Annotated in this window: 39 protein-coding genes; 20 read left to right on the forward strand and 19 right to left on the reverse strand. The window is 70.5% G+C overall.

Features of this window, described 5'->3' with window-relative positions:
* A partial coding sequence (locus VFB40_RS06245; protein ID WP_324848334.1) for a substrate-binding domain-containing protein occupies positions 1–1061 on the reverse strand: 1061 nt, incomplete at its 3' end.
* Positions 1062–1338: 277 nt separating this feature from the next.
* On the opposite strand from VFB40_RS06245, the gene VFB40_RS06250 reads away from it, so the two are divergent.
* From VFB40_RS06250 to VFB40_RS06275, 6 genes are all read left to right on the forward strand, one after another.
* Entirely contained in the window at positions 1339–2373 is a 1035-nt protein-coding gene (locus tag VFB40_RS06250; RefSeq protein ID WP_324848335.1) for a LacI family DNA-binding transcriptional regulator, read from the forward strand.
* Complete coding sequence (locus tag VFB40_RS06255) at positions 2370–3362, forward strand: carbohydrate kinase family protein (protein WP_324848336.1); 993 nt, start codon at positions 2370–2372, stop codon at positions 3360–3362. Before VFB40_RS06250 ends, VFB40_RS06255 begins: the two co-directional genes overlap by 4 nt.
* A 302-nt stretch (positions 3363–3664) precedes the next feature.
* Positions 3665–5641, forward strand: a complete 1977-nt coding sequence (locus tag VFB40_RS06260) for a cellulose binding domain-containing protein (protein ID WP_324848337.1) — start codon at positions 3665–3667, stop codon at positions 5639–5641.
* 128 nt (positions 5642–5769) lie between these two features.
* Positions 5770–6219 carry an OsmC family protein gene (locus VFB40_RS06265; protein ID WP_324848338.1) on the forward strand — a complete coding sequence of 150 codons (450 nt, stop codon included), beginning with the start codon at positions 5770–5772 and terminating at the stop codon, positions 6217–6219.
* Between the two features lie 160 nt (positions 6220–6379).
* Complete coding sequence (locus VFB40_RS06270; protein WP_324848339.1) at positions 6380–7378, forward strand: efflux ABC transporter ATPase subunit, DrrA-related; 999 nt, start codon at positions 6380–6382, stop codon at positions 7376–7378.
* The gene (locus VFB40_RS06275; protein WP_324848340.1) at positions 7378–8220 is read left to right on the forward strand and encodes an ABC transporter permease; all 843 of its coding nucleotides are present in this window, start codon (positions 7378–7380) and stop codon (positions 8218–8220) included. Before VFB40_RS06270 ends, VFB40_RS06275 begins: the two co-directional genes overlap by 1 nt.
* 20 nt (positions 8221–8240) lie before the next feature.
* Here VFB40_RS06275 and VFB40_RS06280 read toward each other — a convergent pair whose 3' ends face one another.
* The 7 genes from VFB40_RS06280 to VFB40_RS06310 form a co-directional block, all read right to left on the reverse strand.
* A complete protein-coding gene (locus VFB40_RS06280; RefSeq protein WP_324848341.1) occupies positions 8241–11207 on the reverse strand; it encodes an ATP-binding protein in 2967 nt (988 codons plus the stop codon).
* Positions 11208–11285: 78 nt separating this feature from the next.
* On the reverse strand, positions 11286–11558 hold the full coding sequence (locus VFB40_RS06285; protein ID WP_324848342.1) for a hypothetical protein: 273 nt from the start codon (positions 11556–11558) through the stop codon (positions 11286–11288).
* The gene (gene rfbA, locus VFB40_RS06290) at positions 11558–12442 is read right to left on the reverse strand and encodes a glucose-1-phosphate thymidylyltransferase RfbA (protein ID WP_324848343.1); all 885 of its coding nucleotides are present in this window, start codon (positions 12440–12442) and stop codon (positions 11558–11560) included. Before rfbA ends, VFB40_RS06285 begins: the two co-directional genes overlap by 1 nt.
* A 125-nt stretch (positions 12443–12567) precedes the next feature.
* Positions 12568–14235: a hypothetical protein gene (locus VFB40_RS06295; RefSeq protein WP_324848344.1), complete on the reverse strand. Its 1668-nt coding sequence runs from the start codon at positions 14233–14235 to the stop codon at positions 12568–12570.
* Positions 14235–15200, reverse strand: coding sequence for a glycosyltransferase (locus tag VFB40_RS06300; RefSeq protein WP_324848345.1), 966 nt, complete (start codon positions 15198–15200; stop codon positions 14235–14237). Before VFB40_RS06300 ends, VFB40_RS06295 begins: the two co-directional genes overlap by 1 nt.
* On the reverse strand, positions 15187–16095 hold the full coding sequence (locus tag VFB40_RS06305; protein ID WP_324848346.1) for a glycosyltransferase: 909 nt from the start codon (positions 16093–16095) through the stop codon (positions 15187–15189). Before VFB40_RS06305 ends, VFB40_RS06300 begins: the two co-directional genes overlap by 14 nt.
* Positions 16096–16154: 59 nt before the next feature.
* A complete protein-coding gene (locus tag VFB40_RS06310) occupies positions 16155–17108 on the reverse strand; it encodes a glycosyltransferase (RefSeq protein WP_324848347.1) in 954 nt (317 codons plus the stop codon).
* A 139-nt stretch (positions 17109–17247) separates the two neighbouring features.
* On the opposite strand from VFB40_RS06310, the gene rfbB reads away from it, so the two are divergent.
* From rfbB to VFB40_RS06325, 3 genes are read left to right on the forward strand one after another with little or no spacing between them, the layout of a single operon-like run.
* Complete coding sequence (gene rfbB / locus VFB40_RS06315) at positions 17248–18231, forward strand: dTDP-glucose 4,6-dehydratase (protein WP_324848348.1); 984 nt, start codon at positions 17248–17250, stop codon at positions 18229–18231.
* Positions 18231–19190 carry a dTDP-4-dehydrorhamnose reductase gene (gene rfbD / locus VFB40_RS06320; RefSeq protein WP_324848349.1) on the forward strand — a complete coding sequence of 320 codons (960 nt, stop codon included), beginning with the start codon at positions 18231–18233 and terminating at the stop codon, positions 19188–19190. The genes rfbB and rfbD overlap by 1 nt, the downstream gene beginning before the upstream one ends.
* A 45-nt stretch (positions 19191–19235) precedes the next feature.
* Positions 19236–20144 carry a glycosyltransferase family 2 protein gene (locus VFB40_RS06325; RefSeq protein WP_324848350.1) on the forward strand — a complete coding sequence of 303 codons (909 nt, stop codon included), beginning with the start codon at positions 19236–19238 and terminating at the stop codon, positions 20142–20144.
* 35 nt (positions 20145–20179) lie between these two features.
* Here VFB40_RS06325 and VFB40_RS06330 read toward each other — a convergent pair whose 3' ends face one another.
* Complete coding sequence (locus tag VFB40_RS06330) at positions 20180–20863, reverse strand: glycosyltransferase family 2 protein (RefSeq protein WP_349261363.1); 684 nt, start codon at positions 20861–20863, stop codon at positions 20180–20182.
* 92 nt (positions 20864–20955) lie between these two features.
* Positions 20956–21321 carry a DUF2304 domain-containing protein gene (locus VFB40_RS06335; RefSeq protein ID WP_324841520.1) on the reverse strand — a complete coding sequence of 122 codons (366 nt, stop codon included), beginning with the start codon at positions 21319–21321 and terminating at the stop codon, positions 20956–20958.
* Between the two features lie 231 nt (positions 21322–21552).
* Between VFB40_RS06335 and VFB40_RS06340 the strand changes: the two genes are divergently transcribed.
* On the forward strand, positions 21553–23610 hold the full coding sequence (locus tag VFB40_RS06340; RefSeq protein WP_324848352.1) for a hypothetical protein: 2058 nt from the start codon (positions 21553–21555) through the stop codon (positions 23608–23610).
* Positions 23611–23684: 74 nt separating this feature from the next.
* On the opposite strand, the gene mca is transcribed toward VFB40_RS06340, so the two are convergent.
* On the reverse strand, positions 23685–24560 hold the full coding sequence (mca, locus tag VFB40_RS06345; protein WP_349261364.1) for a mycothiol conjugate amidase Mca: 876 nt from the start codon (positions 24558–24560) through the stop codon (positions 23685–23687).
* Positions 24561–24737: 177 nt separating this feature from the next.
* On the opposite strand from mca, the gene VFB40_RS06350 reads away from it, so the two are divergent.
* Both VFB40_RS06350 and greA read left to right on the forward strand, forming a co-directional pair.
* Positions 24738–25379, forward strand: a complete 642-nt coding sequence (locus VFB40_RS06350; RefSeq protein WP_324848354.1) for a DUF4307 domain-containing protein — start codon at positions 24738–24740, stop codon at positions 25377–25379.
* A gap of 120 nt (positions 25380–25499) precedes the next feature.
* Positions 25500–25997: a transcription elongation factor GreA gene (gene greA, locus VFB40_RS06355; protein WP_324841524.1), complete on the forward strand. Its 498-nt coding sequence runs from the start codon at positions 25500–25502 to the stop codon at positions 25995–25997.
* An 819-nt stretch (positions 25998–26816) separates the two neighbouring features.
* Here the strand turns inward: greA and VFB40_RS06360 are convergent.
* The 7 genes from VFB40_RS06360 to mshB all read right to left on the reverse strand — a co-directional run bounded on the left by VFB40_RS06360 (position 26817) and on the right by mshB (position 35741).
* Complete coding sequence (locus tag VFB40_RS06360) at positions 26817–27467, reverse strand: response regulator (protein WP_324848355.1); 651 nt, start codon at positions 27465–27467, stop codon at positions 26817–26819.
* A gap of 20 nt (positions 27468–27487) precedes the next feature.
* The gene (locus VFB40_RS06365) at positions 27488–28753 is read right to left on the reverse strand and encodes a sensor histidine kinase (RefSeq protein ID WP_324848356.1); all 1266 of its coding nucleotides are present in this window, start codon (positions 28751–28753) and stop codon (positions 27488–27490) included.
* A 19-nt stretch (positions 28754–28772) separates the two neighbouring features.
* Positions 28773–29510, reverse strand: a complete 738-nt coding sequence (locus tag VFB40_RS06370; RefSeq protein WP_324848357.1) for an ABC transporter permease — start codon at positions 29508–29510, stop codon at positions 28773–28775.
* Positions 29507–30460, reverse strand: a complete 954-nt coding sequence (locus VFB40_RS06375; RefSeq protein ID WP_324848358.1) for an ABC transporter ATP-binding protein — start codon at positions 30458–30460, stop codon at positions 29507–29509. The genes VFB40_RS06370 and VFB40_RS06375 overlap by 4 nt, the downstream gene beginning before the upstream one ends.
* Before the next feature lie 202 nt (positions 30461–30662).
* Positions 30663–33839 (reverse strand): VanW family protein, encoded by a 3177-nt coding sequence (locus VFB40_RS06380; protein WP_324848359.1) that lies wholly within the window; start codon positions 33837–33839, stop codon positions 30663–30665.
* Between the two features lie 235 nt (positions 33840–34074).
* On the reverse strand, positions 34075–34791 hold the full coding sequence (locus VFB40_RS06385) for a hypothetical protein (protein WP_324848360.1): 717 nt from the start codon (positions 34789–34791) through the stop codon (positions 34075–34077).
* Positions 34792–34841: 50 nt separating this feature from the next.
* Positions 34842–35741 carry an N-acetyl-1-D-myo-inositol-2-amino-2-deoxy-alpha-D-glucopyranoside deacetylase gene (gene mshB / locus VFB40_RS06390; protein ID WP_324848361.1) on the reverse strand — a complete coding sequence of 300 codons (900 nt, stop codon included), beginning with the start codon at positions 35739–35741 and terminating at the stop codon, positions 34842–34844.
* A gap of 125 nt (positions 35742–35866) precedes the next feature.
* On the opposite strand from mshB, the gene VFB40_RS06395 reads away from it, so the two are divergent.
* The 4 genes from VFB40_RS06395 to VFB40_RS06410 all read left to right on the forward strand — a co-directional run bounded on the left by VFB40_RS06395 (position 35867) and on the right by VFB40_RS06410 (position 40785).
* Positions 35867–36559 carry a hypothetical protein gene (locus VFB40_RS06395; RefSeq protein WP_324848362.1) on the forward strand — a complete coding sequence of 231 codons (693 nt, stop codon included), beginning with the start codon at positions 35867–35869 and terminating at the stop codon, positions 36557–36559.
* 9 nt (positions 36560–36568) lie between these two features.
* Positions 36569–38776 carry a S9 family peptidase gene (locus VFB40_RS06400; protein ID WP_324848363.1) on the forward strand — a complete coding sequence of 736 codons (2208 nt, stop codon included), beginning with the start codon at positions 36569–36571 and terminating at the stop codon, positions 38774–38776.
* A gap of 189 nt (positions 38777–38965) precedes the next feature.
* Complete coding sequence (locus tag VFB40_RS06405) at positions 38966–39544, forward strand: RNA polymerase sigma factor (RefSeq protein WP_324848364.1); 579 nt, start codon at positions 38966–38968, stop codon at positions 39542–39544.
* The gene (locus VFB40_RS06410) at positions 39541–40785 is read left to right on the forward strand and encodes a DUF4232 domain-containing protein (RefSeq protein ID WP_324848365.1); all 1245 of its coding nucleotides are present in this window, start codon (positions 39541–39543) and stop codon (positions 40783–40785) included. Before VFB40_RS06405 ends, VFB40_RS06410 begins: the two co-directional genes overlap by 4 nt.
* Positions 40786–40887: 102 nt before the next feature.
* Here VFB40_RS06410 and typA read toward each other — a convergent pair whose 3' ends face one another.
* Positions 40888–42756: a translational GTPase TypA gene (gene typA / locus VFB40_RS06415; RefSeq protein WP_324848366.1), complete on the reverse strand. Its 1869-nt coding sequence runs from the start codon at positions 42754–42756 to the stop codon at positions 40888–40890.
* 422 nt (positions 42757–43178) lie between these two features.
* On the opposite strand from typA, the gene sdhC reads away from it, so the two are divergent.
* From sdhC to VFB40_RS06435, 4 genes are all read left to right on the forward strand, one after another.
* The gene (gene sdhC / locus VFB40_RS06420) at positions 43179–43973 is read left to right on the forward strand and encodes a succinate dehydrogenase subunit SdhC (protein WP_324848367.1); all 795 of its coding nucleotides are present in this window, start codon (positions 43179–43181) and stop codon (positions 43971–43973) included.
* 25 nt (positions 43974–43998) lie between these two features.
* Positions 43999–45939 carry a fumarate reductase/succinate dehydrogenase flavoprotein subunit gene (locus tag VFB40_RS06425; RefSeq protein ID WP_324848368.1) on the forward strand — a complete coding sequence of 647 codons (1941 nt, stop codon included), beginning with the start codon at positions 43999–44001 and terminating at the stop codon, positions 45937–45939.
* Entirely contained in the window at positions 45936–46685 is a 750-nt protein-coding gene (locus VFB40_RS06430; RefSeq protein WP_324848369.1) for a succinate dehydrogenase/fumarate reductase iron-sulfur subunit, read from the forward strand. Before VFB40_RS06425 ends, VFB40_RS06430 begins: the two co-directional genes overlap by 4 nt.
* Positions 46686–46834: 149 nt before the next feature.
* Positions 46835–47919: M1 family metallopeptidase (locus VFB40_RS06435; RefSeq protein WP_324848370.1), on the forward strand; the 1085-nt coding region annotated here is incomplete at its 3' end.

Raw genomic sequence — 47919 nt, forward strand, 5'->3', positions numbered from 1 at the left:
AGCGCGGTGCCGGTGTCGAAGAAGGACTTGCCCTGCGTCACGCTCGGCTTCGAGCCGCCGCGGGCCAGCTTCGCGATCGAGTCCACGCCGAGAGCGGCCATCTTGCCGGGGTACTGCACCGCGTCGGCGGTGAATTCGCCGGTGCCCACCAGCTTGAGGCCGGAGCAGCTGCCGTCGATCGCGTAGACCGCGACCTGGCTCTGCTTGCCCGCGGCCTTGAGCGCGTTGTACGCGCCTTCCGCGGCCGGCTCGTTGATCGCGTAGACCACGTTGATGTTCGGGTTCGCGGACAGGCAGTTCTCCATCGCGGTGCGGCCGCCGTCGATGGCGCCCTGGGTGGGCCGGTGGCAGGCGATGGTGTACGAGCCGCCGCCGGTGTATGTGCCGGTCTTGGCCTCCTGGCCGTTCTCGGTGGCGCTGCCCGGGTTGATGCCCATGCCTTCCAGGAAGCCGTGGTCGCGGTCGATGTCGACGGAGACGACCTGGTTGTTGAACAGGTCGAGCATGGCGATGACGGCGGGCTTGCCGGCCAGGGCGGCGGCCGCGTACTGGCCGTCGAGCTTTCCGGCGGCGGTGTTGTCGGTGGCGTAGGTGATGTCGGCGGTGCTCGGCGGGTTCGGCGCGGTGTCCAGCGCGATGACGAACAGGCCGGCCTGCTTGGCCTGGTTGAGCGCGGCGTTGACCGCGTCGCCGTTGGTGGTGATCAGGATGCCCTTGTCGCCGCGGGCGATCGCGTTGTCGATCGCGGTGATCTGGCTCTGGGTGTCGCCGTCCTTGGTGCCGGCCGCGACGGTGAGGTTCACGTTGTCCTTGGCCGCGGCGGTCTTGGCGTCGTTCTCCATGCTGACGAAGTACGGGTTGGTCAGCGTCTTGAGGATCAGCGAGACGCCCACCGCGGAGCCCGAGCCGGAACCCGAGCCGCCGGAGCCTGCCGAGGTGCTGCCGGAGGAGGAGCTACAGGCCGCCAGGGCGGCGACAGCGCACAACGCGGTAGCGGCGGCGGCCGCGCGGGTGCGCCGGCTCAGGCGCGGCGCGTGGGTGCTCGTCGTCGAGCTGTCCATGGTTCAAGCCTCTCTGGGACGTACGCGGGGTGAGGGTGGTGGCCGGAGGTCGTGTCTGACGTGTCCCGGTGCGGCCCGGTCGGGAATTCGCGAGGGGCGAGAAATTCCGCGGGAACCTCGGGACAACGTTGTCTCGCCGGGATACTCTCTCGTATGCGACAATGCGTCAAGCCACAGGCAGAGACCCATAGGCAACGAGTCGGTAACGCAACCCTCGGGAGAGACAACGATGCCTCACGCGGAACCTGGTCCATCGCGGCCGGCCGGACGGCCCACCATGCGGGACGTCGCGGCGCTGGCCGGGGTGGCGATCAAGACCGTCTCCCGCGTGGTCAACGGGGTCAGCACGGTCGATCCCGCGCTCGCCGCCCGGGTCCGTGAGGCGGCCGACAAGCTGGGCTACCGGCCGAACCTGACGGCGAGCAATCTGCGCCGCAGCGACGGGCGCACCGCCACCATCGGCATGCTGGTCGAGGACGCGGCGAACCCCTTCTCCGCGGCGCTGATGCGGGCGGTCGAGGACACCGCCCGGCGGCGCCACGTGCTGGCGCTCTTCGGCAGCCTCGACGAGGACGCGACGCGGGAGCGCGAGCTGGCCGGTGCGTTCATCGACCGCCGCGTGGACGGGCTGCTGATCGTCCCGGCCGGGCACGACCACAGCTACCTGATCAAGGAACGCGCGGCCGGGACCTGCCTGGTGTTCGTCGACCGCGAACCGAAGCTGCTGGACGCCGACGCGGTGCTCTCGGACAACCGGACCGGGGCTATCAACGCGGTGAATCACCTGCTGGCCGGCGGACACCGGCGGATCGCGTACCTCGGTGACCGGCTGTCCATCTCCACCGCGGCGCAGCGGTTCGAGGGCTACCGACACGCGCTGGAGCTGGCGCGGGTGCGGCCGGACGAGCGGATCGAGTGGCACGAGGCGAGCTCGGAGCAGGCCGCGATCGAGGCCACCGAGCGGATGCTGAAGCTGCCTGATCCACCGACTGCCGTGTTCACCGGACAGAACCTGGTCACGATCGGTGCGAGCCGGGCGCTGCGCGCCTTGGGCCTGCAGGACGAAGTGGCGATGGTCGGATTCGACGACTTCCCGCTCGCGGACATGCTGCGGCCGGGGATCACCGTCGTGGCGCAGGACATCGAGGCGCTCGGCCGGATCGCCGCGGAAACCCTGTTCCGCAGGCTGGACGGCGATACCTCACCGACCGGCACGCACATCGTCCCGACACGCCTGATCACGCGCGGCTCCGGGGAAATCGCGGCCCCGGCGGCGCGCGGCAGGCAGAGTCGAGACAGGATGAGCTCGTGACGGAGCATCTCCAGGCCGAGCCGCCCTCGACCGATCGACTCGGCCCGGCGTCCGGCCGGCCGCGGCTGACCGTGATCGGGGAAGCCCTGATCGACCTGGTGCCGGGCGCCGGGCCCGGCGACTATCAGGCGCGGCCGGGCGGCAGCCCGTTCAACGTCGCGATCGGCCTGGTGCGGCTCGGTCATCGCACTACCCTGATGGCGCGGCTCGCGGACAACGCCTTCGGCAGGCAGCTGCGCGAGCACGCCGCCGCGGAGGGCGTCGATTTGAGCAGCGCGCCGCAGGCCGCCGAGCCGACGACGCTCGCGGTGGTCTCCCTGGACGCGGAGGGCCACGCCGGGTACGACTTCTACCTCGACGGCACCGCCGACTGGCAGTGGACCGATGCGGAGCTGGCGCGGATTCCGGCGGACACCGCGGTGCTGCACGTCGGCTCGCTCGCGTCCTGGACGCAGCCGGGCGATCGGCACATCCGCGCCGCAGTGGCCCGGTCGCGGCAGCACGGCAGCACGCTGATCAGCTATGACCCGAATATCCGCCCTCTGCTGCTCGGGAACTCGGAACAGGCGCGGCCGCTCGTCGAGGACTTCGTGGCGGTGGCGCACGTGGTCAAGGCCAGCCGTGAGGACATCGAGTGGTTGTACCCGGGAACGGGTATCGCAGAGGTCGGTGATCGGTGGCTGAAGCTCGGCGCGCTGGCCGTCGTGATCACAGACGGCCCGGACGGAGCGCATCTGCTGCGTCCGGACGCCGCGCCGGTACATCGGCCGGGCCGCAAGATCCGCCTGGTGGACACGATCGGGGCCGGCGACGCCTTCACCTCCGGGCTGCTCGGCGGCCTGGTGCGGCGGGGGCTGCAAACGCCGGAGCGATTGAGCCAGTGCTCTGCCGAACTGCTGGCGGAGACGGTCGATGAAGCAGTGCTGATCTCGGCACTCACCTGCGAACGGGTCGGCGCCGACCCGCCCTTCGCCGCCGCGCTGGCGTGAACAGAGCCGGTCACCGCGACCCCGCGGCGACCGGCTCGATCTTTTGCGACGGGCTGAAAGTCTCAACGGCGGCGCGGACTATCCCCTGATGACCTGCATCCATGTCTCGATCAGGGCGGGCTCACCCGCGCCTGGTTGACACGAGCGCGGCCCGGCGCCTACGGTCCCGGGCACATCGCTGAGACCCAGTGTCTCAGCGAGCTGATGGTTTTGGGCGCGCGGCATGGGCCGGCGCGAGGGCACCCCGGAACACCAGCGCGCCGGGAGGTTTCCGGCGGCACAGTTTCGATCTGGACCTGACCATGTCCATCAGTGAGGAGCGAACGACCTTGTTAGCGTTAACAGGACGCGGGCGAACGCCCGGGTCCCGCCCCGGCCTGCGTCGCGCCGCCGTCGCCTGCGGCGTCGCCGCCCTCGGCTCGAGCGCGGTCGTCGCCGTGACGGCGGGCGGGGCCAGCGCCGCGTCCGGCTGTCAGGCCACGTATTCGATCACCAGCCAGTGGAGCACCGGTTTCGGCGCCAGCGTCTCGGTGACCAACCTCGGGGCGCCGATCAGCTCGTGGACCGTCGGCTGGAGCTTCCCCGGCAACCAGCAGATCACCCAGCTGTGGAACGGCACTTACACCCAGAGCGGTTCGAACGTCTCCGTCGCGAACGTCTCCTACAACGGCTCGGTCGGGACGAACGCGGCCCTCTCCTTCGGCTTCAACGGCTCGTATTCGGGCACGAACGCGGCTCCCGCGCAGCTCAGCCTGAACGGCACCATGTGCAACGGCTCGGTGAGTTCGGCCTCTGGCACGCCGAGCCCCACCTCGGTCTCGCCCACCCCGACGCCGAGTTCCAGCCCGAGCAAGAGCCCGACGCCGAGCGCCAGCGCCAGCCCGACCCCGTCGTCCTCGCCCTCCTCGAACCCCGGCGCGGGCACGTGGGTGGCCGCCCCAGTGAACCAGTTCAGCGGCGGCCCGGCCACCTTCATGTGGCTGATGAGCGACGGCAGCATCCTGTCCAACGGCGCGGACCTGCACCAGTGGGTCAAGCTGGTGCCCGACGCGTTCGGCAGCTACGCCAACGGCCACTGGGTCTCGCTGGCCACCAGCCCCTATGGCCTCGGCGCGGCGCAGGAGCACATCCTGCCCGACGGCCGCTTCTACCAGGCCGGCGGCGAATACGTGTACTTCTGGCCCTCCGGCAGCTCCTCCAACGACCACAACGGCGTGCAGCTCTACAACCCGGTGACCAACACCTGGAGCCTGGGCCAGTCGGGTCTCTACGGCAACCTGCAGGACACCGGAAGCGCCAGCCTGCGTGACGGCAGCATCGTCTCCAGCGACCAGCAGAACCCGAAGACCCAGATCTTCAGCCCCACGACCAACAGCTGGACCGCGGCCGGGTCCCGTCCCACCACCTCCGGCGAAGACGGCTGGGTGCCGCTGTCGGACGGCTCGGTGGTCTCCGTGGGCAACTACGGCGCCTACCGCTTCGACCCGACCAACAACACCTGGCACACCCTGGCCACCCCGCCCTCCGGCTACGCCAACGGCAACGTGGACTCCTCCATGGTCACCGAGATGTACAGCGGCAAGATCTTCGTGGCCGGCAGCAACACCACCGCGATCTACACCCCCGGCTCCACCACCAGCAGCGCCGGCAGCTGGGTGACCGGACCGCCTACGCCTCAGGGCACGTACACCGACGACGTGTACACCAGCGTCGAACCCAACGGCAAGGTCATCTTCGACTCGGTCAAGTGCAGCTGGCTCACCAACCAGTGCGGCTCCGCCTCCGGACCGCTGATCGACGAGTACGACCCGACCACCAACACCATCTCCACCATCCCCGAACCCCCCGACTCCTCCGGCCAGGTCGTCAACTTCCTCGACCTGCCCAACGGCCAGGTCATGGGAGCCGCGGGCGGCCGCAACTGGATCTGGACCCCGGTCGGCGGACCCCAGGACTCCTGGCGGCCCTCCGTCACCGGCGTCACGGCCAACGCCGACGGCTCCTACCACCTGGCCGGCACCCAGCTGTCCGGCATGGTGGCCACCGGCGAGGACGACTTCCAGGCCCCGGAGAACTACCCGATCGTCTACCTCAAGGACAGCGCCGGGCACGTGTACTACGCCCGCACCTACAACTGGAGCTCCGAGGTACCCAGCAAGCCGGGCGAAGCGCAGACCACTGAGTTCGCAGTGCCCTCGGGCCTCGCGCACGGTACGTACTCGCTGTACGTGTCGTCGTGCGGCGTCTCATCCCTGGCTGCCTATTCGTTCACGTACTGATGCTGCGTTTTCAACACTCCTGATGCTGCGGTAATCGCTACGTGAACGCAGGCGCGGGCGGTCGAGCCATCGACCGCCCGCGTTCTGTCGCGGTACATAAGACGGCGCCAGCGCTTATGGTCGGCAGCATGAGCACAAATGACGACTCCCCCAGCTCGGACACGCTGCGCAGCGTGCGCGTCGACCGGGTCGCGGCCGGGCAGTACACCGCGACCAATGCGCGCGGCGTGACGATCGACCTCGGCTCCGGCGACGAGGTCTTCTCGCCGGTCGAGCTGCTGCTGGCGGCGATCGGCGGCTGCACCGCGATCGACGCCGACGTCGCGACCAGCCGCCACGCCGAGCCGACCGGGTTCTCGGTCAGCGTGGCCGGCCACAAGATCAAGGACGACCAGGGCAGCCGGATGACAGACCTGGAAGTGACCTTCCGGGTCTCCTTCCCCGAGGGAGGGGAGGGTGACGCGGCCCGCGCGATCCTGCCGCGCGCGGTGAAGCTGTCGCATGACCGGCTGTGCACGGTCAGCCGCACGGTCGAGATCGGCACGCCGGTCAAGTCGGTGGTCGCGGACGAGGGGTGAGCGCGGCGTCCGGCAGTTCTTCCGGCCCGTCGAGGCGCAGGACGCGCTGGAACTGCTGCGACGCCTGACCGAGGACCGCTGACCGGCGCTGACAAGAGTTGAGCCCGCCACTGTCAGCTCGTGTCAGGGCGGTGTCAGCGCCGCGTGCGACCTTGAGTCCATGACACAGACAAGGGTTGCGGCGACGACGGTCGACGCCGCGGTGTCCACGCGGGGCCTGGTCAAGAGGTTCGGGGACCAGGTGGCCGTCGACGCGGTGGACCTCGACGTGGCGACCGGGACCGTGTTCGGGTTGCTCGGGCCGAACGGCGCCGGGAAGACCACCATCGTGCGGATGCTGGCCACGCTGCTGGCCCCGGACGGCGGCACGGCCTCGGTCGGCGGCTTCGACGTGGTGCGGCAGGCGCACGCCGTGCGCCGGGTGATCGGCCTGACCGGCCAGTACGCCTCGGTCGACGAGGCGCTCAGCGGCCGGGAGAACCTTTACATGATCGGGCGGCTGCTGGACATGCCGGCCAAGGCGGCGCGCGCTCGCGCCGACCAGCTGCTGGAGACCTTCGGGCTCGCCGACTCGGCGAAGAAGATGGCCAAGCACTACTCCGGCGGCATGCGCCGCCGGCTGGACCTGGCCGCCTCGCTGGTCGGCACCCCGCAGGTGCTCTTCCTCGACGAGCCGACCACCGGGCTCGACCCGCAGCGGCGCAACGACCTGTGGGACATCGTGCGCGAGCTGGCCTGGAACGGGACCACCGTGCTGCTGACCACGCAGTACATGGAGGAGGCCGAGGCGCTGGCCCGGCAGATCGCGGTGATGGACCGCGGTCGGATCATCGCCTCCGGATCACCCGAAGAGCTCAAGCACCAGGTGGCCGGGCGGCGGCTGCGGGTGCGTCCCGCGGACCCGACGGATCTGCCGATCCTCCAAGCCCTGATGGCGGAGATTCTGGGCACCGCGCAGGAGGAGGGCATCGGCCAGGTGAGCGGTCCGCTCGCCGAGGACGAGCAGCTGAACCTGATGCTGCGCGAGATCGCCGCCAAGGAGATCGCGCTGGCGGACGTCAGCACCTTCACGGCCTCGCTTGACGAGGTGTTCATCACGCTGACCGGCGCGAGCGCCGGCGGCGACGGCGCAGGCAGCACCCGAAAGGAAGAGCACTGATGAGCGCGGTGGAGGCAGGCGCGGCGGACGGGGCGCTCGCGCGACCGGGAACCGACAGGGGGGTCTCCGGCCGGGTGTCGGTCGCCGAGTGGCTGCGGCACAGCGGAACGATGATCCGCCGGAACCTGCTGTCGATCAAGGCGGATCCGGAAGAGCTCATGGACGTCACGATCTTCCCCCTGATCATGACGGTGCTGTTCACGTACGTGTTCGGCGGGGCGATGAAGAACAGCGTCGACGGGAACTACCTGGAGTACCTGGTGCCGGGCATCCTGGCGCAGATGCTGACCTTCGGCACCATGTACACCGGGATCAAGCTGAGCAACGATTTCTCCAAGGGCGTGATCGACCGATTCCGCTCGCTGCCGATCGCCCGCTCGGCCGTGCTGAACGGGCACATCGTGGCGGCGCTGCTGCGGCTGCTGATCGCGGCCGTGATCACCACGGCCTCGGCGGTGGCGCTGGGCTTCCGCGTGCACACCTCGCCGCTCGCCTTCCTGGCCGGGATCGGGGTGCTGATGACGCTCGGCCTGGCGATCTCGTGGGTGGCGGTGTACATCGGCTCGACCGCGAAGACCCCGCAGGCGGTGCAGGGCGTCGGCCAGCTGGTGCTGTTCCCGATGATGTTCGCCTCGTCCATCTTCGCGCCGACCACCACCATGCCCGGCTGGCTGCAGGCCTTCGTGAAGATCAACCCGCTGACGACGGCCGCCGACTCGGCCAGGGCGCTGATGATCGGTGAGCCGGCGTTCCACGCGGTGTGGGTCACGCTGGTGTGGTCCGCGGGGCTGACCGCGGTGTTCGCGCCCCTCGCAGTGCGGGCCTACAAGCGGCGCAGCTGAGCGCCGTGCCTGACGCCGGGTCAGGCCGCCATCAGGTCGGCCTGCTCCCGGGCCAGGGCCAGGGCCGCTTCGGGGGAAAGCGCCCGGCCCTCGGCGAAGGCGCGCTCGTACTCCGCGGAGCCGAGCGCGCCGCGCGCCGCGCGCACGGCCCGCGCCACGTCGATGTGCCGGGCCGGCGGCAGCACCGCAGGCCGGATCGCCGTGGCCGCGCCGAGCAGCACGGCGGAGAGGCGCGGCTGCTGCGCGGCCTGCGCCGCGGCCGCCAGGCCCTCGACGCAGGCGGCCACGTCGGGGCGGTCGTAGAACAGCTTGGTCGCCGCGATCAGGCCGGCCCGCAGGTGCCCGGCGGCCTCGCGCGGCCGGCCGCGGTCCGCGGCGAGCAGGCCCGAGCTGATCTCGTACTGGGCGCGGAACGGGCCGAGGTAGCCGCGCTCGGCGGTCGATCGTCCGGCCGCCAGGTGCCGCGCCGCGGCGTCGAGGTCGCCGCGGCGCCGGGCGAATTCGGCCCGGCTGAGCATCAGGTAGGTGCGGATCTCCACGGAGGCGGCGCGGTCGACCAGGCGTTGCTCGGTCTGCGCGATGATCAGGTCCGCCTGCTCCGGCTCGCCGAGGAACTCGTGCTCCCAGGCCATTTGCAGGCCGAGCATCCCCAGGTCGCCGGTGGCGCCGAGTTCCTCGGCCACCTCGGCCGCCTCGGCGTAGGTCTCCAGCGCCGCGCGGTGCTCGCCGCGCATGCTCTGTACGTAGCCGAGCGCCTGCCCGGTCTCCGCGATGCCCCAGCGGTCGCCGGTGCGGCGGAACAGCTCCAACGCCTGGCGAGTGCACTGCTCGGCCGCGGCGGTGTCGTCGTCGGCGAGCATGCGCGAGCGGAACATGAGGATCAGGCCGACGTCCCAGTCCTTGCCCGCCGCCTCGGCCGCCGACTGCACCTCGTCCAGCGTCTGCGAGATCCCCTCCGCGCCGAACATGGCCAGCAGCAGCTCGACCAGGATGCCGATCGTGTGGTAGCCGCCGACCTCGCGGAAGATCGCCCGCGAGCGCTCCAGCAGCGCCCTGGTCTCCTCGACTTCGACCCCCGTGTCAAGGCCGGTGATGGCGCGTAACGCGAGGACCAGGGCGTATTGCGCGGAGGAGGTCTCCCCCGCGCTCTCGGCCAGTTCCGCGACCGCGGTATAGAGCGGCTGCGTGTCGCGGCGGCCACGCAGCATCCAATACCAGCTCAGATTGGTGGACAGGCGCAGCGCCTTAGCGACGTCGCGGCGCTCAAGCGTCCAGTTCAACGCCGCGCGCAGGTTGTCGTCCTCGGCGTCGAGCCGCGCGATCCAATGCAGCTGCTCGGGGCCGCGCAGGTTGGGCTCGGCGGTGGCGATCAGGTTCGCGTAGTAGGCGGCGTGCCGGTCGCGGGCGGTCTGCTCGCAGCCGATCTCAGTCAGCCGGTCGCGGGCGTATTCGCGGATCGTCTCCAGCAGCCGGTACCGCATCGTGCCGTCGTCGAGCCGGTCGGCCACCACCAGCGACTTGGCGACCAGCCGGCCGAGCACGTCGAGCACGTCCGTGCCGACCACGGCGTCCAAGTCCTCAAGGCTCGCGCCGCCCACGAACACCGAGCAGGTCGCCAGCACCTCGCGCTCAGCGGCGTCGAGCAGGTCCCAGCTCCAGTCCACCACCGCGCGCAGCGTCTGCTGGCGCGGCAGGGCGGTGCGGGCGCCGTTGGTCAGCAGCCGGAACCTGTCGTCGAGCCGGTCGGCGACCTGACGCGGGGTCAGCAGGTTGAAGCGGGCCGCGGCCAGCTCCAGGGCGAGCGGGCTGCCGTCGAGCCGCCGGCAGATCTCCGCGAGCGCCTCGCCGTCGGGGCCGTCGGTGGCCAGGTCGGGCCGCACCGCGCGGCCGCGTTCGAGCAGCAGCTGCATCGCCGCGTACTCGCCGAGCCTGGACTGCTCGGCCTCGACCGGCGGCACCGGCAGCGGGTCGATGGGCAGGCGCACCTCGCCGGGCACGGCCAGCGGCTCGCGGCTGGTGGTCAGGATGGTGACCTGCGGGCAGCGGTCCAGGATGAGCGCGGCCAGGTCGGCCGCGGCGTCGACCACGTGCTCGCAGTTGTCCAGAACCAGCAGCAGCCTGCGATCGGCAAGGGTGGCCGCGATGCGGGTGCGGTAGTCGCCGTGGTCGACGGCGCGGCGGGCGCGCTCGGTCACCACCAGGTCGCGGCCGCCCACCGCGGTCAGCACCTCCGCGGCGACCGCCTCCGAGCCGACCGGGGCCAGCTCGGCGACGACCGCGCCGTCTCGCGCGTAGGCGACGGCTTTGGCGACGGAGGTCTTCCCCGCTCCCCCGGCGCCGACCAAGGTGAGCAGGCGGGTGGTGTCCAGTCGCGCGCTGATCTCAGCGATCAGGCGATCGCGGCCGATGAGCCGGACGCCGCCGGGCGCGAGCCGCGGCGCGACAGCCGCCGCTGGGGTGGCCGGCGCGGATTCGTTCGGGAACCCGTCGTGCTCGGATCCCGGCGCGGGGGCGGAGCCGGCGAGCGCGCGCACCTTCCAGCACTCGGCCTCGATCCGGCGCGCCTCGTCGGCCAGGTCGGGCACGTCCGCGAACTCGGCCAGCGGCTCGGGACCGGCCAGGCTCAGCGCCTCGCGAGCCGCGATCGCGGTCCCCTCGGCGATCAGCCGGTCGAAGCGGGAGAGGTCCACCTGCTCGGGACCGAGCGCCAGCAGGTAGCCGTTCGGCCGGGATATCACGGCGTCGGCGCCGAGCACCCGGCGCAGCCGTGAGATGAGCGCCTGCAGTGCGTTGGCGCTCGGCGGTTCGCCGTCCCAGAGCTGATCGGCGAGGTATTCGGCGCGCCGCGGGACGCCTGGGCTCAGCGCGAGCAGCGCGAGCAGGGACCGCAACCTGCGCCCGGGAACCTCCAGCGGGGTACCGTCGCGCCGCGCTTCGACGCCGCGCAGCACGGACACCCGCAGGCCGGGTATGGGGGTCTGGTCCACCCGCACATTCTCACCGATCAGCCGCTTAGGCGGCGCGCCTATTACGCCCAGGGCGAACAGCGAGATCCGGCTTGCAGCTCAGTGCGCGCCGTTCAGCTTCGGATCGTGCGCCGGAGCCGGTGCGGCGGCCTCGGCCTCCTCCTGGCCCTCGGCCTCCTGCTGCTCGGCCCGTCCGGCGTCCAGCTTGCGCAGCTGCTTGGTCATCGACTTGCCGAGGAACCAGGTGACCAGGCCGATGACCACCACGATGAGGAAGCCCATCATGCCGGGCCCGACCCACGGGGTGTTGTCGTTGACGGTGGCCGCGGCCAGCGGGTGAACCGCGCCGACGGCGGCGAGAACGGTGCTCATCACATGCCTCCCGGACTGCTCTCAGTATCCAGCAGGCCCAGCAGATACGCACCGTACCCGCTCTTGAGCAGCGGCTCGGCCAGCTCGCGCAGCCGCGCCGAGTCGAGGAACCCGGCCCGCCACGCGGCCTCCTCGACGCACCCTATCTTCAGGCCCTGGCGTTCCTCGATCACCCGCACGTACTCGGCCGCCTGGACCATCGAGGAGAAGGTCCCGGTGTCCAGCCACGCGGTGCCGCGGTCGAGCACTGAGACGGTCAGCTCCCCGGCCTCCAGGTAGGCCGCGTTCACCCCGGTGATCTCCAGCTCGCCGCGCGCGCTCGGCTTGAGCGCCTTGGCGATCTCGACCACGCGGTTGTCGTAGAAGTAGAGGCCGGGCACCGCGTACCGGGACTTCGGCTTGGCCGGCTTCTCCTCGATGGAGACCGCGCGGCCGGTCTCGTCGAACTCGACGACGCCGTAGGCGCTCGGGTCGGCGACGGGGTAGGCGAAGACCAGCCCGCCCTTGAGGTCGGTGTGGTTGCGCAGCTGCCGCCCGAGCCCGACGCCGTGGAAGATGTTGTCGCCGAGCACCAGCGCGACCGACTCGTCGCCGATGAACCGCTCGCCGAGGATGAACGCCTGCGCCAGCCCCTCCGGCCGCTCCTGGACCGCGTACTCCAGGCGCAGGCCGAACTGCGAGCCGTCGCCGAGCAGCCGCTGGAACGCCGCCTGGTCCTCCGGCGTGGTGATGATCAGGATCTCGTCGATCCCGGACATGACCAGCGTGGACAGCGGATAGTAGATCATCGGCTTGTCGAAGACCGGCATGAGCTGCTTGGAGATGGCCTTGGTGATCGGCCACAGCCGCGAGCCGGTGCCGCCTGCCAGGATGATTCCGCGCATGAATGGACAGCCTATCGGTCGGGTTGCTGAGCGCAGACCCACCGTACCCGAAGGACCGCGGCGGTCGGACGCGGGCCCGGCGACGCCCGAGCGACGCCGGGTTCGGCGATCCGGACGGCCTCGGCTCAGCCCCGGGGCAGCTCGGCGAGCAGGTTCTTGTTCCAGATCATGATCTCTTCGCCGGGCAGCTGCACGGTCCGCAGCGGGCGCCCGAACTGCGCGATCGCCTGCTGCGGCCGCGCGTAGACCGAACTGCCCGCGCCGAGGCCGAAGACGATGAAGTCGGCGTAGTGCTTCTCAGGGTCGTACCACGTCGAGTTGGAATCCCAGACGTATTGCACGATGCCTTGCGGCTCTGTGTTGAGCGGTCGCACCTGTACCGCGCCGCCGGACGCGACCGTGATGTTGTTCGCGTTCCAATATCCGCCGAGCCCGTAGGTGTAGCCGTGTGCCTTAAGCCAGATCTCCGCGCCGGAGGCATCCGCCGGCGCACTCGGTCGGCTCGCGTGGTACATCAGCACTCCGGAGAACACCACGGCCAGCGCGCCGAGGGTGGCGATGAGCCGGCGGTCCGCAGCGATCCGCGATCCGAGCACTCGACCGGCTAACGCGGCACCGAGCGGCAGCACCACCGCGATCTCGCGGGCACCGCCCTCGATCTCGGTGCTGAACACGAAGGCCACCAGGTTCAGCAGCAGCCCGATCGTCAGCAGCCTGACGATCGGGTCCCCGTCGCGCGTCAGCCGCCGCGCGGACTTGACCAGTGCGACGGTGACCAGGGCGGCCCCGGACAAGTGCAGCAGCGTGATGAGGGTTTCGGCGGGCGTGAGGTTGCCGCCCGCCGGGTTGGCACCGATCAGCGGCATGCCGAAGAAGTCGGCCGCGAACAGCCGCAGATAGAAGCCGATCGCCTCCCACAGAGAGGTGGCCATCTGGTCCGCGCCGGTGAAGGCCAGGCTGGGCGGGCGCATCAGATAGCCGCCGAGCTGATGGATCAGCCGGGGCACCTCGACCCCGGTGATCACGGCGAGCAGCACCGCGCAGAACTCGGCGATCTGCGGCCTGCGCTCGCCCGCGCCCCGCCACAGCCTCAGCGCGCAGAGCAGCGCGATCCCGCCGCCGCCGACGAGCAGCGCCGTGCTGTCGCTGATTCCGGCCCAGGCGAGCAGGAGGAAGAGCAGCGGGAGCCGGTACCAGCGCTGCGGGAGGCGTTCGTAGACCAGGTAGAGGAGCACCAGCGGAACCGCGGTGCCGAGATGGTCCGGCGAGGAGAGCACGACGATCGTGCCCGGTCCGGCCGTGGGTGCGATCATGACCACGATCACGATCAGCACCCTGACGAAAGCCTCCACGCCGACGGCGCGGCCGCGGGCGAGCACGCAGGCCAGCAGGACCAGGAGCGTGTAGGTGATCGCCGCGCTGATCGCCACGACGTCGCCGTCCAGGCCGTGCAGTGCCTCGACGAGCAGGTACTCGGGCAGCTCGGTCAGGTAGAAGGAGACGTCTGTCAGGCTCCAGCGGCTCAGCAGCAGATTGCCGTGGAGCATGTCCCACGCTTGCAGCGCGTTACTCGACCCGTCCGCGTTGAGCGGCTGGGTCATCGCCTGGTGCAGGTACAGCGCGAACAACGTCGCCGCCAGCAACGGCAGACCCGCGAGCGCGACCGCGTGCGACCGGGCCCAGCGCCGCGCCGCGACGACTCGGCGCACGGACGCCTCCGGTCGCCCGGCGAGCTCCGGCTCGACCTCGGCAGCCGGCCGCGGTTTGCCGGTGTCGTCGAGCACGCCGGACATCAGTCCGCGCCAGCCCGGTGGTTCGCTGCGGACTGGTCTGCCGCGTGGCCGCCGGCGCCGTGGTACTGCGCGCCGCGAGGCAGGTACGACAGGTCGGTGCGGCCGGTGAGACCGTCGCGCAGGCCGCGCAGAATGGCGCGTACGTGAGTGCGGCGTTCGGGCTCGAATACCGCCGTCGCGGCCAGCCAGCGGGCCATGAACAGGGCGTTGATGAGCGCGAAGCCGGGAAAGGCACGGCCGTGCTCGCGGGTGAGCACCATGCCGTTGCGGGCGACCCAGTAGTGCCGCCAGGCCGCGTAGTGCAGCACCCGGACCGGGACGAAGAGCAGCCGGTGGTCGCGGCCGTCGCCGATCGAGTGCGGCAGGACGAGGTTCTTGTCCCGCACGATGCGCACCCCGGCCCGGCGCAGCCGTAGGCAGAAGTCGATGTCCACGCAGTCGACGAAGAAGTCCTCACGGAATCCGGACACCGCTTGGATGCACGACCGGCGCACCAGCATCCCGGAGGTGATCACGCTGTAGCGGTCCGAGACGTCGCCGTGCAGGACGGACAGGGTCTCGTACTGTCCGCCCTTCTCCGCGTCGATCGGCGCGGGGCCGACCACGCCGATGGTGGGATCCTCGAGGTGCTTGGCGAGGCCGGGAACCAGGTCCGGCGGCAGCACCGAGTCCTGGTCGAGGAAGAGCACCGCGCCGGACTGCGCGGGCACCTCGCGCAGCCCGAGGTTGAGGGCGGCGGCCAGGCCGAGGTTGTGCCCGGAACGCAGAACCCTGACGTTCGGGTGGTCCAGCTTCTCCGCGCTCGACGCGCTCTCGGCCGGGGTGTTGTCCGCCACGATCACCAGGGCGCAGCCGGTCAGCGCGGACTCGACGACCTGCGCGAGGCGCTCGTCCGGGTGGTAGGCGGTGACGATCGCGGTGATCGGGCCGATCGGTTCGGTGTCTCGGGTTTCACCGGGCGGCACGGTAGGTGGCTCCCTCAGGCAGGTGACGAAGGCTGATCCGGCCGAGCAGGCCGTCGCGCACGCCGCGCAGCAGCGCGGCCGAGTGTTTGGCGCGGCCGTCCTCGAAGGCGGCGGTGCGCCAGGTCCAGGAGGCGAGGAAGAGCACCGCCTTGAGCGACCAGAGCGGGTCGCGGCGCAGGTTCTCGCGCAGCAGGGTGGCGGCGCCGCGGGCGATCCAGTAGAGCCGCCAGGCGGGATAGTGCACGACCTGCACCCGCACCGGGCCGAGCCGGTGCGGGCGCCGGTCGCCGAGCGAGTGCGGCAGCTTGAGCCGCTGGTCCTGCACGATGCGCAGGCCGGTGCGGCGCAGCCGCAGGCAGAAGTCGATGTCCACGAAGTCGACGAAGAAGTCCTCACGGAACCGGCCGACCCGCTCCAGCGCGTCGCGGCGGATCAGCATCCCGGAGGTGATCACGTCGGTGCGGTCGGCGACCTCGGCGCGCAGCGCGGCGAGGTTGTCGTAGGAGGAGTCGTGCGCGGCGTCCCAGGGCGTCGGCGCGGCGATGCCGATCGTCGGATCGCCGAGGTAGCCGGCGAGCGCGGCCACCACCTCGCCGGGCAGGGCCGAGTCCTGGTCGAGCAGCAGAACGGCCTCGGCGTCCTCGGGCAGTTCGGCGATGCCGAGGTTCAGCGCCGCCGCGAGGCCGAGGTTTGCGCCGGGTCGCAGTACCTTGACGCGGCCGCGGCCCTCGACGCCGTCACCGCCGAGCCCGGTCAGCTTGTCGGCGACGGTCGGCTCGGCGCCCGGCGTGTTGTCCACGACGATGACGGTCGAGCAGCTCTCCAGGGCCGACTCGACGACGGCGGTGAGCCGGTCGTCCGGGTGGTACGCGGTCGCGACGGCCGCGATGCGCATTGTCACAGCGTTCGATGGCATAGCTGGCCCTGATGCCTGATCACTTCTTCAATCCCTGATCACTTCTTCAGACGCAGCCCGGGCGGATTGGCGCCCTCGGGCAGGTAGCGGGCGGCGGCCCGGTTCAGCACGCCGTCACGCACACCGCGCGTCAGCGCCGGCAGGTGGTGGCGGCGGTCCGGCTCGAACAGCGTGGTGGAGACGAACTTGCGGCCGAGGAAGACGGCCATCGGCAGGAAGCCGAGCGGGTGCTTGCGCACGTTGTCCATCGCGAACCGCATGCCGTTGCGGGCGATCCAGTAGTGCCGCCAGGCCGGGTAGTGGATCACGCGCACGGTCAGCGGGCCGAGCTTGTGCTCGCGCCGGTCCCCCATCGAGTGCGGCAGCTTGATCCGGTAGTTCTGCACGATGCGCGCGCCGGTGCGGCGCACGTCGACGCAGAAGGCGATGTCCACGAAGTCGTTGAACAGGTCCTCGCGGAACGGGATGCGGTCGATCAGCTCGCGGCGCACCAGCATCCCGGAGGTGATGACGGCCTCGCGGTCCGCGGTCGCGTCGTGCAGGCCCGCGCCGACGTTGTAGAACTTCTCGTGCTTGGCGTCCCAGGGCGTCGGCGCCGCGATCCCGATCGTCGGATCGTCGCGCAGGTGCGCGGCCAGGCCGGGGATGAGCCCTTCCGGCAGCACCGAGTCCTGGTCGAGCAGCAGCACCGCCTCGGCGTCCGCCGGCAGCTGCTTCACGGCCAGGTTCAGCGCGCCGCCGAGCCCGAGGTTGCTGCCGATCGCGATCACCTCGATGCGCGGATCGTCCAGCTTCGAGGCGAGACTGGGGGACCCGGCGGGCGTGTTGTCCGCGATGACGACGCGGGTGCAGTCCGCGAGCGCGGATTCGACGACCGCGGCCAGCCGTTCATCGGGGTGATAGGCGGTCAGGATCGCCGTGACGGCCGGGGACTGGGTGTTTCGAGCCGACTCGGTCGGGCTCTGGCCGGTCGGCTCTTGCTGGGCGGACACCAGGCGGCACTCCTTGTTCGCGACGCTTCGCGCGTCGGCCGAGCGTATCGTCTCCTTTGACGCGGCGCTAATCTTCGCAGGTCACAGCCCGATTGTGGAACTCGGGGACACAGCGCGGGCACGGGATAGGATGCCCACCATGAAAATCCTGGTTACCGGCGGAGCCGGTTTCATCGGCTCGGAGTACGTGCGCGGGCTGCTCGGCGGGGAACTCGACGGCAGCGCGGACCACTCGGTGACCGTGTACGACAAGCTGACCTACTCCGGCAACCTGGCGAACCTCGCGCCGGTGGCCGACCACCCGGGTTACCGCTTCGTGCAGGGCGACATCAACGACGCCGCGCTGCTGGACGAGGTGCTGCCCGGCCACGACGCGATCGTGCATTTCGCCGCCGAGTCGCACGTGGACCGCTCCATCACGGGCGCCACCGAGTTCGTCGTCACCAACGTGCAGGGCACGCAGACGCTGCTGGACGCCGCGCGCAGGCACCACATCGCGCGTTTCGCGCACGTCTCGACCGACGAGGTATACGGCTCGATCGACGAGGGCTCCTGGACGGAGACGTGGCCGCTCGCGCCGAACTCGCCTTACTCCGCCTCGAAGGCCGGCTCCGACCTGCTCGTGCTCGCCGCGCACCGCACGCACGGCCAGGACGTCGTGGTGACCCGCTGCTCCAACAACTACGGGCACTACCACTTCCCCGAGAAGATGATCCCGCTGTTCGTCACCAATCTGCTGGACGGCAAGCGGGTCCCGCTCTACGGCGACGGCGGCAACGTGCGCGACTGGCTGCACGTCTCCGACCACGTGCGCGGCATCCACCTGGCGCTGACCAAGGGCCGCTCCGGCGAGGTGTACAACATCGGCGGCGGCACCGAGGTGACCAACAAGGAGCTGACGGCGCGGCTGCTGGAGGCCTGCGGCGCGGACTGGGGCAGCGTGGACAACGTGGCCGACCGCAAGGGCCACGACCGGCGCTACTCGCTGGACATCACCAAGATCAGCACCGAGCTCGGCTATGAGCCCCAGGTCTCCTTCGACGAGGGCCTGGCCCGCACCGTGCAGTGGTACCGCGAGAACCGCGCCTGGTGGGAGCCGCTCAAGGCCAAGGCGGCGCTGTAGTGGCACGCTGGCTCGTCACCGGTGCGGCCGGGATGCTCGGCCGGGAAGTCGCACAACTGCTGATCGGCCCGGCGCACCCGCTGGGCGAACCGGAGCGCGGGGAGACGCCGCGGGTCGACGCCGGGCTCGAGAGCGCCGGGCTCAAGGACGACGGCTCCGGCGAGGCGGTGCACGAGGTCGTCGCGCTGGGCCGGGCCGAGCTGGACATCACCGACCCGGACGCGATCAAGCGCGCGGTCGACGGCGTGGACGTCGTCGTCAACGCGGCCGCGTGGACCGACGTGGACGGCGCCGAGGCCCGCGAGGCCGACGCGACCGCGGTGAACGGGACCGCGGTGCAGAACCTGGCCTCCGCGTGCGCCGATTCCGGCTCGATCCTGCTGCACCTGTCCACCGACTACGTGTTCCCCGGCGACGCGGCCGCGCCGATCCCGGAGGACGCGGCGAGCAGCCCGGTCAACGCCTACGGCCGCAGCAAGCTGGTCGGCGAGCAGGCGGTCCTGCGGACCCTGCCGAGCACCGGCTTCGTGGTGCGCACGGCCTGGCTCTACGGCGAGTACGGCAAGAACTTCGTCGCCACCATCCTGAACGCGGCCAAGCAGCGCGAGTTCCTGGACGTGGTGGACGACCAGCGCGGCCAGCCGACCTGGGCGCGCGCCCTGGCCACGCAGCTGATCGCGCTCGGCGGCGCGGCGCTGGCCGGGCAGGCCCCGGCGGGCGCGTACCACGGCACCTGTTCCGGCGAGACCACCTGGTTCGGCCTGGCCCGCGCGGCCTTCGAGCTGTCCGGCCTCGACCCGGAGCGGGTGCGCCCGACCACCAGCGACAGGTTCCCGCGCCCCGCCCCGCGCCCGGCCTACAGCGTGCTCGGCCACGAGAAGTGGGCCGCCGCCGGGCTGCCGCCGATGCCGGACTGGCACCTGACGCTCGCCGAGTTCCTGCTCGGCACGAGCTTCTGACCGCGCCGGCGCCCACCCCAACCACACGGGAATAAGGACCCTCAGATGCCGAGCATCGACATCATGATGCCGTACTACGGCGATGTCGCGATGATGCAAGCAGCGGTGCGCAGCATCCTGGCGCAGGACGACCCGGACTGGCATCTGACCGTGGTCGACGACGGCGAGGCGGCCGGGGTCCCGGAGTGGTTCGCCGCGCTCGGCGATCCGCGGGTCAGCTATCAGCGCAACCCGGTGAACCTCGGGGTGACCGGCAACTTCCGCAAGTGCGTGGAGCTGGCCAAGCGGGACCGGATGGTCATGATGGGCAGCGACGACCTGATGCTGCCCGACTACGTGAGCACCGTCCGGCGGCTGGAGGCCCTGGCCCCTGGGGCCGGGATCGTGCAGCCGGGCGTGGAGGTCATCGACGAGGCGGGCCGGGTGATCGGCGGCGGTCTTGTGGATTCGGCCAAACGGCGGATCTACAAGCCGAAGGGGCCGGGTCCGCACCGCCTGCACGGCCAGGAGCTCGCGGTGAACCTGCTGCGCGGCAACTGGCTGTACTTCCCCTCGATCTGCTGGCGCACGGACGCGGTCGCCGCGGTGGGCTTCCGCGAGGACCTGGAGGTGATCCAGGACCTCGACATGATCATCAAGCTGGTGGAGCGGGGCGAGGAGCTGATCGCCGGCGACCACGTGTGCTTCCAGTACCGGCGGCACCTGTCCAGCGAATCGGCGAAGCAGGCGATCGACGGCAGCCGGTTCGCCGAGGCGCGTGCCTTCTTCCTGGAGACGGCTGAGCACCTGGACTCGATCGGCTGGACCGAGGCCGCGGCGGTCTCGCGCCGGCACCGCTCGGCCCGGCTGCACGCACTCAGCCTGGTGCCCGCGGCGCTCAAGCAGCGCCGTATGGACTCGGCGCGGCAGTTGCTGCGTTACGCGGCCTCCCCGAGCAAGCGCCTGAGCGCCTAACCGGGGCGAGGCCGCGTTATCCGCCGAGGGCCGCGTTACCGCCTGACGAGCGCCAGGAAGAGCGTCAGAAAGGCCCGGCCCAGGTACAGCATCGCCTTGAGCGGGGACTGGCTTGGCGTGCCCATTTGCCGCTGGCGCATCGCCACCGGGATCTGGCTGACCCGATAACCGAGCCGCAGCGCGCGTACCAGCGTCTCGACCGTGTCACCCAGGTACTCGACGGGGTACCAGTCCGCGAACAGAGCGATCAGTTCGCGGTTGCACGCCCGGAATCCCGAGGTGGTGTCGGTCAGCTTCGTACGGGCCAACCGGGAGAGCACCCAGGACAGCATGGTCATCGCCCACCGGCGCGGACCGCGCACCCGGTAGTCGCCCTCGCCGGCGAAACGGGCGCCGATGACGAGCGACGATGCCGACAGCGCGTCGATGAGCTTCGGGACGTAGGCCGGATCGTGCTGGCCGTCCGCGTCGACCTGGATCGCCACGTCGTAGCCGTGGTCGCGGGCGTACCGGTAGCCGAGGCGCATCGCCCCGCCGACGCCGAGGTTGTACGGCAGCCGGACGGCCACCGCGCCCGCCTGCTGCGCGACCGCCGCGGTGCCGTCCGTGGAGCCGTCGTCCACGACCAGCACGTCCACGAACGGCAGCGCGCCCTCGATCTCCGCGATGACGCTGCCGATCGACTCGGCCTCGTTCCAGGCCGGGACGATGATCAGCACCCGCTGGGTCCGGCGCGGGCCCGCTTCCACCGCGCCCCCTTCCACCGCGGCCTCGGCCACGGTGCCGAGTTCCTCGGCGTGCAAGGTATCGGTCACGACGCCGAACGCTCCTCGGTCCGCTCGCTCTGTTCGTCCATGCGCAGCCGTAGCAGCGCGATCTCCTCGGCCAGCACCCGCGTCTCGTCCTCGAGGCGGCTGGCCTCCCAGCTCAGGTGCAGGCACACCAGCAGCAGGAACATCACGCCGAAGAACAGCACCAGGCTCACGCCGTTGGCCACGCCGAACGCGATCGCGACGTGGTTGAGCGCGGTCGGGAACAGTCCGAGGCCGAGCACGATGACGCCGACGAAGATCCAGAGCACCGCGTACTTCTCGCGCAGCCGGCGCCGCCGGACGAGTTCGAAGATGAAGCCGAGGAACAGCAGCGCCGTCGCCCCGGTCAGGATCGTCAGATTCATCGCTCCTCCTCTCTGACGCCGGATTGTGTCATGAGGGCGGGCCGGGTTTCGAGCGCGGCCGCCGCACAGTAGGGCGACGATGGACCTCCCGGCGGTTGCGCATGCCCCGCCGGGGGGTTTCCGAAGCGGATCGGGACGGAGTCTGGATGAATCAGACGGGAGAACACGCCTAAACTGTCGCAGCCGACCAAAGGGGGTGGGCGTCTGATGCCGACACGAGGTGCCACCGACATGGGATCACAAGTGCTGGTCCGCTGGGCCCGCTCGCTGCCAGGCCAACTGCCTAAGCAGCGCACGGCCCCGGACGAGGCACCCAGCGCCGCCAAGCGCTTCTCCGCCCGCGACCCCCGCCTGGTCGGCGGGCTGCTCGCCGGTGCCTGGGCGCTGCCGGTGATCACGCACCTGCTGCACATCGACGCCCTGCTGATCATCGTCATCGTGTACCTCACCGGCGGCCTCGTCCGCATGGGCGGCACCGTCCTGGACCGGCTGATGGTCACCCTCGGCCTGCTGGCGGGCACCGCCATGGCGGCCGGCATCCCGTTCTCGTTCTGGCCCTTCGGACTCAATCCGGTCGCGGTCGGCGGCACCGCGCTCACCGTGCTGCTGGCGATCGCCGTCACGCTGCGGCGCCGCCCGCGCTGGCCGCGCCGGGTGCTGGGCAGCGACCTGCCGCTGCTGGCCGCGTTCGGCGTCGCCTCGGCCGTGGCGTACGGGCCGCTGTGGTTCCAGAACGCCGGGCACCGCCTCGCCTTCGCCACGCTGACCGGCGACCGGACCCGGCACTTCAGCCTGTTCGACTCGATCCACCGGCTCGGCGGCTACACCTACCTGATGCAGGGCAAGGCGCGCGGCGTCGTGGACCCCGGCATGCTCGCCGTTTATCCGCCGGGCCAGCACTTCACCTACGCGCTGCTGGACATCTTCGTCACCTCGCACACCGATCCGGGCAGCCCGACCGCCGAACTGATGCGGTACGAGGTGTACACCTGCCTGGGTTACGGCTTCTTCGTGCTGTGCGTGGCCTGGGGCGCGCGCTGGGTGGCCGGTCCGGCACTGGCGGGGTGGCGGCGCACGTTCCTGGTCGCGGCGATCGCCTCGTTCCTGTCCACCGGCGTGATGACCACCTCGATCTGGTGCGGCTGGGACCCGCAGATCTTCGGGATGGGGCTGCTGGCGCTGATCACGGCGTGCGCGCTGCGGCCGCCGTCGAGCGGCAGGCTGCACGTCGTCCTGATGGCGGCGCTCACTATCGCGATCTGCCTGACTTATGAGCTGTTCGCGCCGTTCGCCGCGCTGATCATCGTGGTGTCGGCGGTGTTGTACCGCAAGCGGTGGCTGCCGCACTGGAAGCTGGCCGTGGGCGCGGCGATCGTGGCGATCCCGGTCTCGCTTTCCGAGGTGCTCTCCGCGAAGCAGAGCGGTTTGCAGTCCTCCCAGGCCGCGCTGGCCATCGGCTTCACGGTGCCGATGACGCAGCGCAGCCTCGCGATCATCGGGCTGCTCTCGGTGGTCGGGTTCGCGGTGCACGCCGCCAGGCGCCGGCCTACCGCGCTGGCCGCCTTGGTGAGTACCGCGTTCTGCGGAGCGGCGGTGCTCGCGTTCTGGGCGTATCAGACCGCGACGATCCACACCACGTCGTACTACTTCCAGAAGGCCGTACAGGCCTGGGTGATCATCGCGCTGGTCGGCGTCGGTACCGCCGGCCATCTGCTGCGCCGACCGAAGCTGCCGAGCCGCGGCGTGATCGGCGCGGCGATCGGCTGCGTGGCGATCCTGGCCGGGTTCGTGGCGACCGACAGCTTCTACTACGGCCCGCTGAAATTCAGCTACCTGAAGATGAAGCCGGGCAGGCATACCACCTGGGCCCGGGTCTGGGGCAGCGGCGAGCACATCTTCCCGGCTGACCGCAACGCGATGGACACCCTGCTGTCGCGCGGCCTGCTCGGCGACGGGGTGCCCACGCTGACCGTCTGGCAGGACCACACCCTGGAGAACATCAACCTCTCGCTCGTGATGGCGACGCTCAACCACGACGACGGGTCGATCTCGCCGCAGATCTACCAGCTGAACGAGGCACCGAACCTCGGCGCGACGGCGGACGCCGGATGGACCGCGGATCAGGACAAGAGCGTGACCGCGCTCGAGGGCGTCCTCGCGCAGTCCTCGACGCCGCTGCGCGTCATCGTCGGCAACAGCACCCTGGCGGACAAACTCGAGCAGTGGAAAGCGCAGCACCCTGACAGCGGGCTCAAGGACGTGCTGCTGATCCCCAATCTCGGCAACTAGCGCGTACTACCCGGCGGACAAAACGCAGGCCGCGCCGTTCTTGGAACGGCGCGGCCTGTATGCGTCTTCTTCGATTACACGCCGACGGTCTCGTGCACGCCCGCGAACAGGTCGTTCTCGGGCAGCGTCGTGTCCACCAGCGATCGAGCCAATTCGTAGTCCTCGGTCGGCCATGCCGCGCGCTGCACGTCCATCGGGACGCCGAACCACGGGCCGTCCGGGTCGATCTGAGTCGCGTGCGCGAGCAGCGCCTTGTCGCGGATCTCGAAATAGTCGCCGCACGGCACGCGGGTGGTGATGTGGCGTTCCGGCCGGTCGCCCCAGCGGTCGATCCAGCCTTCGTAAGGGGACTGAAGGCCGCGCTCGATCATCGCGTCGTGCAGGGCCAGCACCCGCGCCTTGGAAAAGGACTGGTTGTAGTAGAGCTTGAGCGGCTGCCAGGGTTCGCCGGCTTCCGGGTACCGGTCCGGATCCCCCGCGGCGTCGAAGGCCTCGACGGATACGCGGTGGCACTGGATGTGGTCCGGGTGCGGGTAGCCGCCGTCCTCGTCGTACGTGGTCACCACGTGCGGGCGGAATTCCCGCATCAGCTTCACCAGCGGTTCCGCCGCGGTCGTGACGTCCTGCAGGGCGAAGCAACCTTCCGGCAACGGCGGCAGCGGGTCGCCCTCCGGCAGCCCGGAGTCGACGAAACCGAGCCAGGCCTGGTCAACGCCCAGAATGCTGCGCGCCGCCTCCATCTCCGCGCGACGCACGGCGCGGATATTCGCAGCAATGTTCGGATCATCCTTCAAGCGCGGGTTGAGAACGTCCCCGCGCTCTCCGCCGGTACATGTCACCACCAGCACATTTACGCCTTCCGCGACGTAACGTGCCATGGTCGCCGCGCCCTTCGACGACTCATCGTCAGGATGTGCGTGTACTGCCATCAGCCGGAGCCGCTGATCCACGGGCCGGGTCCCCTCGTCTGAACGGTTCCTGTCGATAGCCGTGGTAATAACCACGGCAGCCTCTATAGTGGCGGACGAGTGTGTTTGGCGCCGCAACATATGGCGTTCGACACCCGTCGGTAACACAGCACCGCCCGGTCGCGCATAATTCCCGATTCCCGGCACCCCGAGGGAACAATGACGGACACCATCAGTTCAACGCCCGAGCCGCCCCGGCCACAGCCGGGCTCGGAGCCGTTGCGCCCGCAACAGCGCTTCCGGCTGCCCGACCCGCAGTCCTCCGCCACCGGCAACACCGGTGACCGGCCCGCGACTCAGCCCGCAAACCCACAGACCCCGTTCGCCCGCGCCGCGGCCGCCTCCGGCGGCGGCACGACCCAAGGCGGCCGGCCCGGCGCCCCCGGATCCGCGCGCCTGGACAGCTCACGGACCGCGATGACGCCGCCGGAAGGCCGCTACGGCGAGAAGGGCGGCATGTCCGGGCCGAGGAAGGTCGGTCTTGGCGTCGTCGGCCTCGCCGTACTCGGCGGCGTGGGCGGCTATATCGCCTGGCAATTGTCGCATCCCGACATCCAAGGCACCGTGACCAGCTTCAACGCCACCACAGCCACGTCGGTCATCGTGACCTTCGAGGTGGACAAGCCCGCGGACAAGTCCGCCACCTGCACCCTGGTCGCGGTGGACGGTCACGGCGCGGTGGTCGGCACGGCCTCGGTCCCGATCCTGTCCGGGCGCGCGAAGAACGTGCAGACCTACACGCTGCAGACCACCACCACGGCGAACACGGTGACGGTGCAGACCTGCAAACTGACGGGCTGAGACGGTCGGTTGAATAACAGTTCGCTGCGTATTGTCGGCGGCGCTTGGTAGCCTCATAGTTTCGCGGGTATCCGATCCGACGGCTACCCGACTATCCGTTTGACGCTACGAGGAGCATCCGTGACCCAGACCAGCGACAACGCCACCTGGCTCACTCAGGAGGCGTACGACCGGCTGAAGGCCGAGCTGGAGTACCTCCAGGGTCCGGGCCGTACCGAGATCGCGAAGAAGATCGAGGCTGCCCGCGAGGAGGGCGACCTGCGGGAGAACGGCGGTTACCACGCCGCCAAGGAGGAGCAGGGCAAGCAGGAGGCCCGCATTCTCCAGCTGCGCCAGCTGCTGGAGAATGCGCAGGTCGGTACGGCGCCCTCGGTCTCCGGCGTGGCCGCGCCCGGCATGGTGGTCAAGGTGGCCTTCGATGGGGACGACGACGACACGCTGGAGTTCCTGCTCGGCTCGCGCGAGGACGCCGGGGCCGCGATCGAGGTCTACTCGCCGCAGTCGCCGCTCGGCTCGGCCATCAACGGTCGCAAGATCGGCGAGAGCACCGAGTACGAGCTGCCCAACGGCAGGACCATGGCGGTCAAGCTGCTGTCCGCCGAACCGTACGCCGCCTAGCGGCAGCCCGAAGCGGCCGGCCCCGGCCCGACGCAAGCGCGAGGCGTCGGGCCGGGGCCGTCAGTTTGATCGGACCGGGGCCGCCAGTTCGATTCGGATGCGGTGATTCGGATGCGGTGCCGCTGGCGTAGTGCTGGTGTCTCGCTCAGCTGGACAGCCAGTCCGGGCGCTCCGGGTTGTGATTGCGCCTACGGCTAACGCGCTTCGCGCTGAAGAGCGCCCTCCCGCCCACCCTGCTCTGCGTCCTCGCTGGCGCTCGGGCGCTACGCGAACTGAACGCGCTGCCGCGCACGCGCTGCGCGCTGGACGCTTCGCTGCGCTGGGCGCGCCGCCTCGCTGACGCTCGGCGGCTTCGGTCACGACCCGGCATCGGCGCGTCGGCGCAATAGCCTCTCCCCGATGGGGATCGAGATCGCGCACAAGGATCCGCGTCGGCCGATACTCGCGGCGCAGGCCATCAGTGAACCGACGGATACAGTGCCCGGCGCGTTTGCGGGCGGTTCTTCATTCCAAGGCGAAAACGCCGTGCACTCAAGGCATCCTCGACGTTCGCGCGCCGAGCGCGGGCCGCCTCTGATCAGCGCGTTCAGTTCGCGTAGCGCCCGAGCGCCAGCGAGGACGCAGAGCAGGGTGGGCGGGAGGGCGCTCTTCAGCGCACGGAACCGCCGAGCAAAGCGAGGTGGCGGAGCGCGCGACAACCACCTGGCTGCCGTCCTGTTGAACGGGACAGAGGTGGCGGCCCATCCGCCCCGTCACCTACCGGACGGGGTCGTCAGTCGTCCCGCTCAGCTGGACTACCGCGCGAATGTCCGCGGATCTCTAGAGCCAGCCCTTCTCCTGCGCGATGCGCACGGCTTCGGCGCGGTTGCGCGCGCCGGTCTTCTGAATGCACGCGGACAGGTAGTTGCGCACGGTGCCTTCGGACAGGCTCAGCTTGTCGGCGATCTCCGCGTTCACGGAACCGTCGGCCGAGGCGGCGAGCACGTCCCGCTCCCGGCTCGTCAGCGGGTTGATTCCGTCGGCGAGCGCGGCGGCGGCGAGATCCGGATCGATCACCCGCTCGCCGGCCAGCACCCGGCGCACCGCCTCGGCCAGGCGGGCCGCCGGGGCGTCCTTGACCATGAAGGCGGCCGCGCCGGCCTCCATGGCGCGGCGCAGGAAGCCGGGCCTGCCGAAGGTGGTGAGCACCACGACCTTGGTCTCGGGGTGCCGCTTGCGCAGCAGCGCCGCGGCGCTCAGGCCGTCAAGGCCGGGCATCTCGATGTCGAGCAGCGCCACGTCCACGCCGCCGAGCGCGTCCACCGCGGCGACCACCTCGTCGCCGCGGCCGACCTGCCCGACGACGCACATGTCCGGCTCAAGGCCCAGCAGCGTCGCGAGCGCCTCGCGGATCATCGCCTGATCCTCGGCGAGCAGGACCCTGATACGTTTGCCCTGGTCGCTCCCGGGATTCGCGCTCCCCGAATTCACGGCCCAACCTTAGCCGACGGTCACCGTACCGGGAGGGTGGCGGCGACGCGGAATCCGTGCGGACGTGTCGGCCCGGCGCTCAGCGTGGCCGAGAACGGGGCCAGCCGCTCGCGCAGGCCGGTCAGCCCGTTGCCCCAGCGCTCGGCCTGTTCGGCGGGCTCGGTGAGCGCCGCAGAAGCGTCAATCGCACCGGAGGCGTCCACCGCGTCAGGGGCCTGCTCCGAGCACGGCCTGGCACAGCCGTCGTCGACCACTTCGAGCGTCACCGTGGCCTCTCCGTCAACGCGCGCCTCGATCAGCCGCGCCCGGCACCAAGTGGCGCCGGAGTGCCGGACCACGTTGGTCACCGCTTCGCGCAGGCACCAGGCGAGCGCCGCCTCGGCTTCCGGTCCGAGCGTGCCGGAGCGGCGCAGCAGCGCGGGGTCGACCTCAAAGGAGATCTGCGCGGCCTCCAACGCGGTGCGCGCGGAGACCGCCTCGACGGCGAGCGTGGCGCGCCGATAGCCGGAGACCGCATCCCGGATGTCGGCCAGCGCCTGCCGCGAGACCTGCTCGATGTCCGCGACCTGCTTCTCCGCGGCGGCAGCGTCCAGCGGGATCAGCCGCCTGGCCAGCTCGGCCTTGAGCGTGATGGTCGCCATCGAGTGCCCGGCCAGGTCGTGCAGGTCGCGGGCGAGGCGCAGCCGCTCCTCGTTGACCGCCAGGTGCTTGACCTCCTCGCGGGCCTGGTGCAGCTCGCCGATCAGGCCGCGCATCCGCCGCACGCCCATCACCGCGAAGCAGGAGAAGAACGAGGGCAGCACCATCCAGGCCCAGGTCCCGGTGTCGACCTTGAGCAGGACCCCTTCGAGCACCATGGTGCCGGTGGCCGCCGCGCCGCCGATCAGCGCCCAGCGCCGCTCCCCGCCTAGCGGGAGCATCGAGCCGCAGACCGCGGAGACGTAGATCCACAGCGCGATCCAGGTCGGGGTGCACAGCACCGGCAAACCGACGGCTAGGGCGACCAGGATCCCGAGGTAGGACGTCGCCCTGCGGTCCCGGTTCCAGCGCAGGTGGTCCTGCTCCCAGGCGGCGCGGCTCGAGATGGTCAGCCGGGTGTAGATGTAGCAGAACACCCAGAACCCGGTGATGCCGAGGATCTGCTGCCAGAGCGCGTATCGCTTGTTGAAGTTGTCGACGAGCGGGATCAGCAGATAGATCAGCCAAACCCCAGCCCACAGCCATCCGGTCCGGGTGCGTAACCCGAGCCGGATGGCTGCGTCGTCCTCGCGGACCTTGCCGCTCATGTGCGCCGGCCGCCCCTGCTCAGCCGGCGTCCACGCCGCGGCGGTACATGCGGGCCGCGAGGACCGCCGCGCCGACCGTCCACGCGAGCAGGATCGCGATGCCGCTGCCCGGCACGTGGTCTCCGGTGATCACGTCGGTGGCCAGCTGCCGCACCTGGTACGTAGGCAGCGCCTTGCCGACGCTCTCCAGCGTTCCGCTCAGCGGGAAGAACTGCCCGCCGAGGAAGGAGCCGCCGACGTAGACCAGGATGTTGACCATCTGCACCGAGTCCTGCGGCACCCCGTAGCCGATCGCGATGCCGAGGGCGGTGAAGGCCAGCGCGCCGATCCACAGCACCAGGAAGGCGGTGACCCACTTCGCCGCGCTCAGGTGCACGCCCATCGAGCCGCCTACGATGAACACGATCGCGATCGCCGGCACCGTCACGAGCGTCGCCGAGGCGATCTTGCTGATCACGTAGCCGTTGCCGGGCAGCGCGGTCAGCCGCAGCTGGCGGATCCAGCCCTCCTTGCGCTCGGTCGCGATCTTCTGCGCGTTGGTGGTGAGCGCGGCGCCCAGGGCGCCGAAGGAGGCGTAAGCGATCAGGAAGTAGGTACGCAGGCTCAGGTGCGTGCCGTCGACCATCTTGTTGCTGTTGGCCGTGCCCGCGGTCAGCAGGAACAGCACGGTCGGGTAGAGGATGGTGAAGAACATGACGCGGCGGTTGCGCAGCGCGCGCAGGATCTCCAGCCGGGTCAGGGCGATCACGCCGGTCATCGGGCGTCCTCCACTACTTCCGAGTGCGCGTCCGCGCCGTTGTCCTGCTGGGTGATCGCGACGAAGGCCTGCTCGAGGCCGAGCGCGGTGATCTCGATGTCCTCGGGCCGGTAGCCGGCGTCCAGGATCGAGTAGAAGGTCTTGTCCGAGTCCGAGGTCTGGATCTGCACCCGGTCGTTGATGATCTCCAGCGTGACCACGTTCGGGAGCATCAGCAGCCGGTCCCGGGTGACCCCGGGCAGCCGGAAGGAGATCTTCTGGAAGCCGGCCTGCGCCTTGATGTCCGCGGCGGTCCCGTTGGCCAGCAGCCGCCCCTTGTTGATCACTATCACCTGGTCGGCGATCTGGTCCGCCTCCTCCAGGTAGTGGGTGGCGAACAGGATCGTCTTGCCGCGCTCGGCCTCGGCCTTCATCGCCTGCCAGAAGATCTGCCGGTTCTCCACGTCCATGCCGGTGGTCGGCTCGTCGAGCACGATCAGGTCGCTGTCGCCGGCGATGGCGATGGCGAACCGCACCCGCTGGGTCTGGCCGCCGGAGAGCTTGTCCGCCTTGCGCTCGCCGATGTCCGCGATGTTCGCCCGCTTGAGCACCTCGTCGACCGGCAGCGGCCGCGGGTGCAGCTTCGTCATCAGGGTGAGCAGTTCGCGCACGGTCACGTCGCTGAGCAGTCCCCCGGACTGCAGCATGGCCCCCACGTGCCCCGCGGTGATCGCGTCGTGCGGCGCCTTGCCGAACACCCGGACCGTGCCGGCGGTGGGCCGGCGCAGGCCGAGCAGCATGTCGATGGAGGTGGACTTGCCCGCCCCGTTGGGCCCGAGGAAAGCGACCGTGCGGCCCTGCGGGATCTCGAGGCTCAGCTCGTTGACCGCCCTGACCTGCCCGTAGTGCTTTGAGACGTTCTCGAACGTCACCGCGGCCGACCCCGGCCCGCCGCGTACTCCCGTAGTCATCTTCAGTCCCGTCGTCGTGATCCCCTGGGCGTCCGGCCTGTTCCGTGCGCCCTGGCAACTAGGACTATCGAATCGGATTCCGCGCCGCCGCGTCAGTGTGCGGCGTCGTGAACCTCACATGACAACTGTCATGCCGAATCGATGCACCACACGCAGCAGGTTGAGTCGGTGCAGCGGATGGCGACCGTCACGGCACGCCGGGTCAGTGCAGCAGGCCGCCGAGGATGCCGGTCGGCGCGGGGCTCGGCGCGGACGTAGGCGATGAACCGGTGCTGCCGCCGCCGGAACCGCCGCCGGACTTCGTGCCGCCGCCCGATCCACTGGTCTGCGCACCGGTCCCCGAGCCCGAGGACGAGCCGGTTGAGCAGCCCTGGCCGCTTTGCGGCACGTAGGTGACGTGGAACTGCTCGGTGCCCACCTGGCTGCCGCCGCGCAGCAGCGTCCGCGTGACGTCGACCTGGAAGCCTGGCTGCGCCCCCGTGCAGGAGCCGTGCCCGGCGCTGGGCTGAACGATCGCAGTACGCTGCGACACATCGACCTTCACCTCGTCGTACGGCTTCTCGCCGAGCAGCGCGACGGTGAGCGAGTTGTTCGAGTAAGAGGCGTAGACGTAGACCGGGTGGCCGCTGACGTTGCTCCACTGCAGGTCGGTGCCGGGCGCGACCACGGCCGCGTCGAGGCCGACCGGGTAACGGTCGACGTACGAGGCGTGCGGGTGGTGCACGGCGTCGCCCATGCCGGCGGAGAAGGCCGCGTCGAAGACCGCCGTGGCGACCGTGTCGACGCCGCCGGAGGGGTCGACGCCCGCGCGCTGCGCCGCCGCGGTGACCGCGAAGCCGTTCGCGGTGGTCGGCGCGCCGACGGCGCTGAGGAAGGACCAGGTGGCGCCGGGTTGCACGATGTCGCCGGCGACGAGCGAGGCGGCCCGCTGGACGTTGGTGAAGCGGTTCGGGGCGTCGGGGACCGGCAGGGTGCTGCTGCCGAGCACGTCGGTGACGTCGAGGGCCTGCGCCTGCGCGGTGGTGAAGGTCGCCGGAAGCGGACCGATCGGCACGTTGGCGGTGCGCGGCGCGGACGCGGTCAGCGCGGGCAGGACCGCGGCGGCGAGGCTGTCGGGGGCGAAGCCGCGGCCGTCCCGCGCCGGGACCAGCACCGGCTGGTCGCCGTCGATGGAGAAGGAGGCGTTGACCGCGGGCTGCTCCTGCGCGCGCACGTTCTGGCCGAGGTAGCCGCGCAGCCGCGCGCCGTCGAGATGGGCGGTCAGCTGACCGGTCGGGTCGGGCGTGATGGTGAGCGCGTCGCCGATCTGAGCCGGGGTCAGCTGTGTGGTGACGGTCCCGGTGACCAGCGCGATCGGTGCCGACACCGCCGGACGGGCGATCGTCTCCAGCGCTGCCTGCAGCGCCGCGGGCGTGGCCTTCGGGCGCAACGGCTGCACCGGGATCTGGATAGGACCGGTGACACGCAGGTATCCGTTGCGGATCGCGGTGATCGCGCCGTCCGTGCTGAATCCGCGGCCTTCCTTGGGCGCGGTGACGACCGGGACGCCCGCCCGGAAGGTGATGGCGCCTTCGACCATCGGGCTGTTGTACGCGGCGGCGATCTTGTCGAGCGCGCGGCTGAGCGCGGCCGCGTCCACGCTCGGGATCGGTGCGATCTGGTGCGTGGCGCCGAACAACGCCGGAATGATGACCAGCGGGTTGGTGCGGTCCTGCTGCGCGGCCTGGAGGGTGCCCGCGACATCGAGGGTGAGCCCCGAGGTGCCGGGGTCGAGGCTGACCGGGGTCTGGCCGACCAGCAGCGGAATCGGCGCGCGGGCCGCGGCGCCGAGCCGGTCGCTGAGCGCCTGCTCGGCCGCGGCCGGGCTCAGTCCGCCGATCGGGACTCCGGCGACCACGGTGCCGCGCGGCACGCTGCCGCCGAAGACCCCGCTCGCCACCGCCAGCGCGACGCCGTAGAGGAGGGCGAAGGCGGCCGCCACGACGGCGGCGATCGTCAGGAGCCTGCTACCGCCGCGCCGCTCGGCGTCGTCCTTGGCCGCTTCGTTCTCGGCCTGGCTGCGCCGGTCCGCGCGGGCCTTGTCGGCGCGCGGCTTCGGGACGCGGCCGGCTGCTGAATCGTCTCCGGCGGCGCCGCCGTGACGCGGCCGCGACTGCGCGGGCGCGGAGGGCGCGGCGGCTGCCGGGCCGAGGGCGGGTGCGGCAGCCTGCGCCGGAATCTTGGTGAGCTGCTGGGTTGGCGCGTCCGGGGCGGCGAAGGGTGCGGCGAACGGGCCGGCCGCGGCCGCGGAGCCGCGCAGGGCGCGGGCGGCCGGCGAGCCAGGGTCCAGATACGCGGACTCGCCGGAGGAGTTGTGGAAGATGCCGCCGAGGTAGCGCAGCGCGAGGGCGTGCCGCGAGGGGTCGTGCCCCTCGGGGTAGTAGCCGCCGAAGCCGGGGAAGGCGGCCGGCTGGGTCGGGACGCCGTAGGGCCCGCCGAAGGTGGCGGCCGGAACGGCGCCGGGCACGTACTCGTAAGGGGGCTGACCCGCGTCGGCGAATTCGCCCTCGACGATCTCCGCGCCGCCGGCGCCGCCCGGTTCGCGCACCGCCACCGCGCCCGCCGCCGGCTCGTCACGGAACCAGGTGCCGGGCAGGTCGTCGTCCGCCATGGCGGACGGATCGGCCGAGCGGTCGAGGCCGACGTCGGCCGCGGAGACCTTCTCGAGGTCGAGCCCGAAGACCTGCTCCAGGGTGTCGTGGAAGGCGTCGGCGAGTTCCGCCGCGTTCTGCTGCGCGGCCGTGGACGGCGGCAGCGTCGTGGTGAGCAGCGCCGGGGTCGGCCGGGTGTCGCGCGGCAGCGGCACCACGAGCGTGGCCGTGGTCAGCGCCGCCATTTCCGAGGGCAGCGCACTCGGCCGCGCCGGGGAGGCGGCGACCTGCGCGAACGGGGCGGCCGGCGTGACGTTGCGGCGCGGGCCCGGGGCGCCTTCCGGCAGGGCGTCCTCGGCGCGGTCCTCCCAGGCGGCGTGCGGACGCAGCGTCGTCGAGGGCTGAGGCGGCACGGAGGGCAGCTTGATCAGCAGGCGCGCGGTCGCCTCGGCGTTGGAGGACACGCGCAGGCCGGACTGCTGTGGGTCGGCCGCGGGCGGCGGCTCCTGGTGCGGCTGGGCGCCTGAATCAGGCATCGAGTACGGGTCGCCGGGGCCCGGATCGCCGTCGGGGCCGTCGCTCAGGTACTCCGGAAGCGGCGGGAACTCGAGCAGGTCGGTCGCGCCGGGAACCCCGGTCTCGTAACCGCCGGTCTCGTACAGACCGGACGCGAACTGCGGGTCATAAGGGTCGCGCCGGTACGGATCGGAGCCCCGCCCTGGGTAATCCGTGGACTCTGGAGTATTCACAGCGCCGTTCGGCCTTCCAGATCGCAGATCGACGTCCGCGCCGCCGAATCGGCCCGATCACGGACAGTGCCTTGGCGATCACCATACTGTGATCGTCGTCGGCCCGAGGCCCGATGGCTGATATTCCACCGTCGCGAGTGATGCCGTGGGAACACGCGTCAACGCCGCTTCGGCGCATCGAACACGGTGAAAGGGATACGGCGTAACTGAACGCGTGGCTCAGCGTCCGCGGAATTCACCCGCGAGGGTGAACGCCTCCTGAGCCGCCGGGCCGCTGTGCGAGCCGCGCGTTGAGCGACGCGAGCCAGGCGCGGTACGTCACCGTGACGATCAGGGCCATGCCGCCGAGCAGATACGTGATCGACTTCCAGTCATTGGGAAGGATCACGTCGCCCTTGCGCGCGAAAGTGAAGGGCGGGCCGAGGTAAGTGAGCCAGATGAGGGCGAGCAGCCAGCCTGCCGAGGCGCAGCTGACCGCGGACAGCCGGGTCGGGCGCCACGACGCGGGAGCGCCGGGCGCGAGTTCACCGAGCGCGAGCATCAGGCCGATGAGGCCGCCGAAGCACAGCAGCAGGCCGGTGGGCCAGCTGACGCCCAGCCACGTCGCGCTCGCCCGGTGACCGAAGGAACCGAGACCACCGACGACGAGGCCGGCCGCCGCGGCGACGAGCAGGAACAGCCAGCGTGAAACCTTCTCGGCTGGAGCGGCGCCCGGGGCGTAGGCACGCTGCCCGCTCGCCGCGGCGAGCGCGCTCGAGGGCGCGGAGTCGGCAGGCGGCGCGGCGCTCTCTGCGCGCGCGTTCTTCGCCGACGCCGTGCTCTTAGCCTGCGCCGTGCTCTTAGCCTGCGCTGCGTTCTTGGCCGACGCTGCGGCCTTCGGCTGCACAGCGCTCTTTCCCGCGGCGCCCTCGTCGGCGGGGGTGCTCGGGCGGGTCGGCTTCAGTCGGCTCACGGCAGCCATTCTGCGGCATGGTGCCCCGGCAGGAGCGCCACGGCTGGCACTTAAACGTCCAACCCGGCGAACAGATCCGCCTCCGGCTTGTCCGGACCGGACTCGCCGTGGACCAGCTGGTAGTGCTCGACGCCCATCACCTGCTGTCCGAGGCTGTTGGACAGCGCGAAGAAGGGGCCGTCCACGGTGATCTGCGTGGCGTGCGCGCGCATCGCGGCGGCCTTGCGCTCGGCGTACTCCTCGGCGTGCACGACCGCGGTGACCGTGTCGTCCTCCGCGACGAAGGGCAGGTCGTCGACCGATTCGACCGCGGTGAAGCCGGTCGAGTCACCCTCGGCTCGCAACGCGTCGAGCCCCGCCTGGACCACGGAACGCGGCACGGTGTTCCAGTAGATCTTGGCGACCTCGTGTGCCGGCCCCGTGCCGAAATCCGCGTCGGCGGCGAGTTCGGCCGCGCGCATCGCCACCCGATGCGCCTGGATGTGGTCCGGGTGCCCGTAGCCGCCGAACTCGTTGTAGGTGACCAATACCTGCGGCCGCACCTCGCGAATGACGGGAACCAGCATCGAGGCGGCCTCGTCCACATCCGCCTGCCAGAAGCAGTTCGGCGCGTTGTTCGGCTCGGTGCCCATCATCCCCGAGTCCCGGAAACGCCCGGGGCCGCCGAGAAAGCGGTAGTCGGTGACGCCGAGTTCGCGCATCGCGGCGGCCAGTTCGGTGATCCGGTGCGGTCCGAGCCGGTCCTCGTGGTCGGCGGCGAGATACGCCAGTTCCGGCACCAGCACCTCGCCCAGTTCGCCGAGGGTGCAGGTCACCAGCGCCACGTGGGCGCCCTCCGCGGCGTACTTCGCCATGGTGGCGCCGTTGTTGATGGACTCGTCGTCGGGATGCGCGTGTACGAACAGGATCGACTGGCCAGTACGCGGTAGCGGACTCGTTCGACGCCTCATGCGTTCAAGCCTACGTTGCGCAGTCCGGTAGAAGTCCGCTTACGGCGTCTCGCAGTGACGGCACGGATCGTATTCACTCAGTAACAGAGTCCTGCACAGCCCCGGGGAAGGACAGCGCACCACAGATGACGGATACGATCCTGACCTCTCTGGACGTATCGAAGCGGCCGCGCACCGCCGACGAAGCCGCAGTCTGGTACGCGGCTGCCCTCGGTTGGCCGGTCACCCCCGGAACCGGCCTCGACCGTGACGCGACACACAGCCGAACCCCGGGCGAAGCACTCGACTGTTCCGGCGCGTGGCTGGCGCCCGGCCCCTGGCAGTGGGCCGCTTCCGCCGTGCCCGATCTCGTCCGCACGGTCTGGCGGCTGAGCCCGGGCTCGCCGGTGCTCGCCGTGCTCGGGCGGCCGGTGCCCGGCGCCCGGCGGCTGGGGATCGTGGACGTGCCTTCGCTGGTCGGCGTGGCGGCGCTGGAACGGCTCGGCAAGAACCCGGCGGCGGTCGGGCCGATCACCGACGGCCAGGGGCGCATCCGCTTCCTGGTCGATCTCGGCGCGGACGGCGAACCCGAGTACGGACTGAGCAAATGGCGCGAGGCCGGGGTCGATCTGCGCATTTGGGGGCGCGGCCGCTGCTGTCCGCTGCCGACGCCGGGGGCGGTCGGACCCTCGTGGGTGGTCTGGGCCGTCCCGCCGGATCCGCAACGGCGCACGCTCCCCCACGCGCGCCAGGTGACCGCCGTGCTGGACCGCGCGGTGCGCGACGCGTACCCCTCGCTCTGGGACGCCGCGGTACATCAGGAGCAGGCTCTCTCATAGCATCAGGGCATGGCCGAAGAGATCTCCTTTCCCCGGCAGTTCGCCCGTACCCAGCGCTTCACCCTGGGCGTGCCACGGGCCTTCGCGATCGCCCCGGACGGTACCCGGATCGCGTTCCTGCGCACCAAGACCGGCGCCGATCGCGCCACCTGCCTGTGGACCGCCGACCCGGACACCGGAGCCGAGCGGCTGATCGCCGACCCGGTGGACCTGCTGGCCGGCAGCGCCGGCGAGGAGCTGACGGTCGAGGAGAGGGCCCGGCGGGAGCGCTCGCGCCAGGGCGCCGCGGGCATCGTGGACTTCGCGACCGACGGGGCGGTGCGCGTCGCGGCCTTCGCGCTGTCCGGGCGGCTTTTCGTGGCCGACCTGGAGGCCGGCACGGTGCGCGAACTGCCGGCCGAGGGACCGGTGATCGACCCGCGGCCGGACCCGACCGGAACCCACGTGGCCTATCTTTCCGGCGGGGCACTGCGCGTCATCGGGTTCGACGGCGCCGAGGACCGGGCGCTCGCGGCGCCGGACGGCCCGAATGTGGTCTACGGCGCCGCGGACTTCATCGCGGCCGAGGAGCTGGACCGGCACCGCGGTTACTGGTGGTCCCCGGACGGCACCCAGCTGCTGGCTGCGCGAGTGGACGACTCGCCGGTGACCCGCTGGCACATCGCCGACCCGGCCAATCCGGGACAGCCGGCCCGCGAGGTCGGATATCCGGCGGCCGGCACCGCGAACGCGCTGGTCGGCCTGGTCCGGCTCGGCCTCGACGGCTCGCGCACCCCGGTGGTCTGGGAGGGCGCCCCGTCCGAGCAGTCCGCCGAGTCGGCGCAGTCCGCCGAGTCCGCACAGGCCGCGGCGTCGGTCTTCGAGTACCTGGTCTCAGTGCACTGGTCCGCGCACGGTCCCGCGCTGCTCGTCGTGCTTTCCCGGGACCAGCGCACCTCGCGGATCCTCGCCGTGCAGCCGGACGGCTCGACCAGCACGCTGATCGAGGAGTTCGACCCGGTCTGGATCGAGTCCGGCCCCGGCGCCCCCGCGTGGTCGCGCACCGGTGAACTGACCTGGATCGCGCCGCGCGGTGACGCCTACCGCCTGCTGGTCGGCGACCGCGTGCTGACCCCGGACGGCGTTCAGGTGCGCGCGCTGCTCGGATTCGACGCGCGCCACGCGTATCTGTCAGTGTCCTTCGACGATCCGACGCGGATTCACATCGTGCGCGTCGCGCTGGCCGACGGCTCCCTGACTCAGCTCAGCTCGGCCGACGGCGTGAATGCAGCGGCGATCGGCGGTTCGCTCGCCGTCGTCACCTCCGCGACGCTGCACGAGCCGAACCGACGTATCACGGTGCTGCGCATCGGCGATCGCAGCGAGGACGGAGGCGAAGGCGCCGCGCCCAAGCAGCTCAGTGAGCTGCGATCCGTCGCCGAGCAGCCGCGCCTCACCGCCAAGCCGCGCGAACTCGTCCTCGGCGAGCGTGAACTGCGCGGCGTGCTCCTACTGCCGTCCGATCACACGCCGGGAACGAAGCTGCCCGTGCTGCTCGACCCGTACGGCGGTCCGCACGGACAGATGGCCGTCGCTTCGCACAACGCGTTCCTCTCGTCCCAGTGGTTCGCCGATCAGGGCTTCGCCGTGCTGGTGGTGGACGGCCGCGGCACTCCCGGGCGCGGGCCGGCTTGGGATCGCGCGGTGCGTGACGACTTCGTCGGAGCGACGCTCGAGGACCAGGTCGACGCCCTCGACGCGCTCCTGAAGCAGGTCCCCGACCTGGATGGCAGCCGGGTCGCGATCCGCGGCTGGTCGTACGGCGGCTACCTGTCGGCACTGGCCGTGCTCAAGCGGCCGGACGTGTTTCACGCGGCGATCGTCGGCGCACCGGTCACCGACTGGCGGCTGTACGACACCGGATACACCGAGCGTTATCTGGGGCATCCCGACCAGGCGCCCGAGGTCTACAACGCGAATTCGCTGTTCCCTGACGCCGGGCCGGGCGCATGGCAGTGGGCTGAGCCGCACCGTCCGATGATGATCATTCACGGGTTGGCCGACGACAATGTGGTCGCCGCGCACACCTTGCGGCTTTCCTCCGCTCTGCTGGCCGCCGGCCGGGCGCACGAGGTGCTGCCGCTGTCCGGGGTCACTCACATGACGCCGCAGGACGTGGTGACGGAGAACTTGATGCTTCTACAGGTTGACTTCCTGCGCCGCGCGCTCGGCGACTGAACCGCGCGCACATCCCATGACTCACCGGCGTCACCCGCATACCGAAAGTCCCGTTGTAGCAAAATCGTGACAACCGTGCAGCGCCACTGTCGTCTCTGGGGACGACAGCTAGGTCTGCGGAACCAGTACTCTTTCTGGACGGTCGGTCATGGTCGAATCGGGATCACCTCGGAACGCGGGTGACGGCCGATGACCGTCACGTCAGTCGGGGCAGGGATGAGCGACACCGCCGACAACTGGCCGATCCTGGCCGAACCTGAGCTGGCCGGCCCGCCGTCGGGCCGGCGCAGACTCGACCACGACGCGGTCGCGGCCGAGCTGTTCGCCGCGCACTACGGACGGCTGGCCGGCTGGTGCCGCAAGCTGCTCGACGACGACGACACCGCGCACGAGATCGCGATGGAGGCGTTCACCCGGCTGCTCGGGCGGCTGCGCAAGGTGGACGACCCGGTCGGCTATCTCTACGTCATAGCCGCCAACCTGGTGCGCGACCACTGGCGTAAGACCAGGCGCGAACGCGAGATGCTGCGGCACACGAAGCAGGCGTATTCGGCCTCCGGGGGTGAGGCCGAATACCACGGCCGGGATCTGCGCGCGCTGGTGGAGGCGCTGCCGGACCGGCTGCGTGTGACGGTCCTGTTGTACTACTACGCCGGGTTCCCGCTGGTGGACGTCGCCCGGCTGACGAATCGGCCTGCGGGCACGGTCAAGAGCGACCTGTTCCAGGCCCGCGCGCAACTGCGCCAAGCGCTGGACGGCACCCGATGACCAACGGCACCCCCTCTTCCGAAGACTCGCAGTTCGATCCGCGCGACCGGCACCCCGGCGGCCCGGATCCGGAGCGCGCCGACCGGCTCTCCCGCGAGGATCGCTTCGAGGACTCACTCGCGCAGACCTGGGACGCCGAGGACGCCACGGTCGACCGGCGGCTACGCTCGCTGATCGGTCCGGTAACACCCCTGTATGCTCCACCGTACGGTTTCGAGCGGGTCGTGCTGCGGGCGCGGCGGCGGCGCAACCGCGCCGTGATGGTCAGCCTGGCCGCCGGATTCACCGCGATCGCCGTCGCGGCGGGGGGCGTCTTGGTCGGCACCCGGATGACCACGACCACGATCCAGTCCGCCGGATGCGACTCGGCCGGCAAGACCGCGCCGGGGGCGGCCGACCTCGGGGCGTTGAATGCACGGCACGACACGGTCGTGACATGGGATGAATCCGACACCGGATTCGGGGGTGTCCCGGCGGCGGCCGCCGCTCAGACGGTGGTCCGCACCCGGGACGGGGAGCACGGCATCGGTACCGCGACGAGCGGTGTCGACTCTGGGAGAGAGATCATGGACCGCAAGTACGAATGGGCGATCGGCGGCGTGCTGACCGCCGCCGCGCTCTCGGTCGGCATCGTCGCCGGATGCAGTTCGAGCAGCAGCGACACCGGCCCCTCGGCGAACGCCACCGAGAGCGCCGGGCCGTCGAGCCAAGGGGCGGCGAGCGCGGGCCAGGTGCAGCTGCCCACCCCCACCGTCGTCCCGAGCACGCCGGCCGCCTCGCCGTCCGGACTGCCGATGTGCGTGTCGACGGACCTGTCGCCGACCGTGAGCATCGTGACCGGTTCGGCGGGCGCAGGGCACGAGCTGATGAACGTGCGGCTGATGAACAACTCCGGTCATACCTGCACCGTCTACGGCTTCCCCGGCTTGCAGCTCGAGGACCGCAACAGCTCCGGCCTGGCTACCAATGTGGTGCGCGACTTCGCCGTGAAGCCCACCACCATCGTGGTGAAGAACGGCGCCTCGGTGGCGACCACGGTGCGGTTCGACTTCGACGTCCCGGCGGCGGACGAGCCGCAGACCGGCCCCTGCGAAGCCCAGTCGGTGTATCTGGGAATCATCCCGCCCGACGAGAAGCGGCAGCTGAGCGCGATGATCCAGGGCGGTCCGGTGACGGTCTGCCAGCACGGCACACTCGACGTGCTGCCGTTCGTCTCGGGTACTAAGGGTGCCAATCAGTAGCCGGACTTCGCTCACCGAACGGCGAACGGTCCGCCCCCGAGTCAGGGAGCGGACCGTTCGCCGTTTGTATGGGTCCTGCGTAAAGACTGTGCTGTCCGCGGACTACGCCTGGCCGCGCGAGCGCCGGGCCGCGGTCCGCGCCCGCTCCTGCGCCGAGAGCACCACCTTGCGGATGCGCACCGAGGTCGGGGTGACCTCCACGCACTCGTCCTCGCGGCAGAACTCGAGGCACTGCTCCAGCGAGAGCTTGCGCGGCGGCACGATCTTCTCGGTCTCGTCCGCGGTGGACGAGCGCATGTTCGTGAGCTTCTTCTCCTTGGTGATGTTCACGTCCATGTCGTCGGAGCGCGAGTTCTCCCCGACGATCATGCCCTCGTACACCTCGGTGGTCGGCTCTACGAACAGCGAGCCGCGCTCCTGCAGGTTCGTCATCGCGAACGGGGTCACCACGCCGGCCCGGTCCGCGACCAGCGAGCCGGAGCTGCGGGTGCGCAGGTCGCCGAACCAGGGCTCGTAGCCCTCGAAGGTGTGGTTGGCGATGCCGGTGCCGCGGGTCTCGGTCAGGAACTCGGTGCGGAAACCGATCAGGCCGCGCGACGGAACCAGGAACTCCATCCGGATCCAGCCGGTGCCGTGGTTGGTCATGGTCTCCATCCGGCCCTTGCGGACCGCGAGCAGCTGGGTGATCGTGCCCAGATACTCCTCGGGCGCGTCGATGGTCAGCCGCTCCACCGGCTCGTGCACCTTGCCGTCGATCGTCCGGGTGACCACCTGCGGCTTGCCCACGGTCAGCTCGTACTGCTCCCGGCGCATCATCTCCACCAGGATCGCCAGCGCCAGCTCGCCACGGCCCTGCACCTCCCAGGCGTCGGGCCGGTCGGTCGGCAGCATCTTGATGGAGACGTTGCCGACCAGCTCGCGCTCCAGCCGGTCCTTGACCATGCGCGCGGTGACCTTCGCGCCCTTGACCCGGCCGACCAGCGGTGAGGTGTTGGTGCCGATGGTCATCGAGATGGCCGGCTCGTCCACGGTGATCAGCGGCAGCGGGCGCGGGTCGTCGGCGTCGGCGAGCGTCTCGCCGATCATGATGTCCGGGATGCCGGCGATGGCGATGATGTCGCCGGGACCGGCCTGCTCGGCGGGCTTGCGCTCCAGCGCCTCGGTCATCAGCAGCTCGGTGATCTTGACCCGCTCCATCGAGCCGTCCCGCTTGATCCAGGCCACCTGCTGGCCCTTGCGGATGGTGCCCTGGTGCACCCGGCACAGCGCGATGCGGCCGAGGAAGTTGGAGGCGTCCAGGTTGGTCACGTGCGCCTGCAGCGGCGCGCCCTCGGCGTAGGTCGGCGCGGGGATGGTCTCCAGGATGGTGCGGAAGAGCGGCTGAAGGTCGGGGCTGTCCGGCGCCGAGCCGTTCGCCGGGCGCTCGAGCGAGGCCTTGCCGTCGCGGGCGCAGGCGTAGACGATCGGGAACTCGATCTGCTCCTCGGTGGCGTCCAGGTCCAGAAAGAGCTCGTAGGTCTCGTCCACGACCTCGGAGATGCGCGCGTCCGGCCGGTCGGTCTTGTTGATGACCAGGATCACCGGCAGCTTCGCGGACAGCGCCTTGCGCAGCACGAACCGGGTCTGCGGCAGCGGACCCTCGGAGGCGTCCACGAGCAGCACCACGCCGTCCACCATGGACAGGCCGCGCTCCACCTCGCCGCCGAAGTCGGCGTGCCCGGGGGTGTCGATGATGTTGATGACGGTGTCCGACCCGTCGTCCGGGGACTTGTAGTGCACGGCGGTGTTCTTCGCGAGGATGGTGATCCCCTTCTCGCGCTCCAGGTCGTTGGAGTCCATCACCCGCTCGTCCACGTGCTGGTTCGACCGGAATGCCCCGGCCTGCCACAGCATCGCGTCCACGAGCGTGGTCTTGCCGTGGTCGACGTGGGCCACGATCGCCACGTTGCGGATGTCGTTACGCGTAGGCATGCCGGTAGCGTCTTTCCTAGGTCGGGAGGGAAGGCGCTGATCGGTCGGCCAGCCAGCGCACGGGCCCCGTTGCCCGGTCGCGCTCAGGTGCTGGGCAGACAACGCCCCCGTCTATGGTACCGGCCAGCGGGCAACCCCACGGACCACACGTGTCAACGGCCGCTGACTTCCGCACCCCGTTGCCGTAGGGTTTGCCGCGCTCAGCAGTTGAGATGCCGGGGAGGGGCGAGCCAGGGCCCGTCGCCGAACGACTACGCAGCGCCGCCTACCCCTCCGACCTGGGCAGTAGGCCGTGTGAATTTGGTCACCATCGTCACTGCGTGTGATAGCGCGACGTTGATCCGCCCTCGCAAGGACTAGAGTGCGGTTCGCCGCAGACGAGTTGTGCTGCTTACTCCACCGAAGCAGGAGCTTGCACAAGAATGAGCACCGGAACCCTGTCGCCCGGACGGGCGAAGATCGACAAGCCAACGCTGCGGACGGACCGTTACTGGGTCTCGCCGCTGATCACCTTCGTGGTCTTCATCGCGTTCATCGCGTACGCCACCTTCCGGGCCTTCCAGAACGACCACTACTTCGCCTCGCCCTACATCTCCCCGTTCTACTCGCCGTGCATCTCGGACAACTGCGTGCCGATGCCGGGCGCCGGGGAGGTCCACTTCATCGGGTCCTGGTGGTCCTGGTCGCCCGCGCTGCTGGTCCTGATCGTCCCGCTCGGGTTCCGGTTGACCTGCTACTACTACCGCAAGGCCTACTACCGCGCGTTCTGGCAGTCGCCGCCGGCCTGCGCGGTCGCCGAGCCGCACGGCTCCTACTCGGGTGAGACCAGGTTCCCGCTGATCTTCCAGAACTCGCACCGGTACTTCTTCGTGCTGGCCGCGCTCTTCAACATCATCCTGACCTGGGACGCGATCCTCGGGTTCCGCAACCAGGCGGGCCAGTGGGGACACATGGGCGTCGGCACGCTCGTGCTGCTCATCAACGCCGCCCTGCTGTGGCTCTACACCGCGTCGTGCCACTCCTGCCGGCACATCATGGGCGGACGGCTGAAGCACTTCTCCAAGCACCCGATCCGGTACCGCGCCTGGGGCTTCGTCTCCAAGCTCAACGCCCGGCACATGCAGCTCGCCTGGGTCTCCCTGTTCAGCGTCGCGCTCGCGGACCTCTACGTGCTGCTGGTCTCCGCCAACGCGTTCAGCGACCCGCGCTTCTTCTAATCACAGGCAAGAGAGCCGATTTCCCATGGACACCTACGAATACGACGTCGTCGTGATCGGCGCGGGCGGGGCGGGGCTGCGCGCCGCGATCGAGGCGCGGCTGCACGGCAAGCGGGTCGCGATCATCTGCAAGTCCCTGTTCGGCAAGGCCCACACGGTCATGGCCGAGGGCGGCGCGGCCGCGGCGATGGGGAACGTGAACCCCAACGACAACTGGATGGTGCACTTCCGCGACACCATGCGCGGCGGCAAGTTCCTCAACCACTTCCGGATGGCCGAGCTGCACGCCAAGGAGGCGCCGGACCGGGTGTGGGAGCTCGAGCAGTGGGGCGCGCTGTTCGACCGCACCAAGGACGGCAAGATCTCCCAGCGCAACTTCGGCGGCCACGAGTACCCGCGCCTCGCGCACGTCGGCGACCGCACCGGCCTCGAGCTGATCAGGACCCTGCAGCAGGCCGTGGTCGGCCTTCAGCAGCAGGACGCGCGCGAGACCGGCGACGCCGAGGGCAGCATCAAGGTCTTCGCCGAGCACACCGTCACCCGGCTGCTCAAGGACGGCGACCGGATCGCCGGCGCCTTCGGCTACCGGCGCGAGGACGGCGGCTTCGTCCTGTTCAAGGCGCCCGCGGTGGTGCTGGCGACCGGCGGCATCGGCAAGTCGTTCAAGGTGACCTCCAACTCCTGGGAGTACACCGGCGACGGCCACGCGCTGGCCCTGCTGGCCGGCGCGACGCTGATCAACATGGAGTGCATCCAGTTCCACCCGACCGGCATGGTCTGGCCGCCCTCGGTGAAGGGCATCCTGGTCACCGAGTCGGTGCGCGGCGACGGCGGCGTGCTGCGCAACTCCGAGGGCAAGCGGTTCATGTTCGACTACGTCCCCGACGTCTTCCGCCCGCAGTACGCGGAGACCGAGGAGGAGGCGGACCGCTGGTACACCGACCCGGACAACAACCAGCGCCCGCCGGAGCTGCTGCCCCGCGACGAGGTGGCCCGCTCGATCAACTCCGAGGTCAAGGCCGGGCGCGGCACCCCGCACGGCGGCGTGTACCTGGACAACGCCTCGCGCCGCAGCAAGGAGTTCATCCTCAAGCGGCTGCCCTCGATGTACCACCAGTTCAAGGAGCTGGCGGACGTCGACATCACCGCGGAGCCGATGGAGATCGGGCCGACCTGCCACTACGTCATGGGCGGCGTCGAGGTCGACCCGGACACGCAGGCCTCGATCGTGCCCGGCCTGTACGCGGCCGGCGAGGTGTCCGGCGGCATGCACGGCTCGAACCGGTTGGGCGGTAACTCGCTGTCCGACCTGCTGGTCTTCGGCCGGCGCGCGGGCCTCTACGCGGCCGAGTACGTCGACTCGCTGGCCGCTCGGCCCGCCGTCTCGGACGCGGACGTCACGGCCGCCGAGGCCGAGGCACTCGCTCCGCTGGAGCAGTCCTCCGGCGAGAACCCGTACACCGTGCACGCCGAGCTCCAGCAGACGATGAACGACCTGGTCGGCATCATCCGCCGGGAGCACGAGATGCAGGCGGCGGTCGAGAAGCTGGCCGAGCTGGCCCCGCGCCGGGAGAAGGTGGCCGCGGCCGGCGGCCGGATCTTCAACCCCGGCTGGCACCTCTCGCTGGACCTTCGCAACATGCTGCTGGTCTCCGAGTGCGTGGCCAAGGCGGCGCTCGAGCGCCAGGAGTCGCGCGGCGGGCACACCCGCGAGGACTACCCGGAGATGTCGGCCGAGTGGCGCAAGATCAACCTGGTCTGCTCGGTGGGCCCGGACGGCCACGCGCAGATCAAGCGGCAGCCGCTGCCGAAGATGCGCCCGGATCTGCTCGCCCTGTTCGAGCGCTCCGAGCTGAAGAAGTACCTGACCGAGGAAGAGCTGGCCGACCTGCCCGCCCCGTCGGACGCGCCCGCGGCCGCGACCGGGACGGAGACGGAGAAGGGGACTGGGGCGGACGCATCATGACGTACAAGGCGAAGTTCAAGGTCTGGCGCGGCGACGACCAGGACGGCGGTCTGCACGACTTCACCGTCGAGGTCAACGACGGCGAGGTGGTGCTCGACGTGATCCACAGGCTCCAGGCCACCCAGGCCCCGGACCTGGCGGTGCGCTGGAACTGCAAGGCCGGCAAGTGCGGCTCGTGTTCCGCGGAGATCAACGGCATGCCGCGGCTGCTGTGCATGACCCGCATGTCCGTGTTCGACGAGGACGAGACGGTCACGGTCACCCCGCTGCGCACCTTCCCGGTCATCCGCGACCTGGTCACCGACGTGTCCTTCAACTACGAGAAGGCGCGCCAGATCCCGGCCTTCGAGCCGCCGAAGGACCTCAAGCCGGGCGACTACCGGATGGCCCAGGTGGACGTCGAGCGCTCGCAGGAGTTCCGCAAGTGCATCGAGTGCTACCTGTGCCAGAACACCTGCCACGTGGTCCGCGACCACGAGGAGAACAAGCAGTCGTTCGCCGGCCCGCGCTACCTGATGCGCATGGCGGAGCTCGACATGCACCCGCTCGACACCCGTGAGCGGCGCAAGGAGGCGCAGGAGGAGCACGGCCTGGGCTTCTGCAACATCACCAAGTGCTGCACCGAGGTCTGCCCCGAGCACATCAAGATCACCGACAACGCGCTGATCCCGATGAAGGAGCGCGTGGTCGACCGCAAGTACGACCCGCTGGTCTGGCTCGGCAACAAGATCGCGCGCCGCAAGTAGGCGCATCGTTCGAGCACGATGACGTGTGTGCCCCGCCCGGCCTCGGCCCGGCGGGGCACAGGCGTCGTCGGGGCGGTTTGATCGGCACCGGCAGCCACCTGACATGATGGGCCGGTTGCGCAACGGCGCGGAGCGAAGCGGAGCGGCACATGGCGGGGATGAACCTGACCCGGGACGAGGCCAGGGAGCGGGCGCGGCTGATCACGGTCGAGAGCTACCGGATCGAGCTGGATCTGAGCGGCGCGAAGGCGCAGGGGGCGAGCACCTTCCGGTCCGCGAGCACGATCCGCTTCGCTCACGCGGAGCCCGGGCCATCCGCCACGACTTTCCTTGACCTGGTCGCGCCACACATCGAGTCGGTGACGCTGAACGGGCGCAAGCTCGATCCGGCCGAGGTGTTCCGCGGCTCCCGCGTGTGGCTCACCGGCCTTGAGGCAGAGAACGAAGTCACCGTCGTCGCATCCTGTGCCTATAGCCGCAGTGGTGAGGGACTGCACCGCTTCGTCGATCCCGCGGACGGACAGGTGTACCTCTACACGCAGTTCGAGCCCGCGGACTCCTGCCGGATGTTCGCCAACTTCGAGCAGCCGGATCTGAAGGCGTCGTTCCTGTTCGACATCACGGCGCCGGCCGGTTGGCACATGTCGAGCAACGGGGCCGCCCGGGAGCGCAAGCGCGTGGTGGACGGCGCGGCGCGGTGGATCTTCGAGCCGACACAGCGGATCTCGACGTACATCACGGTCGTGGTGGCGGGGCCGTACCACGTGGTGCGGGACCTGTACACGCGCGCGCTGCCGGACGGCTCAACGCTGGAGATCCCGCTGGCCGCGCTGTGCCGCGGCTCGCTCGCCGAGCACTTCGACGCGGACGCGATCCACGAGGTCACGAAGCAGGGTCTCGACTTCTTTCACGAGCACTTCGACTACCCGTACCCGTTCGGCAAGTACGACCATGCGTTCGTGCCCGAATACAACCTGGGCGCCATGGAGAACCCCGGCTGCGTGACCGTCAACGAGGAGTACGTCTTCCAGTCGAAGGTCACCGACGCCGCGCACGAGTCGCGCGCGTGCGGACTGCTGCACGAGATGGCGCACATGTGGTTCGGCGACCTGGTCACGATGCGGTGGTGGGACGATCTGTGGCTCAAGGAGTCGTTCGCCGACTTCATGGGCTACTACGCGCAGGCCAAGGCGACGCGCTGGAAGAACGCCTGGGTCACCTTCGCCAACCGGCG

This window comes from Actinocrinis sp. (assembly GCF_035650855.1).
Lineage (GTDB): Bacteria > Actinomycetota > Actinomycetes > Streptomycetales > Catenulisporaceae > Actinocrinis.

Excerpts from the sequence above, each read along its gene's own strand:
- VFB40_RS06250 (WP_324848335.1), top strand. The coding sequence starts at position 1,339 with ATGCGGGACGTCGCGGCGCTGGCCGGGGTGGCGATCAAGACCGTCTCC.
- VFB40_RS06260 (WP_324848337.1), top strand. The coding sequence starts at position 3,665 with ATGTCCATCAGTGAGGAGCGAACGACCTTGTTAGCGTTAACAGGACGC.
- VFB40_RS06265 (WP_324848338.1), top strand. The coding sequence starts at position 5,770 with ATGAGCACAAATGACGACTCCCCCAGCTCGGACACGCTGCGCAGCGTG.
- VFB40_RS06270 (WP_324848339.1), top strand. The coding sequence starts at position 6,380 with ATGACACAGACAAGGGTTGCGGCGACGACGGTCGACGCCGCGGTGTCC.
- VFB40_RS06275 (WP_324848340.1), top strand. The coding sequence starts at position 7,378 with ATGAGCGCGGTGGAGGCAGGCGCGGCGGACGGGGCGCTCGCGCGACCG.
- VFB40_RS06285 (WP_324848342.1), bottom strand. The coding sequence starts at position 11,558 with ATGAGCACCGTTCTCGCCGCCGTCGGCGCGGTTCACCCGCTGGCCGCG.
- rfbA (WP_324848343.1), bottom strand. The coding sequence starts at position 12,442 with ATGCGCGGAATCATCCTGGCAGGCGGCACCGGCTCGCGGCTGTGGCCG.
- VFB40_RS06295 (WP_324848344.1), bottom strand. The coding sequence starts at position 14,235 with ATGTCCGGCGTGCTCGACGACACCGGCAAACCGCGGCCGGCTGCCGAG.
- VFB40_RS06305 (WP_324848346.1), bottom strand. The coding sequence starts at position 16,095 with ATGCGCATCGCGGCCGTCGCGACCGCGTACCACCCGGACGACCGGCTC.
- rfbB (WP_324848348.1), top strand. The coding sequence starts at position 17,248 with ATGAAAATCCTGGTTACCGGCGGAGCCGGTTTCATCGGCTCGGAGTAC.
- VFB40_RS06325 (WP_324848350.1), top strand. The coding sequence starts at position 19,236 with ATGCCGAGCATCGACATCATGATGCCGTACTACGGCGATGTCGCGATG.
- VFB40_RS06335 (WP_324841520.1), bottom strand. The coding sequence starts at position 21,321 with ATGAATCTGACGATCCTGACCGGGGCGACGGCGCTGCTGTTCCTCGGC.
- VFB40_RS06340 (WP_324848352.1), top strand. The coding sequence starts at position 21,553 with ATGGGATCACAAGTGCTGGTCCGCTGGGCCCGCTCGCTGCCAGGCCAA.
- VFB40_RS06350 (WP_324848354.1), top strand. The coding sequence starts at position 24,738 with ATGACGGACACCATCAGTTCAACGCCCGAGCCGCCCCGGCCACAGCCG.
- VFB40_RS06365 (WP_324848356.1), bottom strand. The coding sequence starts at position 28,753 with ATGAGCGGCAAGGTCCGCGAGGACGACGCAGCCATCCGGCTCGGGTTA.
- VFB40_RS06370 (WP_324848357.1), bottom strand. The coding sequence starts at position 29,510 with ATGACCGGCGTGATCGCCCTGACCCGGCTGGAGATCCTGCGCGCGCTG.
- VFB40_RS06375 (WP_324848358.1), bottom strand. The coding sequence starts at position 30,460 with ATGACTACGGGAGTACGCGGCGGGCCGGGGTCGGCCGCGGTGACGTTC.
- mshB (WP_324848361.1), bottom strand. The coding sequence starts at position 35,741 with ATGAGGCGTCGAACGAGTCCGCTACCGCGTACTGGCCAGTCGATCCTG.
- VFB40_RS06395 (WP_324848362.1), top strand. The coding sequence starts at position 35,867 with ATGACGGATACGATCCTGACCTCTCTGGACGTATCGAAGCGGCCGCGC.
- VFB40_RS06400 (WP_324848363.1), top strand. The coding sequence starts at position 36,569 with ATGGCCGAAGAGATCTCCTTTCCCCGGCAGTTCGCCCGTACCCAGCGC.
- VFB40_RS06405 (WP_324848364.1), top strand. The coding sequence starts at position 38,966 with ATGACCGTCACGTCAGTCGGGGCAGGGATGAGCGACACCGCCGACAAC.
- VFB40_RS06410 (WP_324848365.1), top strand. The coding sequence starts at position 39,541 with ATGACCAACGGCACCCCCTCTTCCGAAGACTCGCAGTTCGATCCGCGC.
- typA (WP_324848366.1), bottom strand. The coding sequence starts at position 42,756 with ATGCCTACGCGTAACGACATCCGCAACGTGGCGATCGTGGCCCACGTC.
- sdhC (WP_324848367.1), top strand. The coding sequence starts at position 43,179 with ATGAGCACCGGAACCCTGTCGCCCGGACGGGCGAAGATCGACAAGCCA.
- VFB40_RS06425 (WP_324848368.1), top strand. The coding sequence starts at position 43,999 with ATGGACACCTACGAATACGACGTCGTCGTGATCGGCGCGGGCGGGGCG.
- VFB40_RS06430 (WP_324848369.1), top strand. The coding sequence starts at position 45,936 with ATGACGTACAAGGCGAAGTTCAAGGTCTGGCGCGGCGACGACCAGGAC.